Below are 57,671 nucleotides of genomic sequence, written 5' to 3'. Positions count from 1 at the left end.
GACATCGTTCAGATACTGTGCGGCCTTTGCCTTGTCGCCCGACTTGAAGGCGGCCTCGGCAGCCGTGAGGTAGACTTCCGAGAGACGGAGCATCGGGACATTGGCATAGCGCGGGTCACCGCCTACACCCGGCATCTTGTTCAGATAGACCTTCGCTCCGCCGAACACCTTGTCGCCCTCATCCTGTGTTGCCTTCAGGAAGACATCGGCACGGATGTCGGCCGGATCCTGCGCCAGCAGGTCGACGAAGTTCTTCGTGGCGCAGACATCGCTGTAACCGATGCCGTTGTCGCCGTCCTCGGCGTAGAGGTAGGCGATGCCATCACGGTCGTTCCAGTCCTTAGTGTTGGTGACAGACAGTTCGAAAAGCATCTCGTTGAAGTGATCTCTGTTATCCTTGCCCCATGCAGCGACATACTGGTCGCGGGTCCAGAGCTGCTTGCCGGAGTTGTCGATGACATCCTCCGCCGTCGAGAGAGCGTCCGCCCAGTCGCCTTTCGTCAGATAGACACGGGCGAGCAGTGCCTTTGCAGCATTGAGGTTGATGTACCCGACATTCTCCTTGGAAGAGGTCGTCATCAATGCACCGGAGCTGATGGCTTCCTTGAGGTCCTTGATGACCTGTGCATAACATTCGGCAACGGTGTTGCGGCCGGGCTTTTCATTGCTGTCAAGCACCTTGGTCACCAATGGCACGCCCAGCGATGCGCCGTTGTCCTCTGTATAGGTCTTGCCGTAGATGCGGGTGAGGTCGAAGGTGGCCATGGCACGCAGTACCAGAGCCTCGGCACGGTACTGTGCGATGGCTGCCGCCGCCTCTGTCTTGTCGGACAGCTTGCCGCCGTCGGCCGCCTCGATGATGCGGTTCGCACTGCCGATGACCATGTAAGGCGACTGCCAGATGGCCGTCGACTGGCTGAAGCTGCTTGCCGAGGTGTACTCCATCTTGTAGTAGAACCCGGCGCGGTTGCTGCCGAAGTTCTGGTTATACTGCAGATCCTCACCGTGCATCTCGCCGTAAAGGAACATCTGCGCACCATAGTAGTCGGTGAAATTCGATGACCCCTTCAACGCCTGGTACATACCCGTCCGGGCGGTCTCGAGGTCTGAACTGTTCTTGAGTGCCTTGCCGGCATCTACTCCGTCGGAAGGCTGCTGGTCGAAGAAGTCGTCTCCGCAGGATGCAAGGCCGAACGCTACTGCGGCAGCCAGCATCCATGTATATATGTTCTTATAAGTTCTTTTCATAAATAATCATCATCTGTTAAACAATTAGAAACCCAGTTCCAGACCGAAGGTGAATGTGCGTAGGGCAGGTGTCTGGAATGTGCATACGCCGTCGACACGCATCTCCGGATCGACCGTGAGGTCTTTCGACTTCCATGTGAGGAGGTTGCTTGCTGCGAAGTAGAAGCGGGCCTTGCTCAGACCGAAGCGTGACACCCAGTTGCCGGGAGCGGTGAGACCCAGCGTCAGGCTCTTCAGACGGAGATAGTCTGTCGGCATCAGCCAGCGCGAAGAGTTCTCGCTTGTGTTGCCGTACTGGAATACAGGCTGCGAGGCACTGGTGTCGCCGGGACCCTTCCACGTCTTGTTGATGTCATAGTAGGCAGGAACGGCACCGCGGAAGAGGTAGGATCCGTTGTTGTGCTGCCATGTTGCACCGTCGTAGGCCTTGCCGCCGAGAGAGAAGGTGAAGTTCAGACCGAAGTCGATGAACTTCCAGGTAAGGTTGTTGCTCAGGCCTCCTTCGAGGGAGGTCTCGTGGTTGCCGATGATGACCTTGTGAGCCTTGCTGGGGTCGGTGGTCGTCTTGCGGGCATCGGCGGTTCCGTCATTGAGATAGAATGCCTCCTTGCCTGTCGCCGGATCGACACCTGCATACTCGTAGCCGTAGAAACTGTAGTAAGGCTCGCCGACCTTGTGGATGCGGATGCCGCTGATGATCTGGTCCTGGTCGCCGTAGATCTTCGTCAGCTTGTTGTGGTTGTGTCCGAAGTTCAGAGAGGTTGTCCATGAGAAGTCCTTGGTCTGGATGTTGTTGCTCGTGATGGTCACCTCGTAACCGTTGTTGCGCAGCGAACCGACATTCTTCGGAGAAGTCGGCAGGTAAGGACTGTCACCGCTGAAGTAGCCCGGCACGGCTGAAACCGGCAGGTCATAGATCAGGTCGGAGGTGGTACGTACATAGTAATCGAACGTCACGGAGATGCGGTCGAGGAAGGTGAGGTCGAGACCGACATTGAATGCACGGTTCTTCTCCCACTTCAGGTCGGGGTTGCCGATGCCGACGATGGCCATGCCCGACTTCCCGTTGTAGTAGCGTCCGAACTTGTAGAGGCTCATGTAGTCGTAATAGTTGCTCGGCAGCGTACCGTTCACACCGTAGCTGACACGCAGCTTGCCGTCGCTGAGGACGTGCTTCACCGGTTCCATGAACTTCTCCGCACCGAAACGCCATGCGGCTGATACCGACCAGAAGTCGCCCCAGCGGTTCGCCTTCGCCAGACGGCTGCTGCCGTCACGGCGGTAGCTTACGCCGGCATAGTACCTGTTGTCGTAGTTGTAGTTGACACGGCCCAGCCAGCTGGCAAGCGTGTATCCGCTCTTGTTGCTCTCGGCACTGGTCGTACCGGCATTGCCGAACTCATAGAGGTCGCCGGGATAATCGGTACCGTTGATGTAGTTGTACCTGTAAGTGTATTTTTCCGTCTCATAACCCAGCAGCGCATCCACGTTGTGCAGACCGAAGCTCTTCACGTATGACAGCTGCGTCTGGCCGTTGAGCTGGCTGAGGTCGCTTACCACCCGCTGCATCACCGCACCCGGCGCACCGTCGTTGGAGTAACGGTCCCAGAGGATGTTCTCCGTGTTGGAGGTATAGTCGTAGGTGACCTTCTCGCTCAGGTGAAGCGCGTCCCAGATGTTCCAGTCGAGCCTGAGCGAATTGAGCATACGCTTGATGTCGCTCTTGTCGCTCGAGTGTTCGTACTCGTAGAGCGGATTGATTTTGACGACGCTCTTCGTCTGTGCGCCTGATGCCAGGCTGCCGTCAGGAAGATAGGCAATGCTGGACGGTGACTGGAAGAAGGCATAGTTGGCGATTGAACTTGCATAGCTCGTGCCTTCATTGGCAAGCTGCTGGTTCATCTTCGTGAACAAGGCGGAGTAGTTCAAGGTGAAGTGTCCGAACCTGTGGGTCAGGTTGGCATTGCCCGTGAAACGCTCCAGTGCCTGGTTGGCGGTGATACCCGTCTGCTTCATGTAGGACAGAGAGGTGTAGAACTGCGTGTTCTCGCTGCCGCCGCTGAGGCTTACCTGATAGTTCTGATGGTGTCCCGTTTTGAAAAGAAGGTCTTTCCAGTCGGTCCACTCCTGGATGGGATTGCCGCTCTCGTCATAGCCTACAGTAGGCTTGGCGGCATAGTTCTCTATGTTCTTCTTTGCAAAGGTCTCCGCATCGGCTTCACTCATGCCTTTCTTGTAGAGTGCGAAGTTCTTGAGGCCGAGGGACAGCAGCGCACGACGGTCGTCACCGCCCAGCATGGGACGATAGTCGATGGCAAGGTTGGAGAAACCCCAGTCGCTGCGGAAGTCGACATGGGTCTTGCCCTTCTTGCCGCTCTTCGTCGTGATGACGATCACGCCGTTGGCGGCACGCGAACCGTACAGTGAAGCGGCAGCGGCGTCCTTGATGACGGTAATCGACTCGATGTCATTGCTGTTCAGCGTTGCCAGCGCACTTGTCCCCGACTCGTTGTAACCTGACTGTGCGGCACTGAGGTCACCGGAAATCACCGGCGTACCGTCGATGACATACAACGGATTGTTGCCCGCATTGATGGAACCCATACCGCGGACACGGATACTGCCGACGGAACCTGGAGCACCGGACGAACTCGTCACCGTAACGCCAGGAATGGAACCGGCCAGCTTGTCCTGGACGGATGTCACCGGCACATCGGCCAGCTTGCCGGGGTCGATGCTGGCTGCCGCACCCGTAAAACTTGATTTCTTGAAGTTACCGTATCCTGTCACAATCACCTCGTCGAGCGAACCGGCATCTGCTTTCATCACGACACGCATGCCGTTCTTCACCGGAACAATCTGGGTTTTCAGACCTACATACTGGAAACGCAACTGACTTTTCCCTTCAGGTACAGACAGATGGAAATTACCATCAATGTCTGTAACAGTTCCCATCTGTGTCCCGACAACCAGGACGGATGCGCCTACCACAGGCTCACCGCCATCAGCCGAAACAACAGTTCCCGAAATCTCTGTCTGCGCCAATGCTACACCTATGCAAAGGAACAGACCTGCTAAAACCATTGACAATCTTTTCACCATAAAAATAAATTATAAATGTAAAATTCTCTATAAAAACCGATGCAAAGATATGAATATTTATTTAACGCACAAAAGAAAACATAAATAAATTGAATATTTAACAGCACCGTTGGTTATGAATTGCAAGATACCAAACCTCTTAAATAGCATTATAGGCAGATTCTGTAAATTGTATCGGATGTCCCTTTCCCACTTTCAGGCAACCTGCTGCGGCCATCCTTCCTTTGGAGAAATGACAGGCTATGTGACTGAAAAAGAGAGCAGAAGAGACCGTATGGAAACATCGAAGACGCGAAGAAGCCCAAGTACGCAGCCTCCGTATGGCGGCATGGAATTTTCCAGAACCTCCTTACAACAACATAAAAACTGCATAACCGGTGCATCTTTTTACATTCTGCAGACAGGCGGCCTGTCCACGGAGAACAGCCTCCATAAGACCACCGGCCGACCGGGCAGGAGACGGACGGACGACCCTAAACCGGCCAGCCGGATTGAAAAGCAAACCCGAAAGCGGCCGGAACAAACCGTCAGACCACACCATCAACCCGTCAACCCAGTGTAGAAACAAGATGAAAAGCAGTCAAGCAAAAACGTTAAAAACACACCGGTCCCGATGTCCGCATTCCTGGGACAGGTGTTCCCAACCGGTCGGGAATCCTGTTCCCAACGGCTGGGAATCCTGTTCCCGACAGCCGGGAATCCCGTTCCCAGACACCGGTACTTCCCGCTTACCGCTGATGCTGAAGACGACCTTTTACGGACTCCCGCCTTTCCGGCAGGAAGAGGCCGTCCTGTTTCCGAAGAGGTGCGGCGTTCTCCGCAACGGAAAGAGAAAAAGGGACTGCTGCACAGGGAATCGGAAAACCGCAGAGGAAGGTAACGGCAGACCCATGCGGCCAGCTCGGATATGCCAAACATTATTAATATCCTGCCTGCTGCCTATAAAAAAAGTTTAGGGAAAACGTGTATGTGAGAACTTTTGTGTTTCTTTGCAGCAAAGAACAGACTGCAATGCCTATACGTACCCTTCTCCTCTCCCTGTGGTGGCTGCTGCCGGCCGCACTGCATGCACAGCAGGTGCTGGTATGCGATGGTGCGACACGTTTCCCGATACGTGATGTACTGGTCAGTGCAGACGGGAAGCCCGCCGGGCAGACGACATGGCAAGGATACATCAGTCTGTCCGGCCCCTTTCAGACAGTCAGCTTCCAGAAGAAAGGATATGTCCCCGAAAAACTGCTGAGAGAGGAGGTGCTGCGCGACACGGTCTTCCTCTTCCCTGCCGCCCACTATCTGGACGAAGTGGTGGTTGTGGGGAAACAGACGGTCGACGGACGGGGGATGCTGAAGAAGATGCCGAAGCGGGACATTCTGGAGAAGCGTCCCCCGAGCAGCCTGGGAGAGTTCGATCTGGGACTCATGCTCGACAAACGCTACCGGCGCGACCGCAGACACGTGGAACAGCTGCGGGAGATCTTCAAGAAAATGGATGGACTTGACGAAAAGGAAGACCCCGTCCTGAAGGCCTACCGGCAGACACAGCTGGAACTGAAAGCCGACTCCCTCCTGCAAAAGAACGCCCGGCAGCCGTCCCCATAGCCGGCTGCCCGCCGCCGGAAGGTGCAGCCCCCTGCCCGGGCAGCTCCACCCAGACGGCCATCCGGCGGACAGGCTCACCCTGCCGTGAATGCACATCCCGCTCCCCTGCACCATCAGAAAGGGAAACAAAAACAACCGGAAAAGAAAAAGAATATCGTTGTAAGCCACTTTCATCTTGCTTTTTAGACTGTTGATTGTATTCTCTACGCTCTAAATTAATCGGCCGCTTATTTGTTTATTTGAAAAAAATAAAATACCTTTGACAGCGGAAAAGAGATAAAAAACCTACGACTATTCTGCCTTGCAACGATCAACGACGTGCGGTAAACGGAGGCAATACCGTCTCTGGCGACGTACTACGCCAGCAGCAGATTTTTCGATGACTGACAATCAGAGTCATCAGGACAAGAAGCTATAAAGTATAACTAATTATTAAAAGATCTGATCCCTCATGAGCAGCAGATTGTTTATGAAGCGGACCGCAGTGATAGCTGTCGGTCTGACGTGTGCAATGAGTTCCTATGCCCAGTCAGTGGTACAGGGAAGTGTGAAGGATGCGTCGGGTGAGCCATTGATTGGTGCGACCATCCAAGTGAAAGGAGAACAAGGCGGTACCGTAACCGATATTGACGGTAACTTCAAGCTCCCCAATGTGAAGCCCGGTGCGACGCTCGTCTTCTCTTATGTAGGCTACAGCAACAAGGAAGTGGCTGTAGGCAACCAGTCCAATATCAATGTTTCTCTCTCCGAAGACAACAAGCAGCTCGACGAGGTAGTCGTCGTCGGTTATGCCGTAGGCACGAAGCGTACGGTGTCGGGAGCCATTGAGCGTGTAGGCAAGGGCGACATGAACAAGGGTGTCGTAACCACGGCAGCCGATGCCCTGAAGGGAAAGGTCAGCGGTGTCGTCATCAGCCAGAACGGCGGCGACCCGATGGGGTCTACCAATATCCGCGTGCGCGGTACCTCTTCGCTCTCCGGCGGTAACGACCCGCTGGTGATCATCGACGGTGTCTTCGCTGACATGACCATGTTCAACGCCCTTCAGCCCGGCGACATCGAGAGCATGACCATTCTGAAGGATGCCTCGGAGACGGCACAGTACGGATCCCGCGGTGCAGCCGGTGTCATCGTCGTCACGACGACAAAAGGAAAGAACGGCTTTGCCTCCCTTTCTTACAACGGCACGCTAGGCGTGAACACCATCTTCAAGAACCTTGAAATGCTGAGCGCAGATGCTTACCGTGCCACTGCCACCAAGATGGGGGTTGCATTCACCGACCTCGGCGGCAATACCAATTGGTTCGACGAAATAGAGCGTTCGGCCGGACTGACACAGACCCACAACATCGCCTACTCGTCCGGCAACGACTCCGGCAACTACCGCGCCAGCGTCGGCTTCGTACAGCGTCAGGGCGCATTGAAGAACTCGGATATGCGCAACTATACCGTGAAACTGGATGCCACACAGTACGCCTTCAACAAGAAGCTCAAGCTGGAGCTGGGTGTCCTGGGCAGTGAGCGCGACGGAAAGATGCAGTACGACCCGCAGAAGATGTTCTATTCTGCCGCCGCCTACAACCCGACCTACCCGACCTACAAGAACCCGCAGACAGGCGAGTGGGACGAAGACCGCCTTGCCAACGAGATATACAACCCGCTGGGACAGCTGGAGGTACAGGACCGCTTCGACGTAGGTTCGCTCAACGCCCATGGAAAGGCGACCGTCACGCTGGCTGACGGACTCTTCCTCAGTGCCTTCGGCAGCTATACCCGCATGAACCTCGACCACAAGCGTTACGTGCCGAACGACATCCAGCAGGGACGCATCAACGGCAACGGCTGGGCATACATCCGCAACATGAAGCGCACGGACATCATGGGCAACCTGCAGCTGACTTATACCAAGGACTTCGGCGAGCACCATATCGACGCACTCGCCCTGATGGAGGGCCAGCAATACAAGACCTTCTGGAATTCAGAGCAGTCGTTCAAGTTCGATACCAATTACTTCGGCTTCAACAACATGAAGGCCGGTGCCAACGTCTCCTGGGGCGATGTGGACTCCGAGTCTACGGAATATACCCTCTGCTCTTACATGGCACGTCTGAATTACATGTACGGCAACCGCTACATTGCAACCGTCAACCTCCGTACTGACGGCTCTTCAAAGCTGGGTGAAGGCCATAAGTGGGGCTGGTTCCCGTCAGCATCTGTCGCATGGGTCGTATCACAGGAACCGTTCATGAAAGAGGTGCGCTGGGTGGACAACCTGAAAGTCCGTCTCGGATATGGTGTGACGGGCAACCAGGATGTCATCGCTCCTTACAACTCACTGGCCCTCTATGCACCGAACGGCGTGACCTCGGTGAACGGTGTCAACACGACGACATACGCCATCCAGAGCAACGACAACCCTGACCTGAAGTGGGAGGTAAAGCATACCTTCGACATCGGCATCGACTTCGCCGCTTTCCGGAACCGTCTGAACGTTACTTTGGACTGGTATACTTCCAAGACGAAGGACCTGCTCTATACCTATACCGTACCTGTTCCGCCATTCACCTACAACACCTTGCTGGCGAACATGGGTGAGATGACCAATTCGGGCTTTGAAATCGGCGTGCGCGGCGACATCATCCGCACAAAGGACTTTACCTTCAATTCCGGCATGAACCTCAGCTTCCAGAAGAACAAGCTGAACTCGCTGAGCGGCACCTATAAAGGACAGAGACTGACGACCAGTGAGCACATCCCGGTTGCCAACATCAATGCGGCCGGCCTGACGCAGAACACCGGTGTGACCTATCTCATGGAGGGACAGCCGATCGGCGTATTCTACCTGCCCCACTGCAAAGGCATCGACGACAAGGGACAGTACATCATCGAAGACCTCGACAAGAACGGAACCATCGACACCGGCGACTCCGGCGACCGCAAGGTGTGCGGACAGGCGATACCAAAGGCTTACCTTGGCTGGGACTTCACCTTCAAGTACAAGAACTGGGATCTCACCATGCAGTTCAACGGTGCCTTCGGCCATAAGATCTACAATGGTACGGGCATGACCTACAGCAACCTCAGCAACTTCCCGACCTACAACGTGCTTTCTGACGCTCCGGAGAAAGGAATCAAAGACATACAGATTTCCGATTACTGGCTGGAGAAAGGCGACTACGTGAACTTCGAGTACATCACGCTGGGCTATACCTTCGACAAGAAGCAGCTCAAGGCCGACTGGATCCAGAGCATCCATCTCGGACTGGCCGTCAACAACGTCTGCACCCTCACCGGGTACAGCGGCCTGACCCCGATGATCAACTCCGCATCGCTCGTCCGTGTCGACGAAGGCCGTACGACCTACGGGACACTGGGTGTAGACGACAAGCGTCTCTTCCCGTTGACACGCACCTTCTCGTTCAATGTGTCTGTTAATTTCTAAGGTTTTGATAAACAAAAAAAGGAATACTATTATGAAGAAACATATTTTCGGAATGGCACTGCTCTCCACGGCACTGCTTGCAGCCTGCTCGCTGGACGAGACACCTCAAAGCAAGTTCAAAGAGACTGACGCTTTCGCAAATGCCACGCTGACCTATGTCAACTCTGTGGCAAAGGTCTATTCAGAGATCGGAGACGGCATCTATGGCGGTACGGACGCCATCCACTGTCTGCAGGAATTCACTTCTGACGAGGCCATCCTCCCGGGACGGCAGGGCGACTGGGTAGACGGCGGCAAGTGGCAGAACTTCTTCCTCCACAACTTCGCATCGTCTGTGGACACCTACAACAACAACTGGAAGCATATCTACAAGATCATCGGGCAGTGCAACGGCTCCATCGACCAGCTCACGCCGATGCTCGGCGAACATCCCGACTACAAGCCGTATGTATCCGAGCTGCGTGCCCTGCGCGCCATCTATTACTATTATGCGATGGACCTCTTCGGACAGGTGCCGGTAGTGACGTCTTCCAAGCAGGGAACCAGCGATGTCAACCAGAGCAACCGCTCGGATGTGTTCAAATTCGTCGTCAAGGAACTGACAGAGGCCATGCCTGACCTCGCAGATGACCAGAGCCAGAAGACCGGCAAGTATTTCGGACGTATCACCAAGCCTGTCGCCTATATGTGTCTGGCAAAGTGCGCCCTCAATGCACCTGTCTACAACACGGATGACGTAGCTCCGGACAGCTACAAGGCGTTTGTCGGCGACGACAAATCGAAGGAATGCAAGGCCAGCGAAACCCTCGGTGCAAACATATCGGCAAAGGGAATGGACATCAAGATGACCGTGGACGGAACGGAACGCAACTGCTGGGAGACCGTGAAGTACTGCGTGGACAAGCTCGCAGGCTTCGGCTACACCCTCTCGCCGAACTATGCCGACAACTTCGTCACACAGAACCAGAACTCTAACGAGAACATCTTTGTACGTCCGAACGACGACAAAACGTACAAGATTACCGATTACAACCTGATCCGCTCCGTACACTACAACCATGCGAGTGCCGCCGGATTCAACGGATGGAACGGTGCCTGCGCCACGGTACGTGCGATGAAAGTGATGGGATACAAGGAAAGCAACGAAGACCCACGCCTGCGCCAGAACTACTGGGTAGAGCAGGAGTACACCCAGCAGACCGGCGGCAAGACCGTGGACGACGGTGTCGGCGGGACGCTCTCTTACCGTCCGCTGGCAGTCGTGGTAGACTTCGATGCCAATGCCGACAAGCATGACGTGAAATGCGCCGGCGCCCGTTTCAAGAAGTATGAGTACGACCCGACGGCAGCCGCACAGGGGCAGTACAACAACGACCTTGTCATCTGGCGTTATGGCGATGCGCTGCTGATGAAGGCGGAAGCAGAATACCGGCTGGGCAACCATGCGGCGGCACTGACACTCGTCAACCAGGTCAGGGACCGGGCACACGCCACCCCGCGCACCTCGCTCAACCTGAATGATATTCTTGACGAACGCATGATTGAACTGGCCTGGGAAGGCGTACGGCGTCAGGACCAGATACGCTTCTGCACCTTCACCCAGCCGACGGCAGACCGCTATCCCGGTGTCAGCCACAATGCTTCTGCCGGCGATTACCTCGATGACACCCAGGGATACACCTGCGTCTATCCGATTCCTTATGAGGTGCTGAATCTGAACAAGAATCTCCATCAGAATCCAGGCTATAAGAAATAAAGCCGGTTCTGATTCCTTATCACAGCCGGGATGTCCAAGGATATTCCGGCTGTCAACTTTCAGGGAACACAGACTCCTCCATCCTATTCTTCCTTTGTTTTTCAAAAGGATATCCGTACTTTTGCATCAGACAACACAACAGGAAGTCCGACGGGCATCCTGACAACTAAAAACTTAAACAATGAAGAAAAAAATCATCACAGCAGCAGCGGCACTGGCCATGGCAGTCCCCATGACGGCCCAGATCGGCACGAACCCACAATGGCTTGACAATGCCGTTTTCTATCAGATCTATCCTTCCTCTTACATGGATACGGACGGGAACGGTATCGGAGACCTGCCCGGCATCACCAGCAGGCTGGATTACATCAAGTCGCTGGGCGTGGATGCCTTGTGGCTGAATCCCGTATTCGAGTCGGGATGGTTTGACGGTGGCTACGATGTCATCGACTTCTACAAGATTGACCCGCGCTTCGGTACGAATACCGATATGGTGACGCTGGTCAACGAAGCCCACAGAAGAGGCATAAAGGTCTGCCTGGACCTGGTGGCAGGACACACGAGCGTGAAGTCGCCGTGGTTCCAGGAATGTGCGAACGGCGACCGCAACGGGCGTTATTCCGACTATTATATATGGACTGACACCATCTCACAGAAAGACAAGGAAGAGATTGAAGCGCGCCACAGGGATGCCAATCCGGAGGGAAGCACACGTGGGCGTTATGTGGAGATGGACGCAAAACGCGGCAAATACTATGAGAAGAACTTCTTTGAATGCCAGCCTGCCCTGAACTACGGCTTTGCCCATCCCGACCCCTCTCATCCCTGGGAGCAGCCTGTGACGGCACCCGGGCCGCAGGCCGTACGCCGGGAGATGAAGAACATCATGGCCTTCTGGTTTGACAAGGGCATCGACGGCTTCCGTGTGGATATGGCCTCTTCGCTCGTCAAGAACGACCCGGGGAAGAAAGAGGTGTCAAAGCTGTGGAACGAGATGAGGGCATGGAAGGACAGGCATTATCCCCAGTGCGTACTGATATCCGAGTGGAGCGACCCGGCCGTCGCCATCCCTGCCGGCTTCAACATCGACTTCATGATCCACTTCGGCATCAAGGGCTATCCCTCTCTCTTCTTCGACCGCAACACACCGAACGGCCGGCCGTGGGAGGGACAGGACATCTCCAAGGAGTACAAGTTCTGCTACTTCGACAAGGCAGGAAAAGGAGAGGTGAAGGAATTTGTCGACAACTTCACGGCAGCCTTCAACCGCACAAAGCAGCTCGGCTACATCGCCATCCCGACGGCCAACCACGATTTCCAGCGTCCGAACATCGGCACGCGCAACACGATGGACCAGCTGAAGGTGGCCATGACCTTCTTCCTGACCATGCCGGGCGTACCGTTCATCTATTACGGTGACGAAATCGGCATGAAATACCAGATGAATCTTCCTACCAAAGAGGGTAGCAACGAACGTGCCGGGACACGTACTCCTATGCAGTGGGCTGCCGGTCCTACCGCCGGCTTCTCCACCTGCGAACCTGCCCGGCTCTATTTCCCTGTGGATACGGAAGACGGAAAGCTGACGGTGGAGGCACAGGAGAAAGACCCCAATTCCCTGCTGAACTTCACCCGTGAACTGGTCCGCCTGCGCCATGCCCACCCGGCATTGCAGGGAAACGGAGAATGGGAACTTGTCAGCAAGGAAAGCCAGCCCTACCCCATGGTCTACAAACGTACGGCCGGCGGAGAAACTGTAGTCGTTGCCGTCAACCCCTGCGACAGAAAGGTATCGGCGAAGCTCCCACACATCGGGAAAGCCCAGCCGTTGATTACGACAGGAAAGGCCGTCTATAAGACCGGAAGCGGCAGCGATGCCGTCGAACTGAAAGGCATATCGGCCGCCGTCTTCAGGATCATGGAGTAAGCCCTTCTTCCGTCAACTGGCCTCGGGACAGACCGGAGGGTGTGCCAAAACGCAGGACTGCGAGAGATGTCTCCCTTCCCTGTCGACCGTCCCCCCTCTATCCTCAACCGACTAAGACCATCGCCGTCACTGCATTCTTTGTGCTCTGACGGCGATTGTTCTTTGCAGAATGACGGTTGATTTCAGGTTCTTCCGTCAAATGGATAGATAGGAATAGAATAAAGGGCTTGTGTACTTGCATAGTATGACTCTCCAAAAACGGATGGTTTTACAAAAGAGGGTAAACTACAGGATAAAAGGCAGAAAAGACAAATGGATACGATGCCTGTCCGTCATCCTGTCTTTCCGTCTTTTACACACAATTTATTTCCATATCATCGGTGTTTGTAAATATTTTTATGCAGTTCAAAGCTGACACATGCTCTTCTGGCTTCTAAAAGATGCCTGATTGACCTGCAATGGGTGCTCCTTTAGCGTGTTACCAACGCCCTTTTGAAGTCCAATTAAGCACCTCTTACAAACGACTTGACAACCGATTGATTGACTGCTGGTTACAAACTCCCTTTTTGCACGTGTTCTTTACGTTTACAGATGATCTGTTTGAAATTATGTAATGGTTTTTCAAAATCTTATCTGTCTTTTCAACGTATTAAAATGAAAAGGTCTTTGACTCGGAGGCTGATGATAGGATAGACAGTTGACGGTCTTGACCATGTTTTTGTTTCATCAATCACTTCGGTTCTTCCGTTAAAGCCATATGAAAAGCATCTACGCATTTAACGGAAAAACCTGATTTCAGGAGGAACGCTGTCCTGACGCATCCTCCCACAAACACCACAAAAGAATCCGGTGGACAAGCAGAAGAGGAAGTCCCTGCTTATCACACCGGATTCAAACTGTACTCAGGTAAGAGACTACAGTAGCTTATATCACTCCACGGATGCGGTCTTCAAAGGCCGACAGGGCCGCCTTGGCCCCTTCACCCAGGGCAATCGCAATCTGTTTGTAAGGAACCGTCGTCACGTCGCCGGCAGCGTATACACCAGGCAGACTGGTACGATTGGCCACGTCAATGACAATCTCCTTGCGCGGAGTCAGCTCTACTTCGTTCCTGAAGACATCGCTGTTCGGCGACAGACCTATCTGTACGAAAACACCGTCCAGGGGAATATTGCGTTCCTCACCGCTGATACGGTCTTTCACCGTGATGCCCGACAGCTTCTGTCCGTCACCCAGAAGCGCCGTTGTCTGGGCAGACAGGAACACTTCCACATTGGGCAGACCGGCAACTTTCCGCTGCAGCACCTCATCGGCACGCATCGCATCAGCAAACTCGAGGACGGTCACATGACGGCAGATGCCGGCCAGGTCAATGGCAGCCTCGATGCCCGAATTGCCGCCGCCGATCACCGCGACATCCTTTCCTTTGTAGAAAGGGCCGTCACAATGCGGACAGAAGTGCTCGCCATGACCGATGTACCTTTCCTCACCAGCCAGACCGAGACGACGCCAGCCGGCACCTGTGGCAATCACCACTGCGGGTGCGGCGAAAGTCTCTCCACCACGTACAGAGACCGTCTTCAGCCTGTCTTTCAGGTTTGCGGCAACTACCTGCCGGTTGTCGAATATATCAATCGGATAGTCTGAAAGATGCGTGCGGAAATCGGCTGCGAGCTGCGTGCCGGTTGTCCTGGCGACCGAGACAAGGTTCTCGATGCCGGTCGTGTCATTCACCTGTCCGCCGATACGTTCTGCCACAACGGCCACCTTCAGCCCCTTCCGGGCGGAATAGATGGCGGCCGACACACCGGCAGGTCCGCCGCCGAGAACCAGGACATCATACGTACGGACAGGCTGCACGGCCTCCCCGTCATGGTCCGTCCCGACCTTGTCTTCCAGTTCCTGCAGCAGCACGCCGAGGTCGCCGCGTCCCACGTGGAGCGGTTCGTCATTGACATAGACGGCAGGGACTCCCTGTATGCCCAGACGTTCTATCTCGTCCTGATACTGTCCGCCGTCCACCATCTCATGGCTGATACGGGGGTTGACGAGCGCCATCACATTCAGTGCCTGCACCACGTCGGGACAGTTCGTACAAGTAAGGGAGACGTAGGTCCGGAGCCTGATCTCCCCTTTCAAAGCCTTGATACGCGCGGTGATTGCCTCATCGGGAAGGTTCTTCCCCTGTCCGTCGGCATTGAGGATGGCAAGGAGGAGCGAAGTGAACTCATGGCCGTTGGGGATACCGCGGAAACTGATTCCGGTTGCTTTTCCATTGCGGAGGATGCTGAACGAAAACCGTTCACCCTCCTGACAGACAGTGCTGATTCTGTCGGAGACAGAAGCGATGTCCTCTACAAAAGCCGAAAACTCCGCCGACTGTGCTTCGTCGCTGTTACGTACGACACTGAGCGTAATGTCTGATGAGAGCGAACTGAAGACGCTTCTCACCTGTTTAAGTATATCTGGATCTATCATGGGACTTGTTGAATTCTCTGCTTATTCTACAAAAAGTGGAGAGAAAAAGCCCGCAGGCTCCTCCCTCCACCGGGACTTCTATGACGATTTGATGTCCGCTTACGTCTTAGAGCTTGCCGACGAGGTCGATGCTCGGCTTCAGCGTCTCGCCGCCCTGCTTCCATTTGGCCGGGCAGACTTCCCCGTCATGGGTCGCTACAAACTGGGCTGCCTCGACCTTGCGTACCAGCTCATCGGCATTCCGGCCGATGCTGTTGTCCTGGATTTCGGCAATCTTGATCAGCCCTTCTGGGTTCACAAGGAACGTGCCACGGTAAGCGACGCCCTCATCCTCCTTGTAGACACCGAAGCCACGGCTCAGTACGCCTGTAGGGTCGGCGAGCATGGTGTATTTGATTTTCTTGATTCTCTCAGAGGCATCGTGCCATGCCTTGTGTACAAAATGCGTATCGGTACTTACCGAGAAGACCTCTACGCCCATCCCCTTCAGCTGCTCGTATTTGCCGGCCAGGTCTTCCAGCTCCGTAGGGCATACGAACGTGAAGTCGGCAGGATAGAAGAAGAAGAGTGCCCACTTTCCTTCAATGTCTTTGTTGGAAACTGTCTTGAACTGTCCGTCCTGGAAAGCCTGGACGGTAAACTCGGGTGCATGTGCATTGATAATTGGTTCCATATCTAACTAAAAATGTTTATGTGATAAATTCTTCTGTTTTGTGATGCAAAGATACGTGCAGAATCCAGCATCTCCAAAAGATAAAAACTATCAAGCAATAGAGAATATCTATCAGACAGGAACAATATAATGGGTTTCAGATATTTAGGAACGGCACAAGCCCTGTTGAAAAAAGATGGTCTGCCATGAAAAAAATATCGGACGGTGCAGTCCCGGCACCGTCTTCAACTTATAGAGAGGTGTGCCAGACATACGTTCATCGCCCTGTCTGACACACCTCTGAGAAACCGGAAGAGAACCTTCTCACTGTATCCGCACGCTCTTTCCGTCTTTGTAACAGGCAATGGTACGGACACCGTCGGTGTAGATATCCTCGCTCCCCGGCATATCCAGCGTGAAGCCGGCAGCCTTCACCTGTGCCACAAGATTATCGTATGCCGCCTGGTTGAACACGGCGATGATGACCGCCCCGTCCTTGAAGGCAATGTAACTGGACACTCCCTTGCGCATCGGCTTCGGATAATCCGCATACTTGTCGGCCGTGAGGAGCTTGGCCAGAGCACAGTTCTTGTAATACATCTTAGAGAACCTGTCCAGACGGTAAACCTCATAGTTGGCCTTCAGCTTATAGCCATACTTTTTCGTTATCGCCGCTGCCTTGTCAGGGTTCTGGTACATATCCAGTGCTTCGGCAATCGTAATCACCTCCTTCAGCGGCTCGACAGCTACAATGCTGTCTCTGTGTACAGGGACTGCAGCAGGTTTCGTTGCAGTCTGCTGCGTACCGCAGCTGAAGAAGGTCATGGCTGCCACAAGGGCGGAGAATACGATTGATACGTTCTTTTTCATATTGTTGGTTTTGATGATGAATGACAAACGGGGGCAGGCGTTTAAACAGGCACGCCATCGGCACACGGATGTTTCCGAAGCCATGCTTCAGCCGCCAAGGACAGCCTGCATAGAGGCCTTTACCTCATCGGCGGAGACACGGTGCAGCGAGCGGTCTTTTACTTCCAGCAGGCAGTCGGCGAACCGCACGGCAAGCCCGAGATCGTGGGTAGAGAGCAGGATGAGTTTGTCACGGTCGTGCGCCATCCGCTGCAAGAGCCGGAAAGTCTCGGCCTTGGAGGGGAAATCAAGGAATGCCGTCGGCTCGTCCAGGAGGATGGCAGGTGTCTGCTGGGCGAGCGCCTTGGCTATCATCACCTTCTGCCGTTCGCCGTCGGAGAGGGTCTGGATCATCCTGTGCCGCAGCGGCTCTATCCCCACGGCGGCAAGGGCATCGGCGATGACGGTCCGGTCCGCATCATGAAGGCGGCCGAAGAAACCGGTATAAGGCGAACGCCCCAGACCGGCCACCTCCTCTACCGTCAGGTTCTGTATGTCGGGCTTCTGCGTCAGGACAATGCTCACCTGCCGTGCCAGTTCCCGCTGCGAGAACGTTCCTACCTCCCTGCCGTCCAGCAGCAGCTCGCCCCCCAGCTTCGGCAGAAACCCCGTAAGCGTCTTCAACAGGGTCGACTTGCCGATGCCGTTATCGCCTGTCAGACACGTCAGCTGTCCGCTCCTTACCACGGCATTGATGCCGGAGATGACCGGCAGGGAAGGCGAATAGCCTACAGACAGATGAGACAGGCGGATGACCATGGCCGTAAAGTATAAGCCGTCAGACGAAGAACATCACCAGCACCTGGGCGATGATGACCCGGACGAACATACCCAGCGGATAGACCGTGGCATAACTGATGTTGCTGGTCTCGCCCTTTACGGTGTCGTTGGCATAGCCCAGGGCCATCGGGTTTGCCATCGAGCCGCAGAGAATACCACAGACCGTACCGAAGTCGAACTTCTTCAACCGCAGTGCGATGATTCCCACGATGACGACCGGGACAACCGTGAGGACAAATCCCAGACCGATCCACAGCAGTCCGTCAGGACGGACAACCGTGGCAAGGAAGTCCTTGCCGGCATCCAGCCCGAGGCAGGCCAGATAAAGCGAAAGCCCCAGTTTGCGCAGCATGAGCGACGCACTGCGCGTCGTATAGGCGATGAGGTGCAGACGGGGGCCGAACGCACCGGCAAGGATACCCATGATGATGGGGCCACCGGCAATGCCCAGCCGTATCGGCGACTCCATTCCCGGAATCGAAACCGGAATGGTTCCCAGGGCCAGACCGAGCAGCATCCCGAGGAAGATAACGGCCAGATTCGGCTCGTTGAGCGTCTTTACGGAGTTGCCCAGGAACTTCTCGGCATGGTCGATAGCCTCCGGCTGTCCCACCAGTGTGAGGCGGTCGCCATAGCGCAGGACAAGGTCCTCGGTGGCAAGCAGTTTGATGTCGCTGCGCAGGATACGGCTCACATTGACGTTGTATGCGTCGCGCAGGTGAAGCTGTCCGAGCCGTTTGCCGTTCAGGACACCCTTCGACAACACGATGACACGGCTTTCCACTTTCGAGTCAAGGTGGTTCCAGTCCACCTGTTCCTTGTTCAGGTCGCGTTTCACCTTCTGTCCGAAAAGGATTTCAATGGCAGATACCTCTTCGCGCTTGGTTGCGACAAGCAGGTTGTCGTTCGTATGCAGCACGGTCGTCCCCTTGGGGACAATCACCTCCTCTCCACGCCAGATGCGCGAGATGATGAACTTCAGATGTGTCCCCTGTGCTACCGTGGCAATCGTCTTGCCGTCGACAGCCGGGTTAAGGATGACAAACTGACCGATGTAAGTATGGTCATCATCCGAAGCGGAGTGGACGACAAGGTCGTCCGGCCTGACGAAGAACCTGCGGATGAAGATCATGGCGAAGATGACGCCTACCACACCCAGCGGATAGGTGACCGCCGTTGCCAGTGCCGCGCGGGCACCGCTGACTCCTGCATGCTGCAGGGCCTGCTGCCCGGCACCGAGAGCCGGCGTGTTCGTCGTCGCGCCGCAGAGGATGCCCACCATGTCGGACATCGGCACCTTCATGGCATAGGCGAGTGCCACGGACATCACCGTACCCAGCAGGATCACGCCCAGCGACCAAAGATTGAACGATGTACCCTCGTGTCGGAAAGAGCCGAAGAAATTGGGACCGACACTCAGACCGAGCGTATAGACGAAGATGACCAGCCCGAAGGTCTCACAGTAATCCAGCATCCGGCTGTCTACCGTCAGGCCGAAGCTGCCTACGGCGATGCCGAAGAAGAAGACGAAGGCGATACCCAGCGAGATGCCGCCTATCCTGATTTTCCCCAGGCCTAAACCTATCGCACAGATGAGCGAAAGGACTACCACAGCCTGCAGTGCCGAAGGAATTGAAAAGAGTCCGTTGATCCAGTTCATATCGGTTTGATTTTGGAGTCAAGGAGTGGATAAAGTGCCAGCATCTTTCCCCCCTGCCTCCTCGTATTACAATATCCCAAGATATTTTTCCAAAGGAATTCCCATGTTCTTGTCCTTGTTGTCCTTGTTGAGATCGATCAGCCGGTAGACACCGTCCATCGCCTTCTGCGTGCTTGCCTCCAGCTGTCCCCCGTCAAGGAGATGGCCGATGAGGATGGCGGAGAAGATGTCGCCTGTACCCGGGAAATGAACAGGAATCTCTGTGTAAGGCAGCGAGAAATACTGACCGGTCCTGTGGTTGTAACCTGCCACGGAGGGAGTACCGTCGATGAGAACCGAAGTGATCAGCGCCGACTTTGTGCCGATGCCACGCAGCCTGTCGAGCAGGTTCTCCGCATCGTCAAGACCGATGCCGTCCTCGTTGTACGTACTGCCGGTGAGGTAACAGGCCTCGGTATAGTTCGGGAAGATGAGGTCGGCAACGCCGATCATCTCACGCATGGAGTTGACGGTGGCAGGTGTCACACCGTTGTAGAGCTTCCCCTCATCGCCCATGATCGGGTCGACAAAGATGGTCGTACCCCGTGCAGCCTGTTCACGGCAGTAGCCTGACACCAGCTTCGCCTGCCGCTCGGAGGCGATGAACCCCGTGGCGACGGCATCGAAACGGAAGCCCAGCTCCTTCCAGACGGGGAAGACCCCTTTGATGTAATCCGTCGTCTCCAGTATATTGAACTTGCCGTAATCGAGCGTGTTCGAGACCAGTGCCGTCGGAAGATTGTACACCGGATGCCCCTGATAGGACAGGATGGGAAGCATGGCAGCCGTCGCCACCTTGCCGTATCCCGCCATGTCATTGATAAGAAGTATATGTTTCTTACTCATTATGTGGATCTTGATTGGACTGCAAAGGTACGGTAAAGCGCATGAACCGCAAAATAAAAAGGCACAAATCGTATGATTACAGCGGCTCGCAGACCTCGCTCCTGTCTTTCCGACGGCTTGTACGGCCCTGTTCCAAAACGTTCACGCCAGCATACCGGTACTATGAAAGCGGGCAACGCTCTCTGCCTTTCTGCGGCTTCCGTCAAGGAGGACGCCTCACACGGAGGGAGAGAGGACACAGAGGAGAAGTCACACTGGACCACCGCGGCTTGAACAAGCAAACATACTGCTCCTTGCAGAGGCGGGACTTTATACAGAACATATCAAGGTCAACCAAGTTTGAAAGTAAAACGGAAAGCACTCTGACCAAAAACAGCAGACTACATTGCACAAATGCCCCTGAATACCGGGACGGTTGTTCCCAACACCCGGGAATCCGATTCCCAACGCCTGGGAATCCTGTTCCCAACGCCTGGGAATCCTGTTCCCAACACCCGGGAGTCCTGTTCCCGTGCGGGTTCATGTATCCGGTTTGCCGGCGGGAGGAAGAAACAGGAAAGGAAAAAGTCGGACAGGGGCAGGGGATTTGTCTCACACGGAGGGGGAAAGGACACAGAGGAGAAATCAGCACCGATGTGCAGAGAAAGGAACACTGGGAAGAGAGAAGAAGCAGGAAAAAAGAGAAGAAAGGGAAAAGCGGATGGCGCAGATGTAATTTATCATTTCCCATCCATGTATTCAACAGAAGAACCCGAAGAGGTAAACAAAACCTCCCTCCTCACCACACGGAGAGGAGGGAGGTCGTCCTTAATCGTCCCAGAACCCATCAAAGTGGTGCCCCTTGGCACCGGAGACACCCGGGCCGTCGCCGGTGTCATCGTGTACATCTCCCTTGTTCGGCCATTTGGAATGGTCTGAACCGATGTCGTACTTGTCCTTTTCAGATGCAACGGTAAGCAGCAACTCTATCTCTATAGGGGTAACGACGATACAAGGACGGTAATATGTTTTTTTCTTTGCGGTCATAGTTTTCATTCTCCTTTATTTTACAATATATTTCTTACCATTCACGATATACAGACCGGCCGGCAGTCCCTCGAGGTTTGTCGTACCGCGCCGGACAATCTGTCCGTAGACATTGTAGACGTTGTTGCGGCCGGCAAAAGTACGGCCCGACTTCGAGGTATCGGCGGCAGGAAGCGTGCTGATGCCCGTCGGATCGGTATCGATGCTCCGTGTATAGAACGCCTGCCTGGCAGCTCCCGACACGCCATTGTCTCTGCTGAGTTCTACGACTGCGGTCTGCGGGGTGAATATGACGTCTGTGCGCATAGCCTTGTAAAAGGCATTCTCCCATTTCGGGTCGTTGCCGGAGTAATAATAGTAGCTGTACATCGGCACTTTGGCTCCTTCAGTGTAGCTGCCGATAAAGGTGTACTTCACGCCGTCCCTTTCGTGGCTTACGCTCTGTGCCTTCAGCTTCTTGGCAAACTTGTCGTTGTCCGTGTCAGTATCTTTGGTTACGCCTACGATAATGCTGTACTTGGCATGGTGAAGACCCGGGTGAATCATGTAGGGATGGTGTGCCTTCATGTCCTTCACCTCGGTCTTGAACTGCAAGGTAATGTATTTCTTGCCGGTGATATGCGGGTCGTTGTCGCTCTTCACACCGCTGAACTCGCATACCTCCGTAGCATCGCCAAAGACATTCTTGATCTGCTCTTCCGTCAGACTGAACGGGAAGCAGACGGAATACCACTTGCCCTCGACAAGACGCTCGTCCCTGTGCGTATCCTTCAGCTTGGCAGTGAGCATGAACTCGTTCCAGCCGGCATAGTCGCCAGTGGAATGATGAAAGTAATCAGAATGTATTTTGGGATACTTGTTCCCATCTTTATCAAAGACCCATTTGTTGTCGTCTTTACGATAAGAAGGATAATTCTTGTATTCCTCTGTGCCGATTACCTGAATATATTTATTGACATAATTTTCATAGGCCTCTTTCGGATAGTGCAGTACGGTATAATGACCGGTTTTAGTCGTAAAATCGGCCAATTTAACCGTAGCACCATTTTGTATATTGTCTTTGTTCTTAAGTTCATAGTCATAAGTGTATTGGACTGGATCAAACGCATGGTTCTCCGCCTTTGTATTGCAGCCCAGTACATACACATCCGCCAGCGGAGATCCTGTCCCGCCAAAAGCCTGACGTTCAATGCGCTCTACACTTTCAGGGATGACAACCGTCTTCAGTCCAGTCCCCTCAAAGGCTTCCTTTTTGATGGTCTTCAGCGAGTTCGGAAGGCGTACGGTTCTGAGGTTCTTACAGAACTCGAAAGCACCCAAGCCAATCTCTTCGAGACTTTCGGGAAGAATGATGCTGGTCAGTCCTGTACAGCCCCAGAAAGCATGAGTATCAATCTTCTTCACTCCATAGTGGAAATCTACCATTGTGAGATTTTTACATCCGTCAAATGCTTTATCACCTATAGATTTTACACTCGTACCAATGGTCAACTTCTTAATCCACTCTGTACGGGTAAAGACAGTTGCAGTAATCACCGTAGTCCCCTTATTTGCATCCTTGGTAGCATTTGGGAATACCACGCTTGTCCACTTGCTAAAATTATCGTTAAACGAGAACTTGGTCTCTTTGATACTCTCCGGTAGGACAAGTTCGCCAAGTGGATTGCCACCGTTCAGGAACCTTGAATTCTGCCCAAGGGTTTTAAGTATGTCATCATTAGCAAAGTCTGCCAATGCCAGGTTCAAGTCTGTAACCTTTGAGAAAATCGGGGCGGGATTATTGCCCACACCGAAGAAGCTCGTCCAGTCAGTCTGCGAAATCTTCACACCGGCGGCAGTGACCAGCTTCACATGCTTGACGGCTTTATTTTCTGGGGTGAAATTACCGGGGGCGAGGTCGCCGTTGGCATTCACCGTGATGACAAGCGTGTCGCCTCTCATCTCTTTAGTCGGACCGGCATACGCCATGATGATGGTCATGAGCATAATGCCTAACACATAAATTCTTCTCATTTTCATTAAAAAAAACACTTATTATGATTCAACATTAAACAACTCTCTCTAAGGTAAGAGCACCCATGTCTCACGACGGAGATACCCTCAGGAATATAATTAGGCTGCACCTCACGTGCAGCCCCTTACATGAAAATGTTGTTTTCAGCAGGGACCTACTATCCATCAGCCCCTCCTGACTGCATATAGGGAAAATCCCTTTAGTGGCCGGTTTCCTCTTGTGAAGAGGAAACTCGTATGATACCAATTTATCAATTCAGTTGCAAATTTATACTTTTTTATTGAAACCGACACCTCTTTTCCAGACTTTTTTGTTCGGACATTCTTATAAACAGTCTTTTTAACATCCTGACGGTTCAGAAAGCTGACGGTCTGACCAGGTGTCTGCTATACCCATTCACAGCTTTCGGTGAACACCATGCGCATTGAGGGTAGATACCTCGCGGTCTGCCGGCGACACACTGCCAGTCATCAGCCGGATGAATCGCAACCGATCGGTTCATCCGGCGGAACGGGCAGGATTCCTTTCCGGAGCAGAGGCCGGAACGACACAAGAAAACGCAAGCAGCCCGCTGCCTGTGACGGCAGCGGGCTGCTTTATATATATAATAAGGTATGAATATCTGTTCTGACGACCTCCGGGCTACGCCTCTGCGGATGCCGCCTCCAACTCATGCGAACGCTTCTCGATCTTCTTGCCCAATACGAGGTAGGCAACCGGTGAAGCGATGAAGATGGAGCTCAAGGTACCGATGATGATACCGATGATCATCGCAAAGGCGAAGCTGCGGATACTGTCACCGCCGAGGATGAAGATCGACACGAGCACGATCAGCGTAGAAACGGACGTATTGATGGTACGCGAGAGCGTCTCGTTGATGGAGTCGTTGAAGATTTTCTGGATGTCGGCCTTCAAAAGATTGTGCTTGTGCTTGCGGAGGTTCTCACGGATACGGTCGTAGACGACCACCGTATCGTTGATATCGTAACCGATCACCGTCAGGATGGCACCGATGAAGGTCTGGTCGATCTCGAGTGAGAATCCTATCCAGCCATAGCACAGCGAGAAGAATCCGATGACGATGGTCGTATCGAGGACCAGGCCGACGATCGAACCGACGGAGAATCCGATATTGCGGAAGCGCAGCAGGATGTACAGGAAGATGAAGAAGATGGCCAGCAGGACGCTCATGAACGCATTGTACGTGATGTTCTTGGCGATGGAAGGCCCTACCTTCGCACTCTGGATGATGGAACCGCCCTCACGGATGTCAGGGTTCTTGAAGTTGGCAACACTTGTCTGACTGACGAAACCGCCCTTCTTCAAGGCGCTGTAGAGGATGGTCTCCGCCTTGTCGTCCTCGAGCGGATCGTTCGACTCGATGTTGTAGTTCGTCGAAATGCGCACCGTCTTGCCGTCCGTACCCAGGGCGATCACGTTGGTGTTCGCCGGTTTGCCGGCATTCTCGCCGACGGTGTTGACGAATGCGCCGTTCATCACCTTGCGCACCTCCTCGACCTGTGTAGGCTTGTTCAGCGTGACCACATAGTTGCGGCCGCCGGTGAAGTCGATGCTGCGGCTCAGGCCACGGACAACGAAGCTGACGACACAGATGACGATGGCGACACCCCATACGGTGAAACTCCGCCTGTACATGCTGAGGAAGTGGAATTTCTTGTTCTGCATGAAGTTCTTGGAGACGGCCGTCGTAAACATCTGGTTCAGCCATTTGTCGTTGCTGACGCGGTTCTCGAAGACAAGACGTGTCAGGAAGACCGCCGTGAAGAACGAGATGATGATGCCGATGATCCATGTCGTGGCGAAACCACGGATAGGACCTGTACCGGTCACGAGGAGGATGACACCCGTGATGAGCGAGGTGAGGTTGGAGTCGAAGATGGCCGAGAAAGCATTGCCGTAGCCTTCATGCAATGCCTGTTTCATTCCCTTTCCGAGCCGCAGCTCCTCCTTGATTCGCTCGTAGATAAGCACGTTGGCATCAACAGCCGTACCCAGTGTCAGCACGATACCGGCGATACCGGGCATGGTCAATGCCGACTGGAAGGAGGCAAGCACGCCCAGCGTGAAGAAGAGGTTGGCGATCAGCGCCAGGTTGGCCATCATGCCCGGGATGACATTGTACATGACAATCATGTAGATCATCAGCAATACGAAAGCGATGGCGAATGACACAAGACCCTGCTGGATAGACTGGGCACCGAGCGTAGGACCTACGACTTCCTCCTGGACAATCTTTGCCGGAGCCGGCATACGGCCCGACTTCAGCGTGTTGGCCAGGTCCTTGGTATCCTCGATGGTGAAGTTGCCCGTGATGGACGACTGACCGCCATCAATCTCACCGTTGACACGGGGAGCTGAGTAGACAACGCCGTCAAGCACGATGGCTATCGCCTTGCCCACGTTTGCCTTTGTCAGGGCAGCCCACTCACGGGCACCCTCTGAGTTCATCGTCATGCTGACCTCAGGACGGCCGAACTGGTCGAACTGGTCTTTGGCATCTGTCACGACATCACCTTCCATCGGCGCGCGGCCGTCGGCAGTGGTGATCTTCAGCGCATAAAGCTCGTATACGTTCTTCTTGTTCAGACCGTCTGCCGGCTTGGCTCCCCATAGAAGTTTCAGGTCGCTTGGCAGTACCTGCTTGGCAAGCGGACTGTGAATCAGCTTGTTGATGGCGGCCGTGTCACGTACGCTGGCATAACCGACGAGGCTGAGCGCATCGCCCGGAATAGTCTGCAACATGGAGAGCAGCGGGTGCATCTTCTTCAGTGCAGCCGTCTGGACATCCTCACCGGCAGCGGCACCCTTGTCGGCCTTGAGGGCGAACTTCGGCGTTGCAGCCGGGTTAGCCTGTGCTTTCCGGGTTGAGTCTGCGGCAACGGTATCGGCCTTGGTATCGCCGTTGGCAAGGCGCTGGTCGAGCTGTGCGAGGTAAGGTGTAACCTCCTGGTTGTTGTAAGTCTCCCAGAACTCAAGGTTGGCAGAACCCTGCAGGAGCTTGCGCATACGTTCCGGCTCGCGGATGCCCGGCATCTCCACCATCAGACGGCCTTCCTGCCCTTCAAGCTTCTGGATATTCGGCTGGACGACACCGTACTGATCGATACGGTTGGTAACGACATTGTAGGAGTTGTCGATGGCTGAAGCGACTTCCTCGCGGAGTGCCTTCTCCACCTCGCTGTCAGAACTCTGCGTGCTGACCTTTCCCTTGAGCTGCTGCGTGGCGAAGACCTCGGCGAGCGAATGGCCCGGCGCCACCTTGTGGTAAGCATCGATGAAAAGCGTAATGAAGTCCTTCTGGCTGGTCATCTCTTCCTGTCTGGCCTCCGCCATCGCCTTCTGGTAAGCAGCATCCTGCTTGTGGTCGGCCAGCACGTCGACGACGTCGGGCACGGAAATTTCAAGTACGACATTCATACCGCCCTTCAGGTCAAGACCGAGCCCGATCTGTGTCTCAAGGCACTTCTGGTAAGAGTAGATACCCAGATACTTGACAGAATCCTTGTAATCCTGCTGCGCAATAGGGTCCTTGATCTTTGCTGCCTGACTGTCATAGTAGCTTGTCGCCACCGAGAAAGACAGGTAGAAGATACTTGCGAGCGTCAGGAGGACGGCTACGCAAATTACTAATCCTTTGTTCTGCATTTTATTATGATTGTTTTTAATTATTGTTCCGCTACACTTGATAGACGTGCAAAGATAAGCATTTTTTCACACTTTGGGAAATTTATACCTTATAAATATGTGCATTTTAAGGTTTCGGACGGTATTTGAGCCAGCAACAGACAGGGTAGTGGTCGGAAGTCTCCGCGCTGTCGTCCACCTTTGCGCCATACGGTTCGAAGTCGTCAGAGCAGAAGATGTGGTCGATGCGGAAGTACATCCCGCTGCGGTGATAGCTGATTCCGGGACCGTTGCCGCTGGCCACGTAGCAGTCGGTCAGCTCCCGGGCAATCGTCCGGTGGGTGTAGCTCAGCGGACTGTCGTTGAAGTCGCCGCAGAGGATGACCGGCACCTTCCGGTCGAGGTATTTCCTGACATAACGCGCCACGGCCACTGCCTGCGGCGCACGTCTTGCGGAGACCTCGCCCAGCTTTCTGAGCAGATGGAACGATTCGTTCCTGGCATCATGGGTGTCCATGTCTCCCTTCACCAGCGTCTTGAAGTTCTCCTTGTCGCCGGTACTCAGTCCGTTGCTCTCGAAATGGTTGTTGACGACGAGCGTCTTCGTCCCTTTGATGTCCACCAGATAAGCGACACTCTGGTTGCTGCCCGAGCCGTAAGGGATGCTGTCCTGCCAGAGCACAGGATACCTGCTGAGCAGTACCATGTGGTCGGCGCCGGGCTTTTTCTTCACCATCAGCCTGAAATAAGGATAATGCTTCTTCAGTGCGGGATAGATGCGATCCGTGCCTTCCACGTCCGCCTGCGCCTCCTGCAGGCAGACAATATCAGCCTTGCTCTTCAGGATGTAATCTACGATCGGGTTCTGCTCTCCGCCCGGCTCACTCCAGGTAGAAAACATGAAGACGTTGTAGGACAACACCTTGATGGAGCCGTGCGGCTTGTCTTCGGGCAGATTGAACGGCGAATAGTTCCGGACAGGGCCGTAACAGAGGAGAAAGCCCAGCAGCGGCAGCCAGACCGTACGCAGCCTGACGAAACACCACAGCACGAGAAAGCCGAGGTTGAACGCAAGGAGTATCGGGAAGCCCAGCCCCAGATTGGCCAGCAGCGGGTGGTCGACAGGATCGAGCCGGTCGACATTGCCGACAAGCAGCATCAACAGCACCACGATGCCGTTGCCTGCAACAAGCAGCCTGAACGTAATTTTCTTGATCGTCCTGTACATTTCGTCTTTATCTCATGATCTCTGTACCGGGGACGCTTCCCGGACCGGACAGACAGACTAAGGACAGCCCAAGCTGGTCGGAGCTGTATGTCCTGTTCCGGCAAGCAGTCCCGTCTGCTACTTCCTGCTACTGTCAAACAGTTTCTGTTTTTCCTCTTTCGACAGGCTGTCATACCCGCTCTTGCGTATTTTGTCGAGGATGCGGTCCACCTCCTCCTGCTCCCGCTTCCTGCGTGCGTTGTAGTCCCAGTCGCTGTCGCTGCCGGCCGTATTGCCCTGGGACGTACCTGCCCAGCCGCTGCGGCTCTGCCTGTCATAGCCTCCGGCACGGTGTCCCGACCGCTGTTCCCACGTATGCTTCATGCGGTCGAAGAACTGCTGTCCCCTGTTCATGCCGAAGTCGCCGTAGCCGGAATACGGATGTTTCTTCCAGTACCGGATCAGCAGGAACCCGAAGAGCATGCCGCCCAGGTGCGCCAGATGTGCCACACCGTCGTTGCTTGTCCCGATCGCCGAGAACAGCTCCACGGCCACGGATCCCATGACGATCCACTTCGCCTTGATGGGGATGGGGATGGGGATGATGAACATACGCTCCTCCGGAAACAGCATGCCGAACGCCAGGAGCACCGCATAGATGGCACCCGAAGCCCCGACCGTCGTCATCATGTTCAGATAGACCGACATGGGGACGATGCTCCCGCCCATCCTCACGGAGTCGTACTGCGCCAGTCCCTCCACGACATACGCCGCATACTGTGCCAATTCCTGGCACAGACCGGCCCCGATGCCGCAGACCAGATAATAGAAAAGGAACTTCCTCGGCCCCCAGACATTCTCCACGACCATGCCGAACATCCACAGCATGAACATGTTCATCAGGATATGCGTGAAGCCTCCGTGCATGAACATATAGGAAACCAACTGCCAGACATGAAAGTCGGAAGCCAGGAAGAAATGCAGGCCGAGGAGCTCGTTCAAGTCGATGTTCGACCCGCTCAGGACGTACGTGGCGATGAACACCAGCACGTTGATGACAAGAAGATTCTTCGTTACTACAGGTATGTTTCGCATTTACTGTTTTCTATATCTTTACGACTTTCTCATTAAAACACTGCAAAATTACGAAATTCTCCTGTCATCAAGCATGGAACAGGGGAGATAAAGGCTTAAATTTGTAAAAATCTACACTTTTCATTAGATTTTATTTGTTTTATAAAAGTAAACCGCTATATTTGCAGCATAATCCTGAATATCATTCATAAATTAATCAACAAATAAATCAAAATTATGAACAAGACAGAGTTAATCGAGAAGATCGCAGCGAGTGCCGGGCTGAGCAAGGCTGACGCAAAGAAAGCATTGGACGCAACGACAGAGGCCATCAAGGGCGCACTCGTGGCTGGTGACAAGGTACAGCTGGTAGGCTTCGGCACATTCGCTGTCAACGAGCGTCCTGCTCATGAGGGCATCAACCCGGCAACAAAGGAGAAAATCCAGATCGCTGCCAAGAAGGTTGCCAAGTTCAAGGCCGGTGCAGAGCTGGCTGATGCGGTAAACGCTTAAATTCGCAGACTGACTGCAACAGATAAGAGGCAGGCCCGACGGGTCTGCCTCTTTCCGTACAGGGAGAAATGAACGGACGGGAGCTGCAGGGCAAACCGCCCGGCAAAGAACCGGCAGCTGCATACCGTGCCGCAGCCCGCTACATGATCCCCGTCTGCCGGTCTTCCTTCTGCTGGATCGTCTTCCTGATTTCCTTATACGTCTTCCCTCTCGAGAGCCGCCAGTTGAAGCTGATGGTCAGCATATTGCCCAGATCCCTGCTGCGCTGGGAGATCTCCTTGTGCAGATATTCATTCAGCACCTGTGAGCGATACATCTGCGGATGCTGCTGGAAGGGATGCTGCAGGTAAAGCGAGACGGTGCAGTTTCCCAGCCGATAACCGGCGGTGAAATAGACGGCCGGACTGTTATGCCCCTGCTGTTCCCCCTCTACGAATTTCCAGCCGTTGTCCGCAAAGCCGGCCAGGGTCCAGCGGCCGAGATAGACCTGCACGTTGCCGCCACAGGTATAGGATGTAAGGTAATGACGGTAAAGACTGCTGACATTGAAGAAACGGTTGATTCCTCCGGCCAGGGTCAGGGACAGATGCTCGGGGATGAGATCATACTTGAGGTAGTCCTGGACGTAGAACATCCGTATGCTTCCGGCGTTCTGCTGCGAATAAAGGAACTGTCCGGCCGCCGTCCGTTCATAGACCCCCATGTTGCAGTTCTGGTTGTTCCGGTACTCCATATAGACGTTATTCGTCAGGCGCGGACGGCAGTAACTGACTTCCACCAGGTGCTGGATGACGCGCGAGGGCTTCAGGTCGGGATTGCCGACCGTCCACTCCCTGCTGTTGTTCCGGATGCGTGCCTTGCTCACCATGGCATAGGACGATACCCGGCGATAGGTCTGGAAGGTATAGCGCACGTCCAGCCCCTTCGCCACCTCGAAGCCCAGCGTCAGTTTCGGGCGGAACGTCCAGTAGTCGTACCGGAAGGCCGCCTGCGAATAGGTCTTGTCCGCCACGCCGGCACCCGCCGAACAGCTCATCCGTTTCCACCGCCCCTTCACCTCGGAGAAGAGATACAGTTCCCCGAGGTGGATTCTGTTCAGCGCCGACACGTCCCCTTCGTAATCGTTCCGGGTGTACTTCGCCATGTGCTGCACTCCTGCCGAGAGGGTGAAAGGCTTCAGCCGGTTCTCATAGACGGCTTCACTGCGCACCGTCCAGCTCCGTCCGTCGGCCCGGTAGGCGTAGTGTCCGCCCTCGTCATTCTGCGTCCGCCTGTCGGTATAGATGCCGGCCCCCACGATGTCCACCGTGACACTCTGGTGCTTCCCGAGCTGATGGAAGAAGTAGAGGTCCAATGCCGGGGAGAAACTGCTCTCCACGGCGGCCTTCCGGAAAGTCCCGGTCACGGCTCCGTCCCGCAGCAGGAAGTCGGCGAAGCTGCCGGGGCTGTTGCTGCCGTCGCCGGACAACGTCGCCTGGAAGACATACGTGGAAGAATCGGCAAGACAGTATTTCACCTGGAACATATTTCCCACCGTGCGGTTCCTTCCTGCCGTCTGCTCCCGGGAAACGAAGTGGTGGCTGCCGTCGGCCAGCAGGTAGTCCGCCGCCTCGGAGCTCCGCTCTCCACGGAAATCCTGATAAGAGAAGCCGTAGGAGAAAGACAGTTCCGAGTTCCTGCGGTTGAACCTGGCATAGACCCTGTCATCGCTGTTCCGTGCCGTGAGCGTATGCGTCAGGTCTGCCCCCACCGTATAGCCGCCGGTGTTCCGCTGCGTATGGATGTCGATGACATAAGCGATTCCCTCTCCATAACGCACCCCGGGATTATCGATGAAATCGATGTTTTTCACCTGTTTCGGATCCAAGGAGAGCATTTCCTCCTTGCCTGCCGGCACGCCGTTCAGCCGCAGCTGCACCTCCCCGTTGTTCATCAAGGCCGTGACCGTGTGCATCGTCTCGTCGACCCGGATGTGCGGAAGGGCGACCCTCCCCAGCAGACTGTACCCGTCAGCGGCGGACTTCCGCTGTGCTTCGGAAGGGACGACCAGCTGTCCGTCCACCTTGCGGATCACCTTTGCTGCCTCCACGGTGACCTCCTTCAACGTTACCTGCCCGGCCTGCTGCCCGGCTTCCCCCTCCTTCTGCGCCGGGACCGGCAGGGACAGAAGGGCCAAAATCCCCATACATACAACTTTTCTCATCATCTTTCGCATCTTCATTTTTTGCGTGCAAAGATAGCTTTTCACTGCCCGTCCGGCGAAAATAATCCCTGACATTTGACTGACATTGTGTTTTCCTTCCATCTGCCGGGGCATTTCCGCTGTTTCCGCACAGCCCCTCTCCCTTTCAAGGGGGAGTACGGGCCGAACCGTCCCCGGCCGGTCGGGAACAGGAGTACCAGGCGTTGGGAACAGGAGTACCGGCCGCCGGGAACAGGATTCCCGACCGGTCGGGAACAGGATTCCCAGCCGCTGGGAAACGCACCGCCGCTGCATCCCCCTGCCCTGCACTTTCCGGAAGCCGGAGAAGCGGAGATGTTATCTTTCATCAAAGTCATCAACGCGCGAGACAAACCTCATCACTCCGAATTCCTGAAGATCCGGAATAAAGGAAAACGGAGAAGAGCAACGGATTTCCGGGTAGCTTCCCGCTAAAGAAAAAAGCATTTTCTTCATCCGACTGGCTTATAGTTCGGGAATTTTATCTAAATTTGCGCCATAATAGCTAATATTCAATTACAAAACAACGTTCAAGATGAAAATCAAACACTTATTCTTGACTGTCTTGCTTTTTGTCACAGGGATGGTGTCTGCGCAGCAGATGGGGCCGATTCCCGTGAACAAGAACGTGAGACAGGGAAAGCTCAGCAACGGCCTGACCTATTACATCCTTCACAACGAATGGCCGGAGCATGTAGCCAACTTCTACATCGCACAGCGGGTCGGTTCCATCCAGGAGAACGACAAGCAGCGAGGGCTGGCCCACTTCCTGGAGCACATGGCCTTCAATGGGTCGGAGCACTTCCCCGACTCCACGCTGCTGGAATTCACCCGCTCGCTCGGCGTTGAGTTCGGCAGCAACCTGAATGCCTATACCAGCATCGACCAGACCGTCTACCGTGTCTGCGACGTGCCGACATCCCGCCAGAGTGCACTCGACTCCTGCCTGCTGATTCTCAAGGACTGGTCGAACGGCCTGACGCTTGCCGACAAGGAAATCGACAAGGAACGCGGGGTCATCCACCAGGAATGGCAGCTGCGCCGCAGCCCGATCATGCGGATTTATGACGACGTACTGCCGAAGTTCTATCCCAACTCCAAGTACGGACACCGTATGCCGATCGGCCTGATGAGCATTGTCGACAATTTCCCTTATCAGGACCTCCGCGACTACTATAAGAAGTGGTACCGTCCCGACAATCAGTGCATCATCGTCGTCGGCGATGTGGATGTAGACCATATCGAAAGCGAAATCAAGAAGCTCTGGGCGAAGTCTACCGTTCCGGCCGACGCGGCACAGGTCGTAGACGAGCAGGTGCCTGACACCAAGGAAGCCATCTACGTCTTCGGAAAGGACAAGGAGATGCCTTACAGCCAGGTAGGCTTCTGCATGAAGCACGATGCTTTCCCTGATGATCAGAAAGGCGATATGTACTATTACATCGACTCTTACGCCAAGGAAATCATCACCATGATGCTCGACCAGCGGCTGGAGGAGCTCTCGCAGAAACCTGACTGTCCGTTCACGAGTGCCAGTGCCGACGACGGCGACTACTTCCTCTCGAAGACCAAGGACGCCTTTGAAATGTCGGCATCGGCCAAGGACGGCAAGGACCTCGAGTCGCTGGCCGCCATCTACCGTGAGGCCCAGCGCGTGCGCCGGCACGGCTTCACCGCCGGCGAGTACGACCGCATGAAGGCGGAATACCTCTCCCGGATCGAGGCCGCCTACGTCAACCGCAACAAGATCAAGAATGCACAGTACGGCGACGAGCTGCGCGACCACTATCTCACCAACGAGCCTATCCCGGGCAAGGAGGACGAGTATCAGATCATGAAGCAGCTGATTGATATGCCGGCACTGAACGTGGACGTCATCAACAAGTATGCCCAGGAGCTCATCTCCGACAAGGACAGCAACTTCGTGGCTTTCATCTTCGCACAGGAGAAGGCCGGCAAGACCTATCCGACGGAGGCGCAGATGGCGCAGACCATCAAGGCCGTACGTGACGAGAAAATCGAACCTTACGTTGACAACGTGAAGCAGGAACCGCTCCTCGACGAAACCCGGCTGCCGAAGGCCGGCAAGATTACCGGCGAGAAAGAGAACAAGGTGCTCGGCTACAAGGAACTGACCCTGAGCAACGGCGCGCGTGTCATTCTGAAGAAGACCGGCTTCAAGGACAATGAAATCCAGTTCCAGGCGGTGGCCAAGGGCGGCAAAGGGCTCTATGGCAAGGCCGACTTCGACAACCTGCAGCTCTTCGATGCCGTCATGGGCAACAGCGGACTGGGCAGTTTCTCGCATCAGGAACTGCAGAAGGCTCTCTCGGGCAAGCAGGCTTCCATGTCGTGCACGCTGTCAAACTACTACCAGATGCTCGGCGGTTCCTGTGTCCCGAAGGATGTGGAGACGATGATGCAGCTGCTCTATCTCAACTTCACGGATGTCACCAAGGACGAGGCTTCGTTCAAGTCGATGATGTCGCAGTTCGAGCTGGCGTTGAAGAACAAGGACCTCTCGCCGGAGAGCGTCTTCTCCGACTCGGTCACCTGCACGATCTACGGGCACGAGGCACGCTTCGCACCGGTGACGCTGAACACGCTGAAAGGCGTGGACTACGACCGCATTCTCCAGATCTGGAAGGAGCGTTATGCCAATCCGGGACAGTTCGTCTACTACTTCGTCGGCAACTTCGATGAGGCTGCACTGCGTCCGCTGATCGAGAAATACATCGCTTCCCTGCCCAAGGGAAAGGCCGAGAACTGGAAGGATGTCTCGGGTTTCGCTGCCGGAAAGATCGAAAACAGGTTCACCCGCAAGTCTGAGACACCCAAGGCCATCGCCTTTGAACTGTGGCATGCGCCGATGGCCTATACGGTTGAGAACTCCGTCCTGACGGATGCCGCCGCACAGGTGCTCTCAATGGTTTACCTGAAGAGCATCCGCGAGGATGCCAGCGCCGCTTACTCCGTGAGTGCCGGCGGCGGTCTGCAGCGTCGAGGCGACAAGGCGGTGGCGATCATACAGGGCTACTGTCCGATGGACCCGAACAAGTCCGGTCTTGCCCTGAAGCTCCTCGCCGAGGGGATGAAGGACAACACGGTGAAGATGGATGCCGACAAGGTGCAGAAGGTAAAGGACTTCATGCTGAAGAATGCGGAGCTTTCCGCCAAGAACAACGGCCACTGGATGGACATCCTCGACGAGTACATCTGGACGGGTGTCGACCTCCAGACAGGCTACAAGGCAGCCGTAGAGGCACTCACCCCCGCCAGGCTTGCAGCTCACCTGAAGCAGCTGGTTGCTGCCGGCAATCATGCAGAGGTGGTGATGACACCGGGTAAGTAAAGGACGGTTCCCGCCACAGAACAGACAGGCGGTGCCAGGCGATGACGAACGTTTCCAAGCGTTCATCAAAAGCCTGCCACCGCCTTTTCCGTCTGTCCCCGGCGCCATCGGCCGCCGCCTTCCGTCCTCCTCCGAGAGGGCCGGGGAGGTCTCCCGCCACCTCTTATAATAATGTATAAATCTCCCCCTTTTATTTTGTTTTCCAAGCAAGTTGCAGTAACTTTGCACCCTTAAACGGAAAAGTAAACAATAAAACAGAGGAAATATGGCATATTTGTTTTCATCGGAATCCGTATCTGAGGGACACCCGGATAAGGTTGCCGATCAGATCAGTGACGCACTGCTCGACCAGTTCCTGGCCTACGACGAAGAGGCCCGGTGCGCAATAGAGACCTTCAACACGACGGGACAGGTCGTGATCATGGGAGAGGTCAGGTCCAAGGAATACGTCGACCTGCAGACCATCGCCCGGAAGACCATCAACAACATCGGCTACACGAAGGCCGAATACCAGTTCGACGGCAACAGCTGCGGCATTCTCTCTGCCATCCATGAACAGAGCGACGACATCAACCGGGGCGTCGACAACGGCGATGCCGAAAACCAGGGAGCCGGCGACCAGGGGATGATGTTCGGCTATGCCTGCGACGAGACCGACAATTACATGCCCGTCACCCTCGACCTGGCCCATCTCATCATGCGCACGCTGGCCGACATCCGCAAGGAAGGCAAAGTGATGACCTACCTCCGTCCGGACGCCAAGAGCCAGGTGACGGTAGAATACAGCGACGACAACCTGCCGCAGCGCATTGACACCATCGTTGTGTCGACACAGCATGACGACTTCATCAAGCCGGCCGACGGTTCGCATGAGGCACAGCTGAAGGCCGACAAGGAGATGGTGGACAGAATCCACAAGGACGTCGTCGAGATACTGATGCCCCGCGTAAAGGCGCAGATCAGGTCGGAGAAAGTGCTGGCGCTGTTCAAGGACGGCATCAGATACCTCGTCAACCCGACAGGCAAATTCGTCATCGGAGGGCCGCATGGGGACACCGGTCTGACGGGTCGGAAGATCATCGTCGACACCTACGGCGGCAAAGGCGGCCATGGCGGCGGCGCCTTCTCGGGCAAAGACTCCAGCAAGGTGGACCGTTCGGCAGCCTATGCGAGCCGCTATATTGCCAAGAACATGGTGGCTGCCGGCGTAAGCGACGAGATACTCGTACAGCTGGCATACGCCATCGGTGTCGCCGAGCCGGTCAGCGTCTACGTGAACACCTACGGCCGTTCGCACGTGAAAGCCTCCGACGGCGAGATTGCCGAACAGGTGAAAAAGCTGTTCGACCTCCGTCCGAAAGCCATCGAGAAGACATTGAAGCTCCGGCAGCCGATGTATCTGGAGACAGCGGCATACGGACACATGGGACGGAAGAACGAGATTGTAAAGAAGACCTTTTCAAGTCGTTATCACGATACCAAGACCGTGGACGTGGAACTCTTCACATGGGAGAAGCTCGACCGCGTGGACGAAATCAGAAAGGCATTCGGACTTTAATTGACAATGCCGACAACCGACTCCATCGTTCCCTCTTCCCTGTTGCTGAAGCCGGCAGCAGGAAAGATGAAGAAGACCGATTCTGCGACAAAGGCGGGCCAGACTCCTGTTCCGCCGGCCTTGCTGTGCCCCCGGAAGCAGAAGACCTTTCAGCTGACGGACATCCACTTTGCGGAAGAAGGCTACTTCAAGGGCAGCAAGTACTTCAAGACAGAACGCGGAAGCAGACACGCCGGCGGAGTTGAGGGCGTACCGGTCCCCTATACGGTCAGCAATGACAACACGATAACGGCCCTGCTCTTGGGCTGCTTCGTCATGGCGATGGTGGCATTCTCCGTGTCACGCAACTTCATTGAGAAGCAGATCAGGAGTTTCTTCCATATCGGCCGGCGCAAGGAATCGGTCACCGAGACGGACTATGAAGTGCGCTTCCAGCTGTTCCTCATAGCGCAGACCGCTTTGCTGGCAAGCATCCTCTATTACTTCTTTGCACACGGAGGGAACAACGGACGGCCTGAATGCGCATCCCACCTCGGGACGATAGGATGCTTCTGCGGCATCTTCATGGGCTACTTCCTGCTCAAGCACTTAACCTATGGGTTCGTCAACTGGGTGTTCTTCGACAGGAGAAGCAACGGACAATGGAACCACACATGGCTCTTCCTTTCCTCACTCGAAGGGGTGCTGCTGTTCCCGGTAGTCCTGCTTCAGGTGTATTTCTCATTGTCGGCGAATGCGGCACTGGTCTGTATACTGATTGTCATGTTATTCGTCAAAATGCTTGCTTTCCATAAGGGCTATTCCATCTTTTTCAAAAGAAAGGGTGTCGGTCTGCAAATAATTTTGTACTTTTGTGCGCTCGAATTGATGCCGCTGATGGTATTATGGGGCATTTTGCTGATTACAGATAACTATTTGGTAATAAACTTTTAGGACACGATGATAAAAAAGATCTTGGTTTCACAGCCGAAGCCGTCAAGCGACAAGTCGCCTTACTATGACATCGCAACGGACTTAGGAGTGGAACTGGTTTTCAGACCTTTCTTCAAGGTGGAAGGGCTCTCGGCGAAAGAGTTCCGTCAGCAGAAGGTCAACCTGTTGGACTATACCGCAGTGGTATTCACCTCCCGTCATGCCGTAGACAATTACTTTAATCTTGCCAAGGAAATGCGGATCACCATCCCCGAGGACATGAAGTACTTCTGTGTGATCGAGACCATTGCGCTCTACATCCAGAAATATGTACAGTACCGGAAGCGCAAGGTGTTCTTCGGCAATACAGGAAAGATCGACAGCCTCATCCCGACCATGCAGAAGCACAAGGTGGAGAAATACCTCGTACCGCAGAGTTCCGTACACACGGATGCACTGTCGAAGCTGCTGGATGCGAGCAGGCTCAAGCACAAGGAATGTGTGATGTACCGTACGGTCAGCAACGGTCTGACCGAGGAAGAGGTGAAGAACTTCGACTACGACATGCTCATCTTCTTCAGTCCGACAGGTGTGAAGGCACTGAAAGAAAACATCCCTGACTTCAAGCAGGGCGACATCAAGATTGCGGCCTTCGGCCCCGCCACCGCCAAGGAGGTAGAGGCACAGGGGCTGAAGCTCGACCTGCAGGCTCCCTCCAAGGAATATCCGTCCATGACAGGGGCACTGCGTTCTTATCTGGAGAAACAGAGGAAGGAACTGTGAAGTCCCCGCTTCCCTCCCTGCCGGACAGGCGGAAAGGAACGGGGAGAAGGCGCAGGGCATACAGGTATTACAAGCTGGAAAGGAATGGACAAGCAGGACGAAAGACTGAGAAAGAGCGAACGGCTGTGCAGCAAGAAGCGCATAGACCTGCTCTTCGGCACGGGTGGGAGTCATGCCATGACGGCATTCCCTCTGAAGGCCGTCTACCGGCTTATCGACAGCGTTCCGGCATCCTCTTCACCGGACGGTGACCCGGAGACAGCGAGTGTGCAGATGATGGTCAGCGTGCCGAAAAGGCATTTCAGACGTGCCGTGAAGCGCAACAGGGTGAAACGGCAGATACGTGAAGCCTACCGCAAGCACAAGCACTCCGTCATCCGGCACATGGACGGACAGGCCGGGAAGCAGCTTCTGATCGCCTTCATCTGGCTGTCCGACGAACTGTCCGACACCGCCGCCGTGGAACAGCAGGTGGGCAGCCTGCTCCAGCGCATAGGAGAACGTGTCTGATGGAAGAGCAGAGAAAGAACAGCCATCCGCCCTGCGAAGGACAGGCACGCAGCCGCCGGTTCCGTCCGCTGCACCTTCTCTCACGAGGTCTGTCGTGGCTGTTGATACTCCCGATACTGCTCTACCGGCAGTTCATCTCTCCCTTCACGCCGCCGTCCTGCCGCTTCACACCGACCTGCTCGGAGTATGCCAGGCAGGCTATCCTGAAGCACGGACCGTTCAAGGGACTTGCCCTTGCCGTCTGGCGCATACTGAGATGCAACCCGTGGGGAGGCAGCGGATATGATCCCGTACCGTGACAAAGGACGAAAGGGAACATCGCTGCCGGCTTGTCTTCCTTGCCTCCCAATAGCCTCTTTAACTCCCAATAATTCCATACGCCCCATATAACTGCCCCCATAACTCCATATAACTCCCAAAATAAAAGACATAGATGAAGAACTTTGTAGAAGAACTCCGTTGGCGCGGTATGCTGGCACAGATCATGCCGGGAACCGAAGAACTGCTCCAGAAGGAGATGGTTTCAGCCTACTTGGGCACCGACCCCACCGCCGATTCCCTCCATATCGGACATCTCTGCGGCATCATGATGCTGCGGCATCTGCAGCGTTGCGGCCATAAGCCTTACCTCCTCGTGGGAGGTGCAACGGGTATGATCGGCGACCCTTCAGGCAAAAGCCAGGAGCGCAACCTCCTCGATGCGGAGACCCTTTACCATAACCAGGAGGCAATCAAGAAGCAGGTAAGCAAGTTCCTTGACTTCGACGGCAGCGAGCCGAACAAGGCCGAAATGGTCAACAACTATGACTGGATGAAGGACTTCACTTTCCTCGACTTCGCCCGTGTCGTCGGCAAGCACATCACCGTCAACTACATGATGGCCAAGGACAGCGTGCAGAAGCGGCTCAACGGCGAGGCGCGCGACGGCCTCAGCTTCACCGAGTTCACCTACCAGCTGCTCCAAGGCTACGATTTCCTCTACCAGTATGAGAAATTCGGCGTGAAGCTGCAGCTCGGCGGCAACGACCAGTGGGGCAACATGACGACCGGCACGGAACTGATCCGCCGTACCCTGGGCAGCGAGGCAGAGGCTTACTGCCTCACCTGCCCGCTGATCACCAAGGCTGACGGAAAGAAGTTCGGCAAGACCGAGAGCGGCAACATCTGGCTCGACCGCAACCGCACGACTCCATACGCTTTCTATCAGTTCTGGCTCAATGTCAGCGACGAGGATGCCGAAAAGTACATCAAGATCTTCACGTCATTGGAGAAAGACGTCATCGACGCACTCATCGAAGAGCACCGCCAGGACCCGGGCCGCCGCACACTTCAGCGACGTCTCGCAGAAGAAGTCACCCGCATGGTCCACTCCCAGGACGACCTTGACATGGCCGTCGCAGCCTCCAACATCCTCTTCGGCAAGAGCACGAAGGAGAACTTGTTACAGCTGGACGAGCAGACCTTCGCCGACGTATTCAAGGACGTGCCGCACTATGAGGCGTCAAAGGATATTCTCGGCCAGCCGGCCGTCGAGGTCTTCAACCAGGAAGGAATGCAGATCTTCCCGAGCAAAAGCGAGATGCGCAAGCTCGTCAAAGGCGGCGGCGTATCCCTGAACAAAGAGAAGCTCGCAGCCTTCGACCAGCCCGTGACTGCCGACGACCTCATCGACGGCAAGTATCTTCTCGTACAGAAAGGCAAGAAGAACTACTCCCTGATCATCGTGAAATAAGTACTCCGGACTTATTCCCGCACAAAACTATGAAAAGCCTTACAGCATTCCGGCCGGATGCTGCAAGGCTTTTTCCGACCACATAAAAACGAATGTCCCACATCCTTTTACGGGGCAGAAACATCATCATTATGAAGAAACTGATTCTTTTCCTGCAATTGACCGCAATCCTTGTCTTCACTTCCTGCCAGAGTGAAGACTCTGAACCGGCCCCAGCACCGCAGCCCCCTGCAGAGGTGGAGAACACCATCTTCGTCTATATGCCATGGTCGGGCGACAGCGGCAATCTGTACTCATTCTTCAAAACGAACCTTCAGGACATCAAGCAGGCCGTCCAGTCACAGGGCGGACTTGGCGACAGACACCTCATCGTCTTCATCTCCAGCTCGTCTTCCAAAGGAGCGCTGATCAACGTGGAATACAAGGAAGGACACTGCGTGGACGATACGATGACGGTCTTCGACAACAGCCTCCCCGGGCAGCAGCTGAACTCTGTCAGCTGGATAACCGCCCTGCTGAAACGTGTGCAGGAGCATGCCCCAGCCCGCAGTTATTCGATGATTGTGGGCTGTCACGGCCTGGGATGGCTTCCCGGAAAGAAAGTGACAAGGAGCCGCCATGCCCGCTCTGTCTCCGGCGGACACGGGACAGAACGGCTGCCGCTGACCCGGTGGTTCGGCGGCGAGAAATACCAGACGGACATCACGACACTGGACAAAGGCATCGAACAGTCGGGAATCGGCAAGATGCAGTACATCCTCTTCGACGACTGTTACATGGCGAACGTGGAAGTCGCCTACGAACTCCGCCACAGCACGCAGCACATCATCGCCTGCCCTACGGAAATCATGGCGCACGGCATGCCCTACGACCGTCTCTGGCCGGAGCTGTCAAAACGTGTGCCTGACTATGGACGTATCTGTGACGAGTTCTACAATTTCTATGTCAGCTATACCAGTCCCTATGGAACCATCAGCGTAATCGACTGCTCGCAGGTGGAGGGAATGGCCGGTGTGATGAGAGACATCAACCGTTCGGGCAATCTCGTCACGGTCCCGGAGAATGACCTTCAGGTGATGGACGGTTACCAGCCTTCCATCTTCTTCGACATGGGCGATTACGTCAGCAAGACAGCACAGAACGAACCGGAGCTGCTGGCCCGATTCACACGCCAGCTCGCCCTCCTGGTTCCCTACAAGCGCAACACGCCCTCGTTCTTTACATCTGTCAGAGATCCCGAGAACGGCGACATCATGCCTATCAGCACTTTCTCCGGCATCACCATCTCCGACCCTTCAAACAACCCCAAAGTCAAAAATGCACTGGACGGGAATTCCTATTACAAGGCGACGCATTGACGGTCGGGAGTCGGCAGGCCGCACTCCCATAAGCCCGGGACAGACCGCTTTCTCTGCAAGGAAGAAATCACTGAAGATAAAAAATAACGAGGGTGTGTCAAAATGCAAATACCATTTTGATAATCTTACAGTTTGAAACAATCCAATAGAAATGACCATTTCTGTACTCGATTCTGAGTAAAGAAATGGTCTTTTCTTTGTTGTAGGAAAAACCTGCTTATAGTTTGAAAGTTGTCAAGTTATTCATCTGCATTTTGACACACCCTCGTTACGTTATTGCGGAAGAACGACAGATGCCCGGGACAAGGTAATTGTCTTTTGCTGATCAGACTACCGTGCCGTAACCGTAAACACCTTGGTTTCGTGAGGCTGCAGGTCGCCCTGCCAGATCTTGTGCCGAAGTGTAGTCTTGTGTTCCCATACATCCCTGAACGCATATTTCTGCGCCTTTCCTATAACTGACAGCGGCAGCCGGATCCCCTGGGGCTTGTCGGAAGGATTCATGACGGCAAGTGCCAGCCGGTTGCCGCTCAGCCGACGGAGGTAGACACGGCACACGCCGGGGAAGTCGACTCTGCGGGCAGCCTCTCCGAGTGCGTCCTGATTGATGGCAATCATCTCTTTGTTAAGGAGGATACGGCGTGTCGCCTCGTTCTCATTAAGGAGGTCGTGGCTCATTGCCAAAGGCGAAGCGAACATACACCACATGGACATCTGCGTCTGATATTCAGTATAGGTGCAGCCCCCCCCACCTAAATCGCTCGAAGGGCCGCCTTTCCCGTCAAGTCCGACAATGAGCATATCCATGTCGAGCCAGTGTCCCGGTCCGGCGTATTTATAGAGCGGTTCTGTGATATCGATGATATCCAGAATCCCCATGCCGCCTTGACCGACGATGTCCTTCCACATATCACGCACATCATAGCTCACACGCCAGAGCGAACCGCCGGCCTGCCGTGCCCACCGTTCGGGGTTCAGCTGCCCCCACTCGCAGACACCCAGGGCAATCTTCCGTCCGGAGTCCTGCAGTGCATCACCCATCTTCCTGTAGCGTTGATGGGCAACGGCACTGTCGGAAGGAGCATGGCAGTAGTCGTATTTCAGGTAGTCGATGCCCCATTCGGCAAAGGTCCTGGCATCCTGCTTCTCGAACCCATAGCTACCCGTATAGCCGGCACAGGTGAGCCGGGCGGCGTCGGAGTAGATTCCAAGCAGCAGCCCCTTCGAATGAACATAGTCCGCCAGTGCCTTCATGCCGCTCGGGAACTTGACCGGATCGGGGATGATGTTGTTCCGCTTGTCGCGTCCTCCCTGCCATCCGTCGTCGATGAAAATGTATTTATAGCCTGCTTTCGCATAGCCTGCAGAAACCATCCTGTCGGCAATCCGCCGGATAAGCTGCTCGCTGATGTCATCCTTGTACTTGTTCCAGGTCATAAAACCCATCGGCGGAGTCAGTGCCAGTGAGTCACGGCCGAGAGCGGCGGAAGCCGGCGCAGCCAGCAGCAAGGCCGAAAAGAACAGGACTGCCTTTCTGAGTTTAGATAGTTGACAAGTCATAAAAGTTGTATTTCAGGATAAAGCTCTAAACGGAAAATCCGCGGCTCCTTATTGGATCTGCGGATTTCCTGCTGTTGTCCCAGGCGGATTCGAACCACCACTGACAGAACCAAAAACTGTAGTGCTACCATTACACCATAGGACAATCGTGGGTGCAAAGGTAGTGCATTTTGGTTTAACGCCCAAATTTTGATGTATAATTTTATGAGGCAGTCCTCACCGTACCGTTCCCCCTCGCAGCATCATGTTTCAGCACAGAACATTCCGGTGTGACTTCCGCCAACGGACGGCCTTACGGGGCCGACTTCCCTCATCGCCCCCGCCTCTAAAATAAGGGTTCAGAACTTACTGATTGGCAGACGATTACGGGTACGCTTCCAAAAGGTGCCTGATTGCATGCCAACTAACGCCCGATTGAGACCCGAACAGGCGTTAGTTGCAGTGCAAGTAACGGCCGTTTGGAAATCAAGCAGGCATGGGTAAGAATGGACAGACTGGCGATGCGTTCTGTCAGGCATCGGTCTCCCTTTCCACGGACAGCGGTCCAAGAGAAAAAAACGACCGCTTCCCGGATAAAGAAAAGCTGTATTTCTTACCCGTCCGCCATCCCGTTCACTTTTTTTGTGTATATTTGCAGAAACATAATGAGAAGCCTATGAAACCTATCTCTTCCGTCATCCTGTTCCTGCTGCTCGTCAGCTCGGCCGTATGGGCAGGCGTCGACAGCTATCACCGCGCAGAGACCGCCATCGTGCAGGACATGGACCAGGCGCTCTCGAAGACCCTCGCACAGAAGCGTGAAGCCTGGATCACCCCCGACACGATACAGTGTTACCGGCGGCATCTGCAGATCGCCGGGCTGAAAAGCCGTTCGTTCGTCTCCTACGCCCTGGGAGAAGACCGCCATTCGCTGTGCAGCAGGCAGATGAGATGGGGTTCAGGCCGGCATTCGCTGACGTTCCAGAGCTATGCCGACTGCTCCTTCGCCACAGTGTGGGGACTGTCCGACCAGCGCATGGCTTTCGTCTTCCTGCTGCTGGCGGGACTGTGGATGGCAGTGTCCACGGTATACTTCCGCCGACACCGTACGGACAGGAGGGTATTGGGAAACATGGTCTATGCAGCATCCGACCACGGCTTCCGGGACCGCCATGGCGAAAGGATTCCCTTCACGCCGATGCAGCAGCAGCTGATGGAGCTTTTTGTCCATACTGCCGGCCACAGACTCTCGAAGGCCGTCATCTGCGATACGCTCTGGCCCGGTAAACCCGATGCAAGCGAAACGCTCTACACGCTTGTCCGCCGGCTGAAGCCCATCGTCAGCGAGCGCGGCGGCCTGAAGATCGTAGCGGACAGAGGCGGCTACCGGCTGGAGTAGTCCGTTCATTCGCCGCGGTGATCTTCGCTGTACTTGATGTTACGGGGATGGTGCTCGAGGATCTCCTGCCGGAGCGTGGAGGTGTCGATATGGGTATAGATTTCGGTCGTCCCGATGCTTTCGTGTCCCAGCATCGCCTGAATGGCACGCAGGTCGGCACCGCCTTCGAGCAGGGAGGTGGCAAAGGAGTGGCGCAGGGTGTGGGGAGAAATGGTCTTTCTGATGCCGGCCTCGGCGGCGTACCGCTTGATCATGATGAGAATCATCGTGCGGGTGAGGTGGTGTCCGCGCCGGTTGAGGAAGACATAATCTTCCTCGCCGGGTTTTATCTTCATCACGTTGCGGTCGGCGAACCAGCAGTCCAGTTCGTCCAGGGCACGGGGTGAGATGGGGACCAGCCGCTCCTTCGACCCCTTCCCCATCACACGGACATACTGCTCTTCCCTGTAAAGGTCGGATAGCTTCAGATGCGTGAGTTCAGAGACACGCAGCCCGCAGGAGAACAGCACCTCGATGATGGCACGGTTGCGGTGTCCCTCCCATTTGGTCAGGTCGACGGCCTGTTCCAGGAGGTCGACTTCGGCCGTGGAAAGGACCTCCGGCAGGTGGTCCGGCTGCTTGGGCGACTCCAGCAGCTCGGTCGGGTCTGCTTCCATATAGCCGTCAAGGACAAGGAAACGATAGAACTGGCGCACGCCGCTGAGGATGCGAGCCAGGGAGCGGGCACCGATGCCGAGGTCGGAGACCGATGCCGCGAAGTGCTCCAGCTGCTCCAGCGTCACATCCGTCACGGGCACCTGCTCGCCGGCGAGATAGCGCAGGAGCTTGTCCACATCATGCAGATAGGCATCCACGGTATTGGGCGAACAGCCTTTCTCCAGTTTCAGATAACGGCGGAAACGGCCGACAATATCCTTTGAACTCTTGTCTGTTTCCATTTATTTTCTTATTTTTGCATGCTGCATTCCGTATGCAAAGATACATCAAAAACTGATATTCGAGAAGAAAGAGACATGAAAGTAATCATTATCAACGGTCCTAACCTGAACCTGCTGGGCGTCCGCGAGCCGGGGATATACGGCAGGGAGTCGATGGAGACATTCCTTCCACGGCTGCGGAAACGATATGCCGGCATGGAGATTGACTACTATCAGAGCAACGTGGAGGGCGAACTGATCGACAAGCTGCAGGAGACAGGATTCTCGTATGACGGCATCATCCTCAACGCCGGAGCCTACACGCACACCAGCATCGCCCTTCTCGACTGCATCCGTTCCCTCCGCACACCGGTGATAGAGGTACACATCAGCAATGTCGACGGCCGGGAAGAGTTCCGCCGGAACTCGATGATCGCCCCAGCCTGCAAGGGCACCATCCAGGGCTTCGGCCTCGACAGCTACCGGCTGGCCATAGAGGCATTGTCTGCCCTTTAGCCACCGCCTATCACCGCTTATCACCGCTTACCACATCCCCTCCCTCTGAGGGGCTTGGGGAGGCCGCCTACCATCACCCTAAAAATGACAACAACCGACCACGACTCCTACCTCACCTCCCACATCGACCCAGAAAGCGATTACCTCTACCGCCTCTATCGTGCAACGAACATCCACACCATCCACGGACGAATGGCAAGCGGACATCTTCAGGGACGGCTCCTGAAGATGCTCGTCCACATGATACGCCCCAAGAACATCCTCGAGGTGGGGACGTTCAGCGGCTATTCCGCCATCTGCATGGCCGAAGGACTGGAAGAGGACGGCAGACTCTATACCTATGAAATCAACGATGAGATGGAGGACTTCACACGCCCCTGGATCGAGGGGTCGCCGGTGGCCGGCAGGATCGACTTCCGCATCGGTGATGCCGCCGAAGAAGCCCCGAAGCTCGGGATTGTGTTCGATATGGCTTTCGTCGACGGCGACAAGCGTACCTACACAGAAGTCTATGAAAAGATTCTGCCCGTCATCCGGCCCGGCGGATACATCCTTGCCGACAATACCCTGTGGGACTGGCACGTCATCGACCCGGCCTACGACCACGATGCCCAGACCATCGGCATCCGCCACTTCAACGATTTCATAGCCAATGACAATCGTGTGGAGAAAGTCATCCTGCCCTTGCGTGACGGGCTGACACTGATAAGGAAAAAAGACCTCCCACGACCTCTCTAAAGCCTCACCCCCGACCCCTCTCCGAATGGAGAGGGGAGTAATTACCGATAAAGATTAAGATTAGCTACTATCCAGCACCGCTTATCACCGCCAAATGTTTGTGATTTCCTCAAACATTCAGTACCTTTGCACGACAAAAACCATAAAATAAAGAATTATGCAGGAAACAAGACAGAACCGCATAGCACGCCTCCTCCAGAAGGAGCTGGCAAGCATCTTCCAGACGCAGACACGCATGATGCACGGTGTACTGGTCAGTGTCACACGTGTGAAGATAAGCCCCGACCTCAGCATCTGCACGGCGTATCTCAGCATATTCCCGTCTGAAAAGGGGGAAGAGCTGCTGAAGAACATCAATGCCAACGAGAAGACCGTCCGCTACGAACTGGGGCAGCGTGTACACAACCAGCTGCGCATCATCCCCGAACTTCGCTTCTTCATCGACGACTCCCTCGACTACCTGGACCGCATCGACGAGCTTCTGAAAAAGTAATAGTCTCATCCATCACCGCTTACTATCGCCTGTCACCGCTTACCCCCGCCTATCACCCCCTATCACCCAGCATGAACTTCCCCTTTTACATCGCCCGCCGTTACCTCTTCTCGAAAAAGAGCACGCATGCCATCAACGTCATCAGCCTGATCTCCGTACTCGGCGTGTCTGTGGCGACAATGGCACTGGTCGTTGTATTGAGCGGATTCAACGGATTCTCCGACCTTGTCGCCTCTTTCTTCACCAATTTCGATCCGCAATTGAAGATTGAGGCCGCCAAAGGTAAAGCCATGCCGGCCGATGACGCACTGCTCCGGAAAGTAAGGCACCTGCCCACAGTGGAGGTTGCAACAGAGTGTGTGGAAGACCAGGCGCTGGCCGTCTATCACGACAAACAGGCCATGGTGACCGTGAAAGGAGTGGAGGACAACTTCGATTCGCTGACGCATATCAGCAACATCCTCTATGGCGACGGCGACTTCACGCTCCATGCGGCCAACCTGCAATACGGCGTTCCGGGCATCCGGCTGGCACAGGACCTCGGTACAGGCGTGGCGTGGCAGGACTACCTGCAGATATACGCTCCGCAGCGGGAGGGGCAATACGACGCCTCCGACCCGACAAATGCCTTCGTGAAAGACTCACTGGTGTCACCGGGTGTGCTCTTCCAGGTGAAACAGACGAAGTACGACAAGGGCTATCTCCTCACTTCCATAGACTTTGCGCGCCGTATCTTCAACCGCCAGGGAGAGATTACCTCACTGGAGCTGCGCATGAGACCGGGTGTTGACATCGACAGGGAGAAACAGGAAATACAGGACATTCTCGGCAGGAAATACAGGGTTCTGGACCGCTACGAGCAGCAGGCCGACACCTTCAACATCATGCGCATAGAGAAACTCTTTGCCTACCTGTTCCTTACATTCATACTCATGGTGGCGTGCTTCAACATCATCGGTTCGCTCTCCATGCTCATCATCGACAAGAAGAATGATGTCATCACGCTGCGCAACCTCGGTGCGACAGACGGTCAGATACGCCGTATCTTCCTCTTCGAAGGACGTATGATCTCCGCCGCCGGAGCAATCATCGGCATTGCACTCGGACTGCTGCTCTGCTGGCTTCAACAGACCTACGGACTTGTCCAGCTCGGCGACCAGGCCGGCAATTTCGTCGTCAACGCCTACCCTATCAGCGTCCACCCGGAGGACATCATCGTCATCTTCTTCACCGTCATCCTCGTCGGCTGGCTCTCCGTATGGTATCCCGTACGCTACATGAGCCGGAAACTGACAAGCGAGTAGGACCATGGAAGCCGGCCCCGACAAGTCCTGGCAGCCATCAAAGTCCGGCGGCCCGAGTTCAAAATTATAGAAGAATTATAGGGTATTAATAAAAGTGTTCTATTCCTTGCAAGGATCAAAAATATTTTGTACCTTTGCAACATCATAGAAAATCTATGATATGTGTGAGCCTAAGAGCCAGAGCATAATTTATTAATTTATAAATTATCGCCTATGGCTAATTTATATTTTTTCAACAAGCTGGAGATAACCATTTGTCAGCGCAACTTTAAGTTTAAAGTCAAGCTGGAAATACCTATTCTTATGGTGATTATTCTTTTACAGCTCTGTTCAAACTAACAAAACTGGAGGGTATGTCAAAATAGACATACCCTCTCATCTCTAAATGGCGACCCGAGGAGGCGGACAGTCAAAAAAACATCCAAATCCTTTGCCAGTTCGGAGATTTAGCCTTATCTTTGCAGACGGTTTGCCGCAATGGTGGAATTGGTAGACACGAGGGACTTAAAATCCCTTGGCCAGTAATGGCTGTGCGGGTTCGAGTCCCGCTCGCGGCACTTCTTTCTTAAATCTTTATGCGCATGAAGCGAATAGCATACCTACTTGTGTTCTCTCTGCTGTTGGTTTCTTGTGGTACCCGCAGCGGTTACTTCAAGATGGAGGGACGCTTCCTGCACATGAATCAAGGCGAACTTTATGTCTACAGTCCCGACGGTGGTGTTGACGGATTGGATACCATCAAGATCGAAGCGGGACGCTTTGCTTACGAAAAGCCTTGCAGTAAGCCTTCCACTCTGATTGTCATTTTCCCCAATTATTCTACGCAGCCCATCTTTGCCGAATCAGGCGAAGCAGTCGAGGTGAAGGCCGATGCCTCTCACCTGAAGGAGATGGAAGTAGAGGGGACGGATGACAATGAACTCATGACGAAGTTCCGCAAGCAGATCGCCAATGCATCTCCTCCACAGGAAGTGAAATATGCCGTTCAGTTCATAAAAGACCATCCGGAGTCTGCCGTGAGTGCCTATCTGCTCAACCGCTACCTCGTCCAGACGAAATCGCCGGACTACAAAGAGGCCGCAAGACTCTTGCCGCTCCTGATGAAAGAGCAGCCCGAAAACATCACCTTAGGACGGCTTCACCGTCAGCTGAATGACCTCGGCACACTGGCAGTAGGCAGCAGACTGCCTAAGTTCGCTGCCAGGGATGTCAACGGAAAGACCGTCAATAACACCTCTTTACAGGGAAAAGTCACCGTCATCATCAACACCTGGGCTGCGTGGAGCTATGAAAGCCTCGACCTGCAGCGCGCACTGAACGATGCCGTAAAGGCCGGGAAGATTGCAGCACTGGGTATCTGTGTGGATGCCAGCACCAAAGAGACGCGACGGACACTGGAACGCGACGGGATCGTCTTTCCCAATGTCTGTGACGGAAAGATGCTCCATACCCCCCTGCTCAAGACCTTCGGACTCACCACCATACCCGACAATATCGTCATTCGCAACGGAAAAGTAACCGAGCGGAACATCACCGCCAATACCATCCGACAGCGTTATGGTGCCGACTAAAAACCAGAATCGTGCTTGTAAAAACATTCTGTGCAGCTGTCAACGGAATGGAAGTCACCACCGTGACCGTCGAAGTAAGTATCACACGGGGTGTACTGTTCCATCTTACCGGCCTTGCCGATGGGGCGGTAAAGGAGAGCCATGACCGTATCGCCGCCGCACTTCTCAATAACGGTTACAAATTTCCCGTAGCCGACATCACCGCCAATCTTGCTCCCGCCGACCTCAAGAAGGAAGGCTCCAGTTTCGATCTCCCGCTGGCAATAGCCATTCTGGCTGCCAACGAGAAGATGAGCCATGACCGTCTGGGCGACTTCATGCTCGTAGGAGAGCTCAGTCTCGACGGTACCCTGCAGCCCGTCAAAGGGGTACTGCCCATCGCCATCAAGGCACGTGCAGAGAAGTTCAAGGGCATCATCGTGCCGAAAGCCAACGAACACGAGGCGGCCGTGGTAGACACGCTGGAAGTCTACGGCATGGAGAACATCCTGCAGGTCATTGACTTCCTCAACGGCACAACAGCTCCCGAACCGTGCTTTGTCGATACCCGGAAGGAATTTTATGAGCACCAGTATGCCTTCGACCTCGACTTTGCAGATGTCCGCGGACAGGAGAATGTGAAGCGGGCATTGGAGGTGGCAGCCGCCGGCGGACACAACCTCATCATGGTAGGACCGCCCGGAAGCGGAAAGAGCATGATGGCAAAGCGGCTTCCCTCCATTCTCCCTCCTTTGTCGCTCTCGGAAAGTCTGGAGACGACACAGATTCATTCCATCGCCGGCAAGCTGCACCGTGATACGGGACTGATCACGCAACGTCCCTTCCGCAGTCCGCACCACACCATCTCCGAGGTGGCACTCGTAGGCGGCGGCATGAACCCGATGCCGGGAGAGATAACCCTTGCACACAACGGAGTCCTCTTCTGCGACGAACTGCCAGAGTTCAACAAGCACACCCTGGAGGTGCTCCGCCAGCCGCTGGAAGACCGACAGATAACGATTTCGCGCGCCAAATACACCGTCACCTACCCATGCAGCTTCATGTTCGTGGCAAGCATGAATCCTTGTCCGTGCGGCTATTTCGCCGACCCAACGCACCATTGTGTCTGCACACCGGGACAGATCCAGAAGTATCTTGCCAAAATCTCCGGACCACTCATGGACCGTATCGACATCCAGTGCGAGATCGCTCCGCTGCCTTTCAAGGACATATCGCAATCGACACCGGGCGAACCGAGCGCCGCCATCAGGGAAAGAGTCATCCGGGCACGTACCGTCCAGACCGAGCGGTTCCGTGACTATCGCAACATCCACTGCAACGCACAGATGTCCGAACGGATGATCCACGAGTTTGCTGAACCAGACGAAGCCTCCGTCACGCTGCTCCGCAACGCCATGGAACGGCTGAAGCTCTCTGCCCGTGCCTACAACAGAATCCTGAAGGTCGCCCGTTCCATCGCCGACCTGGAGGCGTCAGAGACGGTACAGGTGCAGCATATCGCAGAAGCCATCGGCTACAGGAACCTGGACAGAAGCGACTGGGCGGAGCGATAATTTCCATCCTCTGCGAAAGGAAGGGTGATGCGTTAAAATGTCAAGGCCTATGATTCTCTATCACGGTTCCGGCACAGAATCACCTGGACTCCTTGAAAGGATCCGTGCCGCAGACCAGAACCCATCCACAATTAACTCGTCAACCCGTCAACCGCGAAACAATATTCCAGAAGTTCATACTGCGGAACAAAGCCAATCCACAATCAACTTGTCAATTTGTCAACCCGTCAACTACAAAACAATGTTTCAGGAAACATCCATACAGCTTTTACAACGACAGCGGCTGCTGCTCCAGATGGAGTATTATGCCGAGAAGGAAACTTTCAGAAAGCAGACGGAAGCCACCGGCATGCAGCGGAAGGTGAAGCGCGGCGATGCCTGGTTCCCGCTGAGGGTGGGCAAGCGGTTCTATAACGGACTGAACCAGCTCTGCATCGAGGTGTTCCGTACACAGGACGGCGACATAGAACACAACTTTGAATGCGGCCGGCCGTTGTTGTTCTTCAGGTATGTTGATGGTGGAGACAAGGTAGGTGGCAGACTGAAATACTACGGTTTCACAGGTACCGTATCGTATGTGGAAGGCGACCGTATGGTAGTTGCAGTCCCCGACTCCGCCCCCCTGCCGGACCTTCAGTCGGCTTCGGAGCAGACAGGCTGTCAGTTGGGCTTTGATGAGACAAGCTACCAGATGATGTTCGACGCGCTGGACCGTACAATGAAGGCAAAGGGAAACCGGCTGGCCTACCTGCGCGACTTGTTCTGTTCACGGCAGAAGGCAGAGAGATTCTCCTTTTCCTCCATCCGTCTGCCTTGGCTGAACCCTGCGCAGGAGCGGGCGGTCAACGAGGTGCTGTGGGCGAAGGACGTGGCGGTCGTCCACGGTCCGCCGGGAACAGGAAAGACGACGACACTGGTCGAAGCCATCAACGAGACGCTGATGCGGGAGAGCCAGGTGCTGGTCTGTGCGCAAAGCAACATGGCCGTAGACTGGATCTCAGAGAAACTCATCGACCGGGGCATCAATGTCCTGCGCATCGGCAATCCTACCCGTGTGAATGACAAGATGCTCGGTTTCACCTACGAACGGAAGTTCGAGGCGCATCCGGATTACCCGCAGTTATGGTCGATACGGAAGGCTATCCGTGAATTGCGGAACAACAGGAAACGGGGATCTGAGAGCTATCATCAGAAGATGGACCGCCTGAAGAGCCGCGCCACGGAGCTTGAGATACGCATCCACACCAGTCTGTTCGGCGAGGCACGTGTCGTTGCTTCCACCCTGGCCGGAGCCGGCAGCAGGGTGATGGAGGGGCAGAAGTTCACCACCTTGTTCATAGACGAGGCAGCACAGGCACTGGAGGCAGCCTGCTGGATCGCCATCCGCAGGGCTTCGAGAGTCATCCTGGCGGGCGACCACTGCCAGCTGCCGCCGACGGTAAAGAGCATCGCCGCTCTGCGGGGAGGATTAGGGAAGACACTGATGGAACGCATCGTGGAGAACAAGCGGGAAGTGGTGACGCTGCTGAAAGTACAGTATCGCATGAACGAGGATATCATGCGTTTCTCGTCCGACTGGTTCTATGGCGGACAGGTGGAGGCGGCTCCGCAGATCAAGTACCGAGGCATCCTCGACTATGACAACCCGATGGTATGGATAGACACCTCCGACGAGGCGGTGACGTCCGCCTACGGCCTTGCCGCAGATGAAAGCAAGACTCCTTTCCCCCTGTCTGGTAAAGACCAGGAAGACGCTTTCCACGAGCAGTTTGTCGGTTCTTCTTTCGGCCGTATCAACAAAGGAGAAGCAGAGCTGACACTCAAGACATTGAAGGATTATTTCACGAAGATAGGCAGGCAGCGTGTGCTGGACGAACGGATTGACGTAGGCATCATCTCGCCTTATCGTGCCCAGGTGCAGTACCTCCGCAGCCTGATAAAGAAGCGGGAGTTCTTCAAGCCTTATCGGAGTCTTGTCAGCGTGAATACGGTTGACGGCTTCCAGGGACAGGAGCGCGACGTGATACTCATCTCTCTTGTGCGTTCCAATGAAGAAGGGCAGATCGGTTTCCTGCGTGACCTGCGGCGTATGAATGTCGCCATTACCCGTGCCCGCATGAAGCTGATAATCCTCGGCAATGCCCGGACAATGACCCGACATGCCTTTTACAAGAAGTTGTGGGACAGCCTTTCCACAGACTCGTGATGCGCAGCCCGGTTCTTCCCAAGGGAGATGAACCGGATTCACCGGAACGGAAAACCGGTGGTGCGTCGCCTGTGCCGTCCTGACGCATGATACACCCGCAGAAAGCAAATGCTCCGGCAAGCAGAACTTGCCGGAGCATTTTTTGTCGGTAGGACAAGCCTTTTATCCGTAGATGATGTTCCCGTTCTCGTCCTTGTATTCGTCGAGACCCTTCTCGTAGGTAGCCATGGCGCGGAGGCTCATGCCCACATTCGAGAAGCCGCCGTCGTGGAAAAGATTCTGCATGGTCACCTTGCGGGTGAGGTCGGAGAACATCACGATACAGTAGTCGGCACACTCGTCAGCACTGGCGTTGCCCAGAGGCGACATACGGTTGGCAAAGTCGAAGAGCTTGTCCATGCCCTTCACGCCGGCACCGGCCGTCGTCATCGTAGGCGACTGGGAAATGGTATTGATGCGGACATGATGCTCACGGCCGTAGATGTAACCGAAGCTGCGGGCGATACTCTCCAGCAGCGCCTTCGCATCCGCCATGTCATTGTAACCGTAGAAGGTACGCTGGGCTGCAACGTAAGACAATGCCACGATGGAGCCGTAATCGTTGATGGCGTCGAGCTTCTTGGCACTCTGAATCATTTTGTGGAACGAAACGGCAGAGATGTCGAGCGTGGTGTCGAGCATCTTGTAGTCCAGGTCATCGTATGTACGGTGCTTGCGGACGTTCGGTGACATACCGATGGCGTGCAGGACAAAGTCAATCTTTCCCCCGAGGATTTCCATGGAACGCTTGAAGACGTTCTCCAGGTCTTCCACATTGGTGGCATCCGCAGGAATCACTTCACAATGCAGCTTCTCCGACAGAGCGTTTACCGTACCCATACGTACGGCGACAGGCGTGTTGGACAGGGTGATTGCCGCACCTTCTTCCACGGCTCGTTCTGCTACTTTCCATGCGATTGACTTCTCGTTGAGGGCACCGAAAACAATACCTCTTTTACCTTTTAATAAGTTGTAACTCATAATCTCGTTATTGAAATTTGGTGTAAAGGTAAGCAAAAAAGGTTGATTTGGCAAGGAATTATATATAAATAACATCTGGGCAGGGAACCAGAACCACCGTTTTTTGTCCCTGCATTCAATTCACAGACGGAACTGGACGGCTTCCCTGAAAAACTTTAACGGATCTATCTCCTCGGTGTAATATTCTTTCAACAGGCTAATCGCTCATTGCCTGAGAGGAAGGCGAACCTCTCCGTCGCCCGACAGGTCAGGTCAGCCACGGCGGCACAACGCTTCTTTCACGACACGCCGCTCCCGTTCCGACGGCAGACTGCAGGCGTATATGCCATCGACACGAACGGTGTTCACCAACCGCACGACCGGTGACGGACACCGACCCATCGGCAGGAGACGGGAGGGCTTCCATGCAGTTGACGGCAGACTTCCAGCCCGCCTTCACGGCGAGAAATGCGTTCCTTCATGGTGGAAGAACGGTTCTTCCGTTAAATGCGCAGATCGGAAATAGAACAAAGGCTTGCGCACTTGCAGGGTATGACTGTCCAAAAGCAGATGGTCTTGCAAAGAAGGACAAACTACCAAATAAGATGCAGAAAAGGCAAATTGATACGATGCCTGTCCATCAGCATGTCTTACCGGCTTCCACAGACGACCTGTTCACATATCATCGGCGTCTGTAAACTGTTTTCATGCAGTTCAAAGCAACACGTGCTCTTCTGGCTCCTGAAAGGTGCCTGATTGACTTGCAACAGGTGCCCTTTTAGCGTGTTACCAACGCCCTTTTGAAGTCCAATCAAGCACCTTTTCTGAACGGATTGACAACTAATTGATTTACTGCTGATTACAAACCTGATTTTGGCACGTATTCTTTTTATCTGCAGATGATCTGTTTGAAATTATGTAATGACTTTTCAAAATCTTGTCTGTATTTCAACGTATTAAAATGAAAAGGTCTTTGTATCGGAGGATGATAACAGGATAGCCAGTTGACGGTCCTGGCTATGTTTTTGTTGAATGAATCACTTCGGTTCTTCCATGAAAGCTATGTGAAAAGCATCCACGCATTGAACGGAAGAATCTGAAAATACCGGTACCGGTCACCTTTCCACCCGCTTCTGTTGCGATTGTAGTTTTAAATTATTATCTTTGCAGAAGATAGGGCGGCATCCGGCCGTTTTGGAACAGGTTCTCATGCCTCCGTCCGTTCTGTCCCGGCAAAAGATACACTGTTATAAACGCCATATACAATTATGACACAAGAAGAGAAGACAAAGATAGAAGAGAGGATCGTCGACGTGCTGAAGACCGTCTACGACCCGGAGATTCCCGTCAACATCTATGATCTCGGCATGATTTACAAGATTGATGTCGACGAGAAAGGGAACCTTGACATGGATATGACCTTCACCGCTCCCTCCTGTCCGGCAGCCGATTTCATCCTCGAGGATGTACGCACGAAAGTGGAGAGCGTGGAAGGGGTCAAGTCTGCCAACATCAACCTCGTCTTCGATCCTGCCTGGGACCAGAGCATGATGTCAGAGGAGGCACGTGTCGAGCTGGGATTTGATTAATCCCGCATGATTTCCAGCCCTGTGCCCACCGTCTCCCGAGCATCGGCCGGGCATCCTGCCGGGTGTCCGTCACCCCGGCACTTATCACCGTTCACTCACAGCATAAAGACATGAAGAATATCTATTTCCTCTCCGACGCACACCTCGGCTCGCTCGCCATAGAGCACCGACGCACACAGGAACGCCGCCTTGTCCGCTTCCTGGACAGCATCAAGCACAAGGCAGCCGCAGTCTATCTGCTCGGCGACATGTTCGATTTCTGGGACGAGTACAAGTACGTTGTGCCAAAAGGGTTTACCCGCTTCCTGGGCAAGCTGTCGGAACTGACCGACATGGGGGTGGATGTCCATTATTTCACAGGAAACCATGACATCTGGACCTATGGCTATCTTGAGGAGGAATGCGGCGTGATCCTCCACCGGAAACCCGTCACGACGGAGATCTACGACAAGGTGTTCTATCTTGCCCATGGCGACGGACTGGGTGATCCCGACCCGATGTTTC

41 protein-coding genes and 2 tRNA genes (2 of these 43 cut by a window edge) are annotated in these 57,671 nt (G+C 54.6%); 25 read left to right on the top strand and 18 right to left on the bottom strand.

Features of this window, described 5'->3' with window-relative positions; translation table 11 throughout:
* Both HMPREF9141_RS07040 and HMPREF9141_RS07035 read right to left on the bottom strand, forming a co-directional pair.
* Window positions 1–1,248 carry the 5' portion of a RagB/SusD family nutrient uptake outer membrane protein gene (locus HMPREF9141_RS07040; RefSeq protein WP_007367937.1) on the bottom strand. It extends 306 nt beyond the left edge of the window, so only the first 1,248 of its 1,554 coding nucleotides appear in the window; its start codon is at window positions 1,246–1,248; its stop codon lies off the left edge, out of view.
* Between the two features lie 24 nt (window positions 1,249–1,272).
* Window positions 1,273–4,350 (bottom strand): SusC/RagA family TonB-linked outer membrane protein, encoded by a 3,078-nt coding sequence (locus HMPREF9141_RS07035; protein ID WP_007367936.1) that lies wholly within the window; start codon window positions 4,348–4,350, stop codon window positions 1,273–1,275.
* Window positions 4,351–5,361: 1,011 nt separating this feature from the next.
* On the opposite strand from HMPREF9141_RS07035, the gene HMPREF9141_RS07030 reads away from it, so the two are divergent.
* The 4 genes from HMPREF9141_RS07030 to HMPREF9141_RS07015 all read left to right on the top strand — a co-directional run bounded on the left by HMPREF9141_RS07030 (window position 5,362) and on the right by HMPREF9141_RS07015 (window position 13,074).
* On the top strand, window positions 5,362–5,949 hold the full coding sequence (locus tag HMPREF9141_RS07030; protein ID WP_007367934.1) for a hypothetical protein: 588 nt from the start codon (window positions 5,362–5,364) through the stop codon (window positions 5,947–5,949).
* Between the two features lie 451 nt (window positions 5,950–6,400).
* A complete protein-coding gene (locus tag HMPREF9141_RS07025; RefSeq protein ID WP_007367933.1) occupies window positions 6,401–9,391 on the top strand; it encodes a SusC/RagA family TonB-linked outer membrane protein in 2,991 nt (996 codons plus the stop codon).
* 31 nt (window positions 9,392–9,422) lie between these two features.
* Complete coding sequence (locus tag HMPREF9141_RS07020) at window positions 9,423–11,147, top strand: RagB/SusD family nutrient uptake outer membrane protein (protein ID WP_040554657.1); 1,725 nt, start codon at window positions 9,423–9,425, stop codon at window positions 11,145–11,147.
* 181 nt (window positions 11,148–11,328) lie between these two features.
* Window positions 11,329–13,074 (top strand): alpha-amylase family glycosyl hydrolase, encoded by a 1,746-nt coding sequence (locus HMPREF9141_RS07015; protein ID WP_007367931.1) that lies wholly within the window; start codon window positions 11,329–11,331, stop codon window positions 13,072–13,074.
* Window positions 13,075–13,998: 924 nt separating this feature from the next.
* Here the strand turns inward: HMPREF9141_RS07015 and ahpF are convergent.
* From ahpF to HMPREF9141_RS06960, 11 genes are all read right to left on the bottom strand, one after another.
* Window positions 13,999–15,552, bottom strand: a complete 1,554-nt coding sequence (gene ahpF / locus HMPREF9141_RS07010) for an alkyl hydroperoxide reductase subunit F (protein WP_007367928.1) — start codon at window positions 15,550–15,552, stop codon at window positions 13,999–14,001.
* Between the two features lie 106 nt (window positions 15,553–15,658).
* Entirely contained in the window at window positions 15,659–16,225 is a 567-nt protein-coding gene (ahpC, locus tag HMPREF9141_RS07005) for an alkyl hydroperoxide reductase subunit C (protein ID WP_007367927.1), read from the bottom strand.
* 303 nt (window positions 16,226–16,528) lie between these two features.
* On the bottom strand, window positions 16,529–17,074 hold the full coding sequence (locus HMPREF9141_RS07000) for a hypothetical protein (protein WP_007367925.1): 546 nt from the start codon (window positions 17,072–17,074) through the stop codon (window positions 16,529–16,531).
* Between the two features lie 87 nt (window positions 17,075–17,161).
* Window positions 17,162–17,872 carry an ABC transporter ATP-binding protein gene (locus HMPREF9141_RS06995; RefSeq protein ID WP_007367924.1) on the bottom strand — a complete coding sequence of 237 codons (711 nt, stop codon included), beginning with the start codon at window positions 17,870–17,872 and terminating at the stop codon, window positions 17,162–17,164.
* Window positions 17,873–17,891: 19 nt separating this feature from the next.
* Entirely contained in the window at window positions 17,892–19,553 is a 1,662-nt protein-coding gene (locus tag HMPREF9141_RS06990) for a putative transporter (protein WP_007367923.1), read from the bottom strand.
* Between the two features lie 66 nt (window positions 19,554–19,619).
* Window positions 19,620–20,438 carry a PfkB family carbohydrate kinase gene (locus HMPREF9141_RS06985; RefSeq protein WP_007367922.1) on the bottom strand — a complete coding sequence of 273 codons (819 nt, stop codon included), beginning with the start codon at window positions 20,436–20,438 and terminating at the stop codon, window positions 19,620–19,622.
* 807 nt (window positions 20,439–21,245) lie between these two features.
* On the bottom strand, window positions 21,246–21,473 hold the full coding sequence (locus tag HMPREF9141_RS06980; RefSeq protein WP_040554656.1) for a hypothetical protein: 228 nt from the start codon (window positions 21,471–21,473) through the stop codon (window positions 21,246–21,248).
* Between the two features lie 6 nt (window positions 21,474–21,479).
* A complete protein-coding gene (locus HMPREF9141_RS06975) occupies window positions 21,480–23,477 on the bottom strand; it encodes a leucine-rich repeat domain-containing protein (RefSeq protein ID WP_040554655.1) in 1,998 nt (665 codons plus the stop codon).
* 643 nt (window positions 23,478–24,120) lie between these two features.
* Entirely contained in the window at window positions 24,121–27,144 is a 3,024-nt protein-coding gene (secDF, locus tag HMPREF9141_RS06970; protein ID WP_007367918.1) for a protein translocase subunit SecDF, read from the bottom strand.
* 106 nt (window positions 27,145–27,250) lie between these two features.
* Entirely contained in the window at window positions 27,251–28,351 is a 1,101-nt protein-coding gene (locus HMPREF9141_RS06965; RefSeq protein WP_007367916.1) for an endonuclease/exonuclease/phosphatase family protein, read from the bottom strand.
* A gap of 117 nt (window positions 28,352–28,468) precedes the next feature.
* On the bottom strand, window positions 28,469–29,425 hold the full coding sequence (locus tag HMPREF9141_RS06960; RefSeq protein WP_007367915.1) for a rhomboid family intramembrane serine protease: 957 nt from the start codon (window positions 29,423–29,425) through the stop codon (window positions 28,469–28,471).
* Window positions 29,426–29,641: 216 nt separating this feature from the next.
* Between HMPREF9141_RS06960 and HMPREF9141_RS06955 the strand changes: the two genes are divergently transcribed.
* Entirely contained in the window at window positions 29,642–29,917 is a 276-nt protein-coding gene (locus HMPREF9141_RS06955) for an HU family DNA-binding protein (RefSeq protein WP_007367914.1), read from the top strand.
* A gap of 139 nt (window positions 29,918–30,056) precedes the next feature.
* On the opposite strand, the gene HMPREF9141_RS06950 is transcribed toward HMPREF9141_RS06955, so the two are convergent.
* Entirely contained in the window at window positions 30,057–32,120 is a 2,064-nt protein-coding gene (locus HMPREF9141_RS06950; RefSeq protein WP_040554956.1) for an outer membrane beta-barrel protein, read from the bottom strand.
* 553 nt (window positions 32,121–32,673) lie between these two features.
* On the opposite strand from HMPREF9141_RS06950, the gene HMPREF9141_RS06940 reads away from it, so the two are divergent.
* The 8 genes from HMPREF9141_RS06940 to HMPREF9141_RS06905 all read left to right on the top strand — a co-directional run bounded on the left by HMPREF9141_RS06940 (window position 32,674) and on the right by HMPREF9141_RS06905 (window position 42,343).
* On the top strand, window positions 32,674–35,490 hold the full coding sequence (locus HMPREF9141_RS06940; RefSeq protein WP_007367911.1) for a M16 family metallopeptidase: 2,817 nt from the start codon (window positions 32,674–32,676) through the stop codon (window positions 35,488–35,490).
* Window positions 35,491–35,755: 265 nt separating this feature from the next.
* Window positions 35,756–37,048, top strand: a complete 1,293-nt coding sequence (gene metK / locus HMPREF9141_RS06935) for a methionine adenosyltransferase (RefSeq protein WP_007367910.1) — start codon at window positions 35,756–35,758, stop codon at window positions 37,046–37,048.
* 6 nt (window positions 37,049–37,054) lie between these two features.
* A complete protein-coding gene (locus tag HMPREF9141_RS06930) occupies window positions 37,055–37,981 on the top strand; it encodes a DUF4271 domain-containing protein (RefSeq protein WP_007367909.1) in 927 nt (308 codons plus the stop codon).
* Between the two features lie 6 nt (window positions 37,982–37,987).
* Window positions 37,988–38,743 carry a uroporphyrinogen-III synthase gene (locus HMPREF9141_RS06925; RefSeq protein WP_007367908.1) on the top strand — a complete coding sequence of 252 codons (756 nt, stop codon included), beginning with the start codon at window positions 37,988–37,990 and terminating at the stop codon, window positions 38,741–38,743.
* Between the two features lie 84 nt (window positions 38,744–38,827).
* Complete coding sequence (rnpA, locus tag HMPREF9141_RS06920; protein WP_007367907.1) at window positions 38,828–39,253, top strand: ribonuclease P protein component; 426 nt, start codon at window positions 38,828–38,830, stop codon at window positions 39,251–39,253.
* Entirely contained in the window at window positions 39,253–39,552 is a 300-nt protein-coding gene (gene yidD, locus HMPREF9141_RS06915) for a membrane protein insertion efficiency factor YidD (protein ID WP_007367906.1), read from the top strand. The genes rnpA and yidD overlap by 1 nt, the downstream gene beginning before the upstream one ends.
* Before the next feature lie 134 nt (window positions 39,553–39,686).
* Window positions 39,687–40,985: a tyrosine--tRNA ligase gene (gene tyrS / locus HMPREF9141_RS06910; RefSeq protein ID WP_007367905.1), complete on the top strand. Its 1,299-nt coding sequence runs from the start codon at window positions 39,687–39,689 to the stop codon at window positions 40,983–40,985.
* A 131-nt stretch (window positions 40,986–41,116) separates the two neighbouring features.
* Entirely contained in the window at window positions 41,117–42,343 is a 1,227-nt protein-coding gene (locus HMPREF9141_RS06905; protein WP_040554954.1) for a clostripain-related cysteine peptidase, read from the top strand.
* Between the two features lie 330 nt (window positions 42,344–42,673).
* Here HMPREF9141_RS06905 and HMPREF9141_RS06900 read toward each other — a convergent pair whose 3' ends face one another.
* Both HMPREF9141_RS06900 and HMPREF9141_RS06895 read right to left on the bottom strand, forming a co-directional pair.
* On the bottom strand, window positions 42,674–43,903 hold the full coding sequence (locus HMPREF9141_RS06900; RefSeq protein ID WP_007367903.1) for a glycoside hydrolase family 27 protein: 1,230 nt from the start codon (window positions 43,901–43,903) through the stop codon (window positions 42,674–42,676).
* Window positions 43,904–43,977: 74 nt separating this feature from the next.
* Window positions 43,978–44,048 (bottom strand) — tRNA-Gln (locus HMPREF9141_RS06895).
* Between the two features lie 510 nt (window positions 44,049–44,558).
* Between HMPREF9141_RS06895 and HMPREF9141_RS06890 the strand changes: the two genes are divergently transcribed.
* Window positions 44,559–45,281 carry a winged helix-turn-helix domain-containing protein gene (locus HMPREF9141_RS06890; protein WP_040554653.1) on the top strand — a complete coding sequence of 241 codons (723 nt, stop codon included), beginning with the start codon at window positions 44,559–44,561 and terminating at the stop codon, window positions 45,279–45,281.
* A 5-nt stretch (window positions 45,282–45,286) separates the two neighbouring features.
* On the opposite strand, the gene xerA is transcribed toward HMPREF9141_RS06890, so the two are convergent.
* Window positions 45,287–46,219: a site-specific tyrosine recombinase/integron integrase gene (gene xerA, locus HMPREF9141_RS06885; RefSeq protein WP_007367901.1), complete on the bottom strand. Its 933-nt coding sequence runs from the start codon at window positions 46,217–46,219 to the stop codon at window positions 45,287–45,289.
* Window positions 46,220–46,294: 75 nt separating this feature from the next.
* Between xerA and aroQ the strand changes: the two genes are divergently transcribed.
* From aroQ to HMPREF9141_RS06845, 8 genes are all read left to right on the top strand, one after another.
* Window positions 46,295–46,714, top strand: a complete 420-nt coding sequence (aroQ, locus tag HMPREF9141_RS06880; RefSeq protein ID WP_040554652.1) for a type II 3-dehydroquinate dehydratase — start codon at window positions 46,295–46,297, stop codon at window positions 46,712–46,714.
* An 84-nt stretch (window positions 46,715–46,798) separates the two neighbouring features.
* A complete protein-coding gene (locus tag HMPREF9141_RS06875; protein WP_007367899.1) occupies window positions 46,799–47,452 on the top strand; it encodes an O-methyltransferase in 654 nt (217 codons plus the stop codon).
* Between the two features lie 157 nt (window positions 47,453–47,609).
* Entirely contained in the window at window positions 47,610–47,945 is a 336-nt protein-coding gene (rbfA, locus tag HMPREF9141_RS06870) for a 30S ribosome-binding factor RbfA (RefSeq protein WP_007367898.1), read from the top strand.
* Between the two features lie 71 nt (window positions 47,946–48,016).
* Window positions 48,017–49,249, top strand: a complete 1,233-nt coding sequence (locus HMPREF9141_RS06865; RefSeq protein ID WP_007367897.1) for an FtsX-like permease family protein — start codon at window positions 48,017–48,019, stop codon at window positions 49,247–49,249.
* A 471-nt stretch (window positions 49,250–49,720) separates the two neighbouring features.
* Window positions 49,721–49,806 (top strand) — tRNA-Leu (locus tag HMPREF9141_RS06860).
* An 18-nt stretch (window positions 49,807–49,824) separates the two neighbouring features.
* Window positions 49,825–50,820: a TlpA disulfide reductase family protein gene (locus HMPREF9141_RS06855; RefSeq protein WP_007367895.1), complete on the top strand. Its 996-nt coding sequence runs from the start codon at window positions 49,825–49,827 to the stop codon at window positions 50,818–50,820.
* A gap of 11 nt (window positions 50,821–50,831) precedes the next feature.
* Window positions 50,832–52,373 carry a YifB family Mg chelatase-like AAA ATPase gene (locus HMPREF9141_RS06850; protein WP_040554650.1) on the top strand — a complete coding sequence of 514 codons (1,542 nt, stop codon included), beginning with the start codon at window positions 50,832–50,834 and terminating at the stop codon, window positions 52,371–52,373.
* 241 nt (window positions 52,374–52,614) lie between these two features.
* A complete protein-coding gene (locus HMPREF9141_RS06845; RefSeq protein ID WP_007367893.1) occupies window positions 52,615–54,579 on the top strand; it encodes an AAA domain-containing protein in 1,965 nt (654 codons plus the stop codon).
* Window positions 54,580–54,741: 162 nt separating this feature from the next.
* Here the strand turns inward: HMPREF9141_RS06845 and HMPREF9141_RS06840 are convergent, their stop codons facing one another.
* Window positions 54,742–55,599 carry an enoyl-ACP reductase FabI gene (locus tag HMPREF9141_RS06840; protein ID WP_040554648.1) on the bottom strand — a complete coding sequence of 286 codons (858 nt, stop codon included), beginning with the start codon at window positions 55,597–55,599 and terminating at the stop codon, window positions 54,742–54,744.
* A gap of 207 nt (window positions 55,600–55,806) precedes the next feature.
* Between HMPREF9141_RS06840 and HMPREF9141_RS13380 the strand changes: the two genes are divergently transcribed.
* From HMPREF9141_RS13380 to HMPREF9141_RS06825, 3 genes are all read left to right on the top strand, one after another.
* Entirely contained in the window at window positions 55,807–55,965 is a 159-nt protein-coding gene (locus tag HMPREF9141_RS13380) for a hypothetical protein (RefSeq protein WP_007367891.1), read from the top strand.
* 881 nt (window positions 55,966–56,846) lie between these two features.
* A complete protein-coding gene (locus HMPREF9141_RS06830; protein WP_007367889.1) occupies window positions 56,847–57,167 on the top strand; it encodes a metal-sulfur cluster assembly factor in 321 nt (106 codons plus the stop codon).
* Window positions 57,168–57,277: 110 nt separating this feature from the next.
* Window positions 57,278–57,671 carry the 5' portion of a UDP-2,3-diacylglucosamine diphosphatase gene (locus tag HMPREF9141_RS06825; RefSeq protein ID WP_007367888.1) on the top strand. The gene runs 371 nt beyond the window's last position, so only the first 394 of its 765 coding nucleotides appear in the window; the start codon lies at window positions 57,278–57,280; its stop codon lies off the right edge, out of view.

Origin of the sequence: Prevotella multiformis DSM 16608, assembly GCF_000191065.1 — a bacterium.
Lineage (GTDB): Bacteria > Bacteroidota > Bacteroidia > Bacteroidales > Bacteroidaceae > Prevotella > Prevotella multiformis.
The sequence above is the reverse complement of the archived record's forward strand: the minus strand, read 5'-3'. Positions and strand labels throughout refer to the sequence as shown.

Excerpts from the sequence above, each read along its gene's own strand:
- HMPREF9141_RS07035 (WP_007367936.1), bottom strand. The coding sequence starts at position 4,350 with ATGGTGAAAAGATTGTCAATGGTTTTAGCAGGTCTGTTCCTTTGCATA.
- HMPREF9141_RS07030 (WP_007367934.1), top strand. The coding sequence starts at position 5,362 with ATGCCTATACGTACCCTTCTCCTCTCCCTGTGGTGGCTGCTGCCGGCC.
- HMPREF9141_RS07025 (WP_007367933.1), top strand. The coding sequence starts at position 6,401 with ATGAGCAGCAGATTGTTTATGAAGCGGACCGCAGTGATAGCTGTCGGT.
- HMPREF9141_RS07020 (WP_040554657.1), top strand. The coding sequence starts at position 9,423 with ATGAAGAAACATATTTTCGGAATGGCACTGCTCTCCACGGCACTGCTT.
- HMPREF9141_RS07015 (WP_007367931.1), top strand. The coding sequence starts at position 11,329 with ATGAAGAAAAAAATCATCACAGCAGCAGCGGCACTGGCCATGGCAGTC.
- ahpF (WP_007367928.1), bottom strand. The coding sequence starts at position 15,552 with ATGATAGATCCAGATATACTTAAACAGGTGAGAAGCGTCTTCAGTTCG.
- ahpC (WP_007367927.1), bottom strand. The coding sequence starts at position 16,225 with ATGGAACCAATTATCAATGCACATGCACCCGAGTTTACCGTCCAGGCT.
- HMPREF9141_RS07000 (WP_007367925.1), bottom strand. The coding sequence starts at position 17,074 with ATGAAAAAGAACGTATCAATCGTATTCTCCGCCCTTGTGGCAGCCATG.
- HMPREF9141_RS06995 (WP_007367924.1), bottom strand. The coding sequence starts at position 17,872 with ATGGTCATCCGCCTGTCTCATCTGTCTGTAGGCTATTCGCCTTCCCTG.
- HMPREF9141_RS06990 (WP_007367923.1), bottom strand. The coding sequence starts at position 19,553 with ATGAACTGGATCAACGGACTCTTTTCAATTCCTTCGGCACTGCAGGCT.
- HMPREF9141_RS06985 (WP_007367922.1), bottom strand. The coding sequence starts at position 20,438 with ATGAGTAAGAAACATATACTTCTTATCAATGACATGGCGGGATACGGC.
- HMPREF9141_RS06980 (WP_040554656.1), bottom strand. The coding sequence starts at position 21,473 with ATGAAAACTATGACCGCAAAGAAAAAAACATATTACCGTCCTTGTATC.
- HMPREF9141_RS06975 (WP_040554655.1), bottom strand. The coding sequence starts at position 23,477 with ATGAGAAGAATTTATGTGTTAGGCATTATGCTCATGACCATCATCATG.
- secDF (WP_007367918.1), bottom strand. The coding sequence starts at position 27,144 with ATGCAGAACAAAGGATTAGTAATTTGCGTAGCCGTCCTCCTGACGCTC.
- HMPREF9141_RS06965 (WP_007367916.1), bottom strand. The coding sequence starts at position 28,351 with ATGTACAGGACGATCAAGAAAATTACGTTCAGGCTGCTTGTTGCAGGC.
- HMPREF9141_RS06960 (WP_007367915.1), bottom strand. The coding sequence starts at position 29,425 with ATGCGAAACATACCTGTAGTAACGAAGAATCTTCTTGTCATCAACGTG.
- HMPREF9141_RS06955 (WP_007367914.1), top strand. The coding sequence starts at position 29,642 with ATGAACAAGACAGAGTTAATCGAGAAGATCGCAGCGAGTGCCGGGCTG.
- HMPREF9141_RS06950 (WP_040554956.1), bottom strand. The coding sequence starts at position 32,120 with ATGAGAAAAGTTGTATGTATGGGGATTTTGGCCCTTCTGTCCCTGCCG.
- HMPREF9141_RS06940 (WP_007367911.1), top strand. The coding sequence starts at position 32,674 with ATGAAAATCAAACACTTATTCTTGACTGTCTTGCTTTTTGTCACAGGG.
- metK (WP_007367910.1), top strand. The coding sequence starts at position 35,756 with ATGGCATATTTGTTTTCATCGGAATCCGTATCTGAGGGACACCCGGAT.
- HMPREF9141_RS06930 (WP_007367909.1), top strand. The coding sequence starts at position 37,055 with ATGCCGACAACCGACTCCATCGTTCCCTCTTCCCTGTTGCTGAAGCCG.
- HMPREF9141_RS06925 (WP_007367908.1), top strand. The coding sequence starts at position 37,988 with ATGATAAAAAAGATCTTGGTTTCACAGCCGAAGCCGTCAAGCGACAAG.
- rnpA (WP_007367907.1), top strand. The coding sequence starts at position 38,828 with ATGGACAAGCAGGACGAAAGACTGAGAAAGAGCGAACGGCTGTGCAGC.
- yidD (WP_007367906.1), top strand. The coding sequence starts at position 39,253 with ATGGAAGAGCAGAGAAAGAACAGCCATCCGCCCTGCGAAGGACAGGCA.
- tyrS (WP_007367905.1), top strand. The coding sequence starts at position 39,687 with ATGAAGAACTTTGTAGAAGAACTCCGTTGGCGCGGTATGCTGGCACAG.
- HMPREF9141_RS06905 (WP_040554954.1), top strand. The coding sequence starts at position 41,117 with ATGAAGAAACTGATTCTTTTCCTGCAATTGACCGCAATCCTTGTCTTC.
- HMPREF9141_RS06900 (WP_007367903.1), bottom strand. The coding sequence starts at position 43,903 with ATGACTTGTCAACTATCTAAACTCAGAAAGGCAGTCCTGTTCTTTTCG.
- HMPREF9141_RS06890 (WP_040554653.1), top strand. The coding sequence starts at position 44,559 with ATGAAACCTATCTCTTCCGTCATCCTGTTCCTGCTGCTCGTCAGCTCG.
- xerA (WP_007367901.1), bottom strand. The coding sequence starts at position 46,219 with ATGGAAACAGACAAGAGTTCAAAGGATATTGTCGGCCGTTTCCGCCGT.
- aroQ (WP_040554652.1), top strand. The coding sequence starts at position 46,295 with ATGAAAGTAATCATTATCAACGGTCCTAACCTGAACCTGCTGGGCGTC.
- HMPREF9141_RS06875 (WP_007367899.1), top strand. The coding sequence starts at position 46,799 with ATGACAACAACCGACCACGACTCCTACCTCACCTCCCACATCGACCCA.
- rbfA (WP_007367898.1), top strand. The coding sequence starts at position 47,610 with ATGCAGGAAACAAGACAGAACCGCATAGCACGCCTCCTCCAGAAGGAG.
- HMPREF9141_RS06865 (WP_007367897.1), top strand. The coding sequence starts at position 48,017 with ATGAACTTCCCCTTTTACATCGCCCGCCGTTACCTCTTCTCGAAAAAG.
- HMPREF9141_RS06855 (WP_007367895.1), top strand. The coding sequence starts at position 49,825 with ATGCGCATGAAGCGAATAGCATACCTACTTGTGTTCTCTCTGCTGTTG.
- HMPREF9141_RS06845 (WP_007367893.1), top strand. The coding sequence starts at position 52,615 with ATGTTTCAGGAAACATCCATACAGCTTTTACAACGACAGCGGCTGCTG.
- HMPREF9141_RS06840 (WP_040554648.1), bottom strand. The coding sequence starts at position 55,599 with ATGAGTTACAACTTATTAAAAGGTAAAAGAGGTATTGTTTTCGGTGCC.
- HMPREF9141_RS06830 (WP_007367889.1), top strand. The coding sequence starts at position 56,847 with ATGACACAAGAAGAGAAGACAAAGATAGAAGAGAGGATCGTCGACGTG.